The sequence below is a fragment of the Streptomyces sp. NPDC097595 genome (assembly GCF_044761525.1).
GTDB lineage: Bacteria > Actinomycetota > Actinomycetes > Streptomycetales > Streptomycetaceae > Streptomyces > Streptomyces drozdowiczii_A.
In genome coordinates, this window is record NZ_JBIWCN010000024.1 from 57544 (window position 1) to 112214 (window position 54671).

At 70.8% G+C, this 54671-nt stretch carries 55 protein-coding genes and 1 tRNA gene (1 of these 56 running past the window's edge); 33 read left to right on the top strand and 23 right to left on the bottom strand.

Translation table 11 applies throughout. From position 1 onward, the window contains the following. Positions 1-22: 22 nt before the first annotated feature. From ACIQZN_RS30175 to ACIQZN_RS30185, 3 genes are all read left to right on the top strand, one after another. A tRNA-Leu gene (locus ACIQZN_RS30175) sits at positions 23-108 on the top strand. Between the two features lie 397 nt (positions 109-505). Continuing rightward, entirely contained in the window at positions 506-1378 is an 873-nt protein-coding gene (locus ACIQZN_RS30180) for a Bax inhibitor-1/YccA family protein (protein WP_404000512.1), read from the top strand. Between the two features lie 86 nt (positions 1379-1464). Further along, on the top strand, positions 1465-1782 hold the full coding sequence (locus tag ACIQZN_RS30185) for a hypothetical protein (RefSeq protein ID WP_404000515.1): 318 nt from the start codon (positions 1465-1467) through the stop codon (positions 1780-1782). Between the two features lie 64 nt (positions 1783-1846). Here ACIQZN_RS30185 and ACIQZN_RS30190 read toward each other — a convergent pair whose 3' ends face one another. The 3 genes from ACIQZN_RS30190 to ACIQZN_RS30200 form a co-directional block, all read right to left on the bottom strand. Next, positions 1847-2671, bottom strand: a complete 825-nt coding sequence (locus tag ACIQZN_RS30190; protein WP_404000517.1) for a hypothetical protein — start codon at positions 2669-2671, stop codon at positions 1847-1849. Positions 2672-2916: 245 nt separating this feature from the next. After that, on the bottom strand, positions 2917-4137 hold the full coding sequence (locus tag ACIQZN_RS30195; RefSeq protein WP_266534619.1) for an acetyl-CoA C-acetyltransferase: 1221 nt from the start codon (positions 4135-4137) through the stop codon (positions 2917-2919). A 152-nt stretch (positions 4138-4289) separates the two neighbouring features. After that, positions 4290-5390 (bottom strand): SGNH/GDSL hydrolase family protein, encoded by a 1101-nt coding sequence (locus ACIQZN_RS30200; protein WP_404000707.1) that lies wholly within the window; start codon positions 5388-5390, stop codon positions 4290-4292. A 164-nt stretch (positions 5391-5554) separates the two neighbouring features. On the opposite strand from ACIQZN_RS30200, the gene ACIQZN_RS30205 reads away from it, so the two are divergent. Next, a complete protein-coding gene (locus tag ACIQZN_RS30205; protein WP_404000520.1) occupies positions 5555-6961 on the top strand; it encodes a cystathionine beta-synthase in 1407 nt (468 codons plus the stop codon). Between the two features lie 267 nt (positions 6962-7228). Here ACIQZN_RS30205 and ACIQZN_RS30210 read toward each other — a convergent pair whose 3' ends face one another. Further along, positions 7229-8089, bottom strand: coding sequence for a helix-turn-helix transcriptional regulator (locus ACIQZN_RS30210; protein ID WP_404000523.1), 861 nt, complete (start codon positions 8087-8089; stop codon positions 7229-7231). A gap of 140 nt (positions 8090-8229) precedes the next feature. Here ACIQZN_RS30210 and ACIQZN_RS30215 point away from each other — a divergent pair, with 140 nt between their 5' ends. Beyond that, positions 8230-8991 carry an SDR family oxidoreductase gene (locus tag ACIQZN_RS30215; RefSeq protein ID WP_404000526.1) on the top strand — a complete coding sequence of 254 codons (762 nt, stop codon included), beginning with the start codon at positions 8230-8232 and terminating at the stop codon, positions 8989-8991. A gap of 3 nt (positions 8992-8994) precedes the next feature. Here the strand turns inward: ACIQZN_RS30215 and ACIQZN_RS30220 are convergent, their stop codons facing one another. Continuing rightward, positions 8995-9420, bottom strand: coding sequence for a hypothetical protein (locus ACIQZN_RS30220; RefSeq protein ID WP_404000529.1), 426 nt, complete (start codon positions 9418-9420; stop codon positions 8995-8997). A 157-nt stretch (positions 9421-9577) separates the two neighbouring features. Between ACIQZN_RS30220 and ACIQZN_RS30225 the strand changes: the two genes are divergently transcribed. The 3 genes from ACIQZN_RS30225 to ACIQZN_RS30235 all read left to right on the top strand — a co-directional run bounded on the left by ACIQZN_RS30225 (position 9578) and on the right by ACIQZN_RS30235 (position 11776). Beyond that, positions 9578-10147, top strand: coding sequence for a SigE family RNA polymerase sigma factor (locus ACIQZN_RS30225; RefSeq protein WP_404000532.1), 570 nt, complete (start codon positions 9578-9580; stop codon positions 10145-10147). Next, positions 10140-10826 (top strand): hypothetical protein, encoded by a 687-nt coding sequence (locus ACIQZN_RS30230; RefSeq protein WP_404000535.1) that lies wholly within the window; start codon positions 10140-10142, stop codon positions 10824-10826. Before ACIQZN_RS30225 ends, ACIQZN_RS30230 begins: the two co-directional genes overlap by 8 nt. Before the next feature lie 104 nt (positions 10827-10930). Then, on the top strand, positions 10931-11776 hold the full coding sequence (locus ACIQZN_RS30235; RefSeq protein ID WP_404000539.1) for a MurR/RpiR family transcriptional regulator: 846 nt from the start codon (positions 10931-10933) through the stop codon (positions 11774-11776). 51 nt (positions 11777-11827) lie between these two features. Here the strand turns inward: ACIQZN_RS30235 and ACIQZN_RS30240 are convergent, their stop codons facing one another. The 4 genes from ACIQZN_RS30240 to ACIQZN_RS30255 all read right to left on the bottom strand — a co-directional run bounded on the left by ACIQZN_RS30240 (position 11828) and on the right by ACIQZN_RS30255 (position 13999). Beyond that, positions 11828-12202, bottom strand: coding sequence for a hypothetical protein (locus ACIQZN_RS30240; RefSeq protein ID WP_391265557.1), 375 nt, complete (start codon positions 12200-12202; stop codon positions 11828-11830). Positions 12203-12312: 110 nt separating this feature from the next. After that, positions 12313-12768 (bottom strand): roadblock/LC7 domain-containing protein, encoded by a 456-nt coding sequence (locus tag ACIQZN_RS30245; RefSeq protein WP_404000543.1) that lies wholly within the window; start codon positions 12766-12768, stop codon positions 12313-12315. A gap of 38 nt (positions 12769-12806) precedes the next feature. Then, complete coding sequence (locus ACIQZN_RS30250) at positions 12807-13595, bottom strand: transcriptional regulator (RefSeq protein ID WP_404000546.1); 789 nt, start codon at positions 13593-13595, stop codon at positions 12807-12809. Next, entirely contained in the window at positions 13592-13999 is a 408-nt protein-coding gene (locus ACIQZN_RS30255; RefSeq protein ID WP_404000549.1) for a hypothetical protein, read from the bottom strand. Before ACIQZN_RS30255 ends, ACIQZN_RS30250 begins: the two co-directional genes overlap by 4 nt. A gap of 234 nt (positions 14000-14233) precedes the next feature. Between ACIQZN_RS30255 and hutU the strand changes: the two genes are divergently transcribed. The 4 genes from hutU to hutI are packed head-to-tail and all read left to right on the top strand — an operon-like array spanning position 14234 to position 19750. After that, positions 14234-15910 carry a urocanate hydratase gene (hutU, locus tag ACIQZN_RS30260; protein ID WP_404000552.1) on the top strand — a complete coding sequence of 559 codons (1677 nt, stop codon included), beginning with the start codon at positions 14234-14236 and terminating at the stop codon, positions 15908-15910. A 26-nt stretch (positions 15911-15936) separates the two neighbouring features. Further along, entirely contained in the window at positions 15937-17148 is a 1212-nt protein-coding gene (locus ACIQZN_RS30265; protein WP_404000710.1) for an allantoate amidohydrolase, read from the top strand. Further along, positions 17139-18524: a formimidoylglutamate deiminase gene (locus ACIQZN_RS30270; protein ID WP_404000555.1), complete on the top strand. Its 1386-nt coding sequence runs from the start codon at positions 17139-17141 to the stop codon at positions 18522-18524. Before ACIQZN_RS30265 ends, ACIQZN_RS30270 begins: the two co-directional genes overlap by 10 nt. 53 nt (positions 18525-18577) lie before the next feature. Next, a complete protein-coding gene (hutI, locus tag ACIQZN_RS30275) occupies positions 18578-19750 on the top strand; it encodes an imidazolonepropionase (protein ID WP_404000558.1) in 1173 nt (390 codons plus the stop codon). 90 nt (positions 19751-19840) lie between these two features. Here hutI and ACIQZN_RS30280 read toward each other — a convergent pair whose 3' ends face one another. Beyond that, positions 19841-20737 (bottom strand): RNA polymerase sigma factor SigF, encoded by an 897-nt coding sequence (locus ACIQZN_RS30280; protein ID WP_404000561.1) that lies wholly within the window; start codon positions 20735-20737, stop codon positions 19841-19843. Between the two features lie 287 nt (positions 20738-21024). Between ACIQZN_RS30280 and ACIQZN_RS30285 the strand changes: the two genes are divergently transcribed. Together ACIQZN_RS30285 and ACIQZN_RS30290 are read left to right on the top strand one after the other, a co-directional pair. Further along, complete coding sequence (locus tag ACIQZN_RS30285; RefSeq protein WP_018104036.1) at positions 21025-21393, top strand: STAS domain-containing protein; 369 nt, start codon at positions 21025-21027, stop codon at positions 21391-21393. A 256-nt stretch (positions 21394-21649) separates the two neighbouring features. Then, positions 21650-22159, top strand: coding sequence for an ATP-binding protein (locus tag ACIQZN_RS30290; RefSeq protein ID WP_404000564.1), 510 nt, complete (start codon positions 21650-21652; stop codon positions 22157-22159). Between the two features lie 63 nt (positions 22160-22222). Here ACIQZN_RS30290 and ACIQZN_RS30295 read toward each other — a convergent pair whose 3' ends face one another. Then, a complete protein-coding gene (locus tag ACIQZN_RS30295) occupies positions 22223-23719 on the bottom strand; it encodes a peptide MFS transporter (RefSeq protein WP_404000567.1) in 1497 nt (498 codons plus the stop codon). Positions 23720-24144: 425 nt separating this feature from the next. On the opposite strand from ACIQZN_RS30295, the gene ACIQZN_RS30300 reads away from it, so the two are divergent. Next, a complete protein-coding gene (locus ACIQZN_RS30300; RefSeq protein WP_018104033.1) occupies positions 24145-24822 on the top strand; it encodes a response regulator transcription factor in 678 nt (225 codons plus the stop codon). A gap of 66 nt (positions 24823-24888) precedes the next feature. Continuing rightward, entirely contained in the window at positions 24889-26154 is a 1266-nt protein-coding gene (locus ACIQZN_RS30305) for an ATP-binding protein (RefSeq protein ID WP_404000571.1), read from the top strand. Positions 26155-26215: 61 nt separating this feature from the next. Here the strand turns inward: ACIQZN_RS30305 and ACIQZN_RS30310 are convergent, their stop codons facing one another. Continuing rightward, the gene (locus ACIQZN_RS30310; RefSeq protein ID WP_404000574.1) at positions 26216-26761 is read right to left on the bottom strand and encodes a GtrA family protein; all 546 of its coding nucleotides are present in this window, start codon (positions 26759-26761) and stop codon (positions 26216-26218) included. 155 nt (positions 26762-26916) lie between these two features. Between ACIQZN_RS30310 and ACIQZN_RS30315 the strand changes: the two genes are divergently transcribed. The 3 genes from ACIQZN_RS30315 to ACIQZN_RS30325 are packed head-to-tail and all read left to right on the top strand — an operon-like array spanning position 26917 to position 29794. After that, positions 26917-28056, top strand: coding sequence for a 5-(carboxyamino)imidazole ribonucleotide synthase (locus tag ACIQZN_RS30315; protein ID WP_404000577.1), 1140 nt, complete (start codon positions 26917-26919; stop codon positions 28054-28056). Next, positions 28053-28586, top strand: coding sequence for a 5-(carboxyamino)imidazole ribonucleotide mutase (gene purE / locus ACIQZN_RS30320; RefSeq protein WP_018104029.1), 534 nt, complete (start codon positions 28053-28055; stop codon positions 28584-28586). Before ACIQZN_RS30315 ends, purE begins: the two co-directional genes overlap by 4 nt. Before the next feature lie 11 nt (positions 28587-28597). Then, positions 28598-29794 (top strand): dipeptidase, encoded by a 1197-nt coding sequence (locus tag ACIQZN_RS30325; RefSeq protein WP_404000580.1) that lies wholly within the window; start codon positions 28598-28600, stop codon positions 29792-29794. Positions 29795-29821: 27 nt separating this feature from the next. Here the strand turns inward: ACIQZN_RS30325 and ACIQZN_RS30330 are convergent, their stop codons facing one another. Together ACIQZN_RS30330 and ACIQZN_RS30335 are read right to left on the bottom strand one after the other, a co-directional pair. Next, positions 29822-30181 carry a VOC family protein gene (locus tag ACIQZN_RS30330; RefSeq protein WP_391265574.1) on the bottom strand — a complete coding sequence of 120 codons (360 nt, stop codon included), beginning with the start codon at positions 30179-30181 and terminating at the stop codon, positions 29822-29824. 53 nt (positions 30182-30234) lie between these two features. Then, positions 30235-31578: a UDP-glucose dehydrogenase family protein gene (locus ACIQZN_RS30335; protein ID WP_404000583.1), complete on the bottom strand. Its 1344-nt coding sequence runs from the start codon at positions 31576-31578 to the stop codon at positions 30235-30237. Between the two features lie 197 nt (positions 31579-31775). Here ACIQZN_RS30335 and ACIQZN_RS30340 point away from each other — a divergent pair, with 197 nt between their 5' ends. The 6 genes from ACIQZN_RS30340 (at position 31776) to ACIQZN_RS30365 (ending at position 37914) form a co-directional block, all read left to right on the top strand. Then, positions 31776-32933, top strand: coding sequence for an acyl-CoA dehydrogenase family protein (locus ACIQZN_RS30340; protein ID WP_404000586.1), 1158 nt, complete (start codon positions 31776-31778; stop codon positions 32931-32933). Positions 32934-33067: 134 nt separating this feature from the next. Continuing rightward, entirely contained in the window at positions 33068-34648 is a 1581-nt protein-coding gene (locus ACIQZN_RS30345) for a serine/threonine-protein kinase (RefSeq protein WP_404000589.1), read from the top strand. Between the two features lie 138 nt (positions 34649-34786). Then, the gene (locus ACIQZN_RS30350; RefSeq protein ID WP_404000592.1) at positions 34787-35236 is read left to right on the top strand and encodes a hypothetical protein; all 450 of its coding nucleotides are present in this window, start codon (positions 34787-34789) and stop codon (positions 35234-35236) included. Positions 35237-35288: 52 nt separating this feature from the next. Then, the gene (locus tag ACIQZN_RS30355) at positions 35289-36590 is read left to right on the top strand and encodes a hypothetical protein (RefSeq protein WP_404000595.1); all 1302 of its coding nucleotides are present in this window, start codon (positions 35289-35291) and stop codon (positions 36588-36590) included. Continuing rightward, entirely contained in the window at positions 36587-37183 is a 597-nt protein-coding gene (locus ACIQZN_RS30360) for a hypothetical protein (RefSeq protein ID WP_404000598.1), read from the top strand. Before ACIQZN_RS30355 ends, ACIQZN_RS30360 begins: the two co-directional genes overlap by 4 nt. Next, on the top strand, positions 37180-37914 hold the full coding sequence (locus ACIQZN_RS30365; RefSeq protein WP_404000601.1) for an ABC transporter ATP-binding protein: 735 nt from the start codon (positions 37180-37182) through the stop codon (positions 37912-37914). Before ACIQZN_RS30360 ends, ACIQZN_RS30365 begins: the two co-directional genes overlap by 4 nt. Before the next feature lie 91 nt (positions 37915-38005). Here ACIQZN_RS30365 and ACIQZN_RS30370 read toward each other — a convergent pair whose 3' ends face one another. The 4 genes from ACIQZN_RS30370 to ACIQZN_RS30385 form a co-directional block, all read right to left on the bottom strand. Continuing rightward, positions 38006-38677 carry a DNA alkylation repair protein gene (locus tag ACIQZN_RS30370; RefSeq protein WP_404000604.1) on the bottom strand — a complete coding sequence of 224 codons (672 nt, stop codon included), beginning with the start codon at positions 38675-38677 and terminating at the stop codon, positions 38006-38008. A 38-nt stretch (positions 38678-38715) separates the two neighbouring features. Beyond that, positions 38716-39093, bottom strand: a complete 378-nt coding sequence (locus ACIQZN_RS30375; RefSeq protein WP_404000607.1) for a nuclear transport factor 2 family protein — start codon at positions 39091-39093, stop codon at positions 38716-38718. 48 nt (positions 39094-39141) lie between these two features. After that, complete coding sequence (locus ACIQZN_RS30380) at positions 39142-39369, bottom strand: hypothetical protein (protein WP_404000608.1); 228 nt, start codon at positions 39367-39369, stop codon at positions 39142-39144. Between the two features lie 102 nt (positions 39370-39471). Beyond that, positions 39472-40344, bottom strand: coding sequence for a helix-turn-helix domain-containing protein (locus tag ACIQZN_RS30385; RefSeq protein WP_404000610.1), 873 nt, complete (start codon positions 40342-40344; stop codon positions 39472-39474). A gap of 351 nt (positions 40345-40695) precedes the next feature. On the opposite strand from ACIQZN_RS30385, the gene ACIQZN_RS30390 reads away from it, so the two are divergent. From ACIQZN_RS30390 to ACIQZN_RS30415, 6 genes are all read left to right on the top strand, one after another. Next, positions 40696-42324: an IS200/IS605 family accessory protein TnpB-related protein gene (locus ACIQZN_RS30390; protein WP_404000712.1), complete on the top strand. Its 1629-nt coding sequence runs from the start codon at positions 40696-40698 to the stop codon at positions 42322-42324. A 237-nt stretch (positions 42325-42561) separates the two neighbouring features. Then, positions 42562-43416: a helix-turn-helix domain-containing protein gene (locus ACIQZN_RS30395; protein WP_404000613.1), complete on the top strand. Its 855-nt coding sequence runs from the start codon at positions 42562-42564 to the stop codon at positions 43414-43416. Beyond that, entirely contained in the window at positions 43413-43625 is a 213-nt protein-coding gene (locus ACIQZN_RS30400) for a DUF397 domain-containing protein (protein WP_404000616.1), read from the top strand. The genes ACIQZN_RS30395 and ACIQZN_RS30400 overlap by 4 nt, the downstream gene beginning before the upstream one ends. Continuing rightward, positions 43622-44080: a hypothetical protein gene (locus tag ACIQZN_RS30405; protein ID WP_404000618.1), complete on the top strand. Its 459-nt coding sequence runs from the start codon at positions 43622-43624 to the stop codon at positions 44078-44080. The genes ACIQZN_RS30400 and ACIQZN_RS30405 overlap by 4 nt, the downstream gene beginning before the upstream one ends. Continuing rightward, positions 44073-44576, top strand: a complete 504-nt coding sequence (locus ACIQZN_RS30410; protein ID WP_404000621.1) for a hypothetical protein — start codon at positions 44073-44075, stop codon at positions 44574-44576. Before ACIQZN_RS30405 ends, ACIQZN_RS30410 begins: the two co-directional genes overlap by 8 nt. Further along, positions 44573-45379: a class I SAM-dependent methyltransferase gene (locus ACIQZN_RS30415; RefSeq protein WP_404000624.1), complete on the top strand. Its 807-nt coding sequence runs from the start codon at positions 44573-44575 to the stop codon at positions 45377-45379. Before ACIQZN_RS30410 ends, ACIQZN_RS30415 begins: the two co-directional genes overlap by 4 nt. Positions 45380-45409: 30 nt before the next feature. Here ACIQZN_RS30415 and ACIQZN_RS30420 read toward each other — a convergent pair whose 3' ends face one another. Next, complete coding sequence (locus ACIQZN_RS30420; protein ID WP_404000627.1) at positions 45410-46702, bottom strand: LCP family protein; 1293 nt, start codon at positions 46700-46702, stop codon at positions 45410-45412. A 119-nt stretch (positions 46703-46821) separates the two neighbouring features. Here ACIQZN_RS30420 and ACIQZN_RS30425 point away from each other — a divergent pair, with 119 nt between their 5' ends. Beyond that, complete coding sequence (locus tag ACIQZN_RS30425; protein ID WP_404000630.1) at positions 46822-47370, top strand: acyl-CoA thioesterase; 549 nt, start codon at positions 46822-46824, stop codon at positions 47368-47370. Between the two features lie 114 nt (positions 47371-47484). Here the strand turns inward: ACIQZN_RS30425 and ACIQZN_RS30430 are convergent, their stop codons facing one another. Beyond that, positions 47485-48852: an LCP family protein gene (locus ACIQZN_RS30430; protein WP_404000715.1), complete on the bottom strand. Its 1368-nt coding sequence runs from the start codon at positions 48850-48852 to the stop codon at positions 47485-47487. A 276-nt stretch (positions 48853-49128) separates the two neighbouring features. Here ACIQZN_RS30430 and ACIQZN_RS30435 point away from each other — a divergent pair, with 276 nt between their 5' ends. Continuing rightward, a complete protein-coding gene (locus ACIQZN_RS30435) occupies positions 49129-50160 on the top strand; it encodes a glycosyltransferase family 2 protein (protein ID WP_404000633.1) in 1032 nt (343 codons plus the stop codon). A gap of 61 nt (positions 50161-50221) precedes the next feature. Here the strand turns inward: ACIQZN_RS30435 and ACIQZN_RS30440 are convergent, their stop codons facing one another. The 3 genes from ACIQZN_RS30440 to ACIQZN_RS30450 all read right to left on the bottom strand — a co-directional run. Further along, positions 50222-51694, bottom strand: coding sequence for an LCP family protein (locus ACIQZN_RS30440; protein ID WP_404000718.1), 1473 nt, complete (start codon positions 51692-51694; stop codon positions 50222-50224). 268 nt (positions 51695-51962) lie between these two features. Next, positions 51963-53672, bottom strand: coding sequence for an LCP family protein (locus tag ACIQZN_RS30445; protein WP_404000636.1), 1710 nt, complete (start codon positions 53670-53672; stop codon positions 51963-51965). Between the two features lie 258 nt (positions 53673-53930). After that, positions 53931-54671: the 3' portion of an LCP family protein gene (locus ACIQZN_RS30450; protein WP_404000638.1), read on the bottom strand. 624 nt of this gene lie beyond the right edge of the window; the window shows 741 of its 1365 coding nt (coding positions 625-1365); its start codon lies off the right edge, out of view; its stop codon occupies positions 53931-53933.

The following is a 54671-nucleotide window of genomic DNA, read 5'->3' on the forward strand; positions in this document are numbered from 1 at the left end:
CCAACGCGGAGCCGCGCGCCAAGCCCGGATGGTGGAATGCAGACACGGCGAGCTTAAACCTCGCTGCCCCTCGGGGGCGTACCGGTTCAAGTCCGGTTCCGGGCACCATCGCGTACCAGGTCCCGAGCCATCAGGTACCCGGAACGATCACCTCGAACCGTGCGGATCCGAGTGAACCCCGCCTCGTCCAGGAGCTTCGTCCACACGTGCTCCCGAAGCACCCACGACGGGGCGACCGGGCTGCGGCGCGGGAGCGAGGACACGGCGCCCGGCGACGAGGCATGGTGGCGCCGCCACCGGGAAAGGGTGGAGAGCGCGGCCCGGGAGGCGGCCGGTCGGTCCGCCGGGTGAGCCTGTCCCCCCGGGGAGGTGAGCGGACGCACCCGCTCCCTCACCGCGCAGGGCCGGTGCCCGGGGAAAGATCCTCCTTCGGCACTAGGCGGATAGCTTTGCCTACCCATTACTCTTGTGGGAAGGCCACGCTGGGTGGCCATGGAGGAGTGAGATGAGGAGCAGCAACCCGGTCTTCTCGCGACGGGGCTTCAGCCGCGACAACGGTTACGCGGGCTTCAACGCGGCGCCGCAGGCCGGGGCCCCCGCAGCGGGTGCCAACCCGTACGCGCAGGGCACCGCACCGAACCCGTACGCGACCAACCCCTACGCCCCCACGGGCGCCCCCGCGCCCGCCCGTACCGGCGCGATGACGATCGACGACGTCGTCACCCGCACGGCGATGACGCTGGGCACGGTCGTGCTCACCGCCGCGCTCGCCTGGGCGCTCCTGCCAGTCGACGAGGCGAACCTCGGCAAGTCGTACGGCATCGCCTTCGGCGCCGCGATCATCGGGTTCGTGCTGTCGATGGTCCAGTCTTTCAAGCGCAAGCCCGTACCCGCGCTGATTCTCGCGTACGCCGCCTTCGAGGGTGTCTTCCTCGGCGTCATCTCCAGCGCGGTCAGCACGTACATCGGGCCCGGCGTCGTGATGCAGGCGGTGATGGGCACCATGTGTGTCTTCGCCGGTGTGCTGTTCGCGTACAAGATGGGCTGGATCCGCGTCACCCGCCGCTTCTACGGCTTCGTGATGGCCGCCGCCATGGGCTTCCTGCTCCTGATGGTCGTCAACCTGCTGTTCGCCGCCTTCGCCGGCGGTGACGGCCTCGGCTTCCGCAGCGGTGGCCTGGGCATCCTCTTCGGCGTCGTCGGCATCATCCTCGGCGCCTGCTTCCTGGCCCTCGACTTCAAGCAGGTCGAGGACGGCATCGCGTACGGCGCTCCGCGCGAGGAGTCCTGGCTGGCCGCCTTCGGTCTGACCGTGACCCTGGTCTGGATCTACATGGAGATGCTGCGCCTGCTCTCCATCCTCAGCGGCGACGACTGATCGCCCCCGGCGCACGCGGAAGCGGCCCGCGGTCTCCCTCCGGAGGCCGCGGGCCGCTTCCGTGTGTACGGCGATAGGGTCGCGGGGTGCTCGATACCACCCCCCTGATCATCGCCGTGGACCGATTCGCCGACCGGCTGCGTGCCGCCCCGCAGAGCAGGCTCCAGCGGGGAGCGGCGGCCCAGGGCCTCGCCGCCGCGCGCGAGCTGTCGGCGCGGGCCCAGCGTGCCGAGGAGCCCGGCCGGGAGCCCAGGGGCATGCCGGACGCCGGGGTGTTCGCCGTCGGCGACCAGCTCGCCGTCGCCGGCCGGGACCTGGCCGTGGCACTGGAAACGGCCCCGTCCGAAGAGCTGGACGAGGCCGTGCGATGCGTCGAGGAAGCGGCCGCGCGGGCCTTCGCGTAGGCCGCGCGGCGTGCAGGGAGGCGGCAGCCTCCCCGTAGAACCGGGGACCGACGTCGGTGCGGGCTCAGAAGCTCGCTATGACGCGGTCGGCGAGTATGTACACGTTCTCCCTGCCGCACGAGAACGTCAGCGCGTACGCCCCCGAGACTCCGGAGCCGCCCAGCAGTACCGGGTGCTCGCCGGCGCGCAGCGACTCGGCCAGGCGCTCGGCCGTCTCGCGGTGGCCGGGGGTCATACAGAGCGTCGTACCGTCGGCGAACACGTACACGTCGAGCGTGCCGAGCGGGCCCGGGCGCACGTCGGACAGCTCGGTGCGGCTGTCCGCCAGCTCCTCCAGGCGGTTCACCGTGCGCTCGTGGTCGGTGACGACGGGCGTCTGCACGGGGACGAAGTCGGGGTGCGAGGGGTGGCGGCGGCGGGCCGCGGCCAGCTCGGGGGAGTCCTCGGCGAACTCGGTCTCCGGCAGCTCCGCGAGCTCGGTCAGCTCGTCCAGGGCCTCGGCCGCGTCGAGGTCCATCGACTCCAGACCGGCGAAGTCGCTCTGGCGCGGCATGAAGAACGGGGCGTCCTCGCCGAGACCGGCCAGCCCGCCCAGCAGGGACGGGGCGTCGGCGGCGTCGCGCGCCTCCTGCGAGGCCCAGAACGCGCGGGCCTCGGCCAGCTCCCGCTCGCGCTCCTCGGCCAGCGCCTCGGCGACGGCCGCGCGTATTTCTTCGGCGGAAGTGGTGTCGTTGCGGGTCTGAGGGGGTACAGCGGCTATACGGGCGTGACCGTCGGCCAGCTCCTTCCGGAGCGCCGAGACCTGCCTGCGCAGCCCGTGAGCGGCGTGCAGAGCAGCGGCGCCCACAGCCGTGGCAGCGGCGGTGGTCAGCAACAGGGCAATAGGCATGGCGCTCACTGACATACTCCCGGTTTCAATCGATCCCCCGACTTCCTACATCAGCTTGTGCCCTGACGGCACCATGTGTCAGTGCATTACGTCACGAAATGGACAGGACTTTGGGCCCTGTGTAAACGGCTGTTGTAGGTGTGACCTGCGCAAACGACTCTCCCCCAGGAGATAGATCACATCCTGGGGGAGATTCGGTCACGGTCGGGGCTCGGTGGCCCGCAGGGGCCCGAAACCCGTTCTGATCAGCTCAGACGCTCGATGACCATGGCCATGCCCTGGCCGCCGCCGACGCACATGGTCTCCAGACCGAACTGCTTGTCGTGGAACTGGAGGCTGTTGATCAGCGTGCCGGTGATGCGCGCGCCGGTCATGCCGAAGGGGTGGCCGACGGCGATGGCGCCACCGTTGACGTTGACCTTCTCCAGCGGCAGGCCGAGGTCGCGGTAGGACGGGATGACCTGGGCGGCGAAGGCCTCGTTGATCTCGGCGAGGTCGATGTCGCCGACGGTCAGCCCGGCCCGCTTCAGCGCCTGCTTGCTCGCCTCGACCGGGCCGTAGCCCATGATCTCGGGGGAGAGGCCGGAGACGCCGGTGGAGACGATCCGGGCGAGCGGGGTCAGGCCCAGCTCGCGCGCCTTGGTGTCGGACATGATCACGAGCGCGGCGGCGCCGTCGTTGAGCGGGCAGCAGTTGCCCGCCGTGACCAGGCCGTCCGGGCGGAAGACCGGCTTCAGGCCCTGGACGCCCTCCAGGGTGACGCCCGCGCGCGGGCCGTCGTCCTTGGCGACGACCGTGCCGTCCGGCGTGGTCACCGGGGTGATCTCGCGCTCCCAGAAGCCGTTCTTCAGGGCCTCCTCGGCGAGGTTCTGCGACCGTACGCCGAACTCGTCCATGTCCTGACGCGTCACGCCCTTGAGCCGGGCCAGGTTCTCCGCGGTCTGGCCCATCGAGATGTAGGCGTCCGGGACCAGGCCGTCCTCGCGCGGGTCGTGCCAGCTCGCACCGGACTCCTCGGCGCGGGCCGCGGTACGGGCCTCGGCCTCCGCGAAGAGCGGGTTGTGCGTGTCCGGCAGGCTGTCCGAGTTGCCCTTGGCGAAGCGGGACACCATCTCCACACCGGCCGAGATGAAGACGTCGCCCTCACCGGCCTTGATGGCGTGCAGGGCCATGCGGCTGGTCTGGAGCGAGGACGAGCAGTAGCGGGTGACCGTACAGCCGGGAAGGTGGTCCATTCCCATCTGCACGGCGATGATGCGGCCCAGGTTGTTGCCCTGCTCGCCGCCGGGCAGACCGCAGCCGAGCATCAGGTCGTCGATGTCCTTCGGGTCCAGCTCGGGGACCTTGGCCAGCGCGGTCTGGATGATCGTCGCGGTCAGGTCGTCTGCGCGCAGGTCCTTGAGCGAACCCTTGAAGGCCCGGCCGATGGGCGAACGGGCGGCAGAGACGATCACGGCTTCGGGCATCACGCGGCTCCATGGGGGCTGAGGGCGGACAGGCTGCCTGAGGGATCCGGCAGACCCGGCGGTACGGCACGACTGCTCTGGAAATTACCCGGACGTAGCGCCCGGGTCACCCGACCCGGCATGTGATGCGGGCCTCTTTTCTAAGCGAGCGCTCAGTCAATGGTCCCCTTTCCGGGGCGCCCGCTCGGCCGGCGGACCCACGCGTGCCTCGGTGAACCGTTCGCGTCCGTGTCCGGCCAGTGGTCGAGGCGCGTCGAGCCGCCGGGCTCCGGGTGCGGGTGCGGGTGCGGATGCGGCTCCGTGGCGGCGGGCAGACGCCGCCGCCTGCGGTGCTTGAGCAGAGCCCAGGGCGCCCGGGCCCCCGTGACCTCCGTACCGGCCTCCTTGGCCGCCTGGGAGGCCGCCTTGGCCACCGGCAGCATGTCCTCGCGCCGGGCGCCGTCCAGCCGGTCGGACTCCGGCCACAGGCCGAGCACCGCGCACAGCGTCGGCAGCACCGCCATGGACGCGGTCGCGTACCCCTCGGCCGACGGGTGGTAGTTGTCCGGGCCGAACAGCTCCCGCGGGTTCTCCTCGAACTCCGGGCCCAGCAGGTCCCCCAGCGACACCGTGCGCCCGCCCTGCTCCACCGTGCCGATCGTCTGCGCCGCCGCCAACTGCCGGCTCACCCGCCGGGCCAGCCAGCGCAGCGGCTGGTACACCGGCTCGATCGTGCCCAGGTCCGGACAGGTCCCGACGACGACCTCCGCCCCGGCCGTCCGCAGCCTGCGCACCGCCGTCGTCAGACAGCGCACCGACTGGGTCGCGGGCATCCGGTGCGTCACATCGTTCGCCCCGATCATGATCACGCACACGTCCGGCGTCCGCGCCGGGTCCGCGAGCAGCAGCGAGACCTGCCGCTCCAGATCGTCGGACCGGGCACCCGGCAGCGCGACGTTGCGCAGATCCACCGGCCGCTCGGACACCGCAGCGAGCCCCGAGGCCAGCAGCGCCCCCGGCGTCTGCCCGGCCCGCCGCACCCCCTGCCCGGCCGCCGTGGAGTCCCCGAGCAGCCCGAGGCGCAAGGGCTCCGCCGGGCCCGTGAACGCCACTCCGTACCGTCCGTCCGCGCTCGGCGGGACCGGGGCGGTACCGCCGCCCACCTGCCGCTTCGCCAGTTGGACCTCCGCCAGCAGGACGCCCACCGCCGCGGCGCCCAGCAGCCCGATGCTGCCCCCGCCGTAGGCCGCGCCCGCCGCGATCCGCCGTGCCACTCTCGCCGTCGACACAGTCCGGTCCACCTCCTCGTCCCACGTACCGCAGTAGAGCCGTACACAGAGCTACCTGCCCGCTACCAACCGTCGTTCAATCGCGCCGCCCAATCTCGCGCCCGTACGCATACGCTTGCCGCACCATCTCGGAGACCCCGGAGTACACGGTGCAATTCCACGATTCGATGATCAGCCTCGTAGGCAATACCCCGCTGGTGAGGCTGCGCAGTGTCACGGCCGGCATCCAGGCGACGGTCCTGGCCAAGGTCGAGTACTTCAACCCCGGCGGGTCGGTCAAGGACCGCATCGCCCTGCGCATGATCGAGGCCGCAGAACAGAGCGGCGAGCTGAAGCCCGGCGGCACGATCGTCGAACCGACGAGCGGCAACACGGGCGTGGGCCTGGCGATCGTCGCGCAGCAGAAGGGCTACAAGTGCGTCTTCGTCTGCCCGGACAAGGTGTCCACGGACAAGATCAACGTACTGCGCGCCTACGGAGCCGAGGTCGTCGTCTGCCCCACGGCGGTCGACCCCGAGCACCCCGACTCGTACTACAACGTCTCCGACCGGCTGGTCCGTGAGACGCCGGGTGCCTGGAAGCCCGACCAGTACTCCAACCCGAACAACCCGCGCTCGCACTACGAGACCACCGGTCCCGAGCTGTGGGAGCAGACGGAGGGGAAGATCACCCACTTCGTGGCGGGCGTCGGCACCGGCGGCACGATCAGCGGCACCGGCCGCTATCTGAAGGAGGCCAGCGGCGGCAGCGTCAAGGTCGTCGGCGCCGACCCGGAGGGCTCGGTCTACTCCGGCGGTTCCGGCCGCCCGTATCTCGTGGAGGGCGTCGGCGAGGACTTCTGGCCCTCCGCGTACGACCGTGAGGTCACCGACGAGATCGTCGCCGTGTCCGACAAGGACTCCTTCCAGATGACCCGCCGGCTCGCCAAGGAGGAGGGGCTGCTCGTCGGCGGCTCCTGCGGCATGGCGGTCGTGGGTGCCCTGGAGGTCGCGAAGCGGCTCGGGCCCGAGGACGTCGTCGTGGTGCTGCTCCCGGACAGCGGCCGCGGCTACCTGTCGAAGATCTTCAACGACGAGTGGATGGCCGACTACGGCTTCCTTGAGGACACCGGGCCCTCGGCGCGGGTCGCGGACGTCCTGAACCACAAGGAGGGGCCCATCCCCACCCTCGTCCACATGCACCCGGAGGAGACGGTCGGCGAGGCGATCGACGTCCTGCGCGAGTACGGCGTCTCGCAGATGCCGATCGTGAAGCCGGGCGCGGGCCACCCGGACGTGATGGCCGCCGAGGTCATCGGCTCGGTCGTGGAGCGCGAGCTGCTGAACGCGCTGTTCGCCCAGCGCGCCTCGCTCAGCGACCCGCTGGAGAAGCACATGTCGGCCCCGCTGCCGCAGGTCGGCTCGGGCGAGCCGGTCGAGGACCTGATGGCGGTGCTCGGCGGCGCGGGCGCGGCGGACGCGGCGATCGTGCTGGTGGAGGGCAAGCCGAAGGGCGTCGTCAGCCGCCAGGACCTGCTGGCGTACCTGGCGAAGGACGCCCCGGCCACCGCGAAGTAGGCACGTGGACGCGCGTTTCGCGAAAACGGTACGTGCGCGTCACGTGGGCGCAGCACCGGCTTAACACGGCTCGGGCACATTAGTGGATGTCGGCAGGGAAACCCGCCGGCACCGGAACGGCGACAACGGATTACGGAGCGGCTCCCGGACCTCCACCGTCGCCCGGACGCGTCACCCGGCCCTGACCCGGACCGCGTCCCTCGCGGGGACCGCTGTCGTCCCGGCCCCTGGGAAACCGGGGGTGCGGCGGTCCCCGCGATTACCGTTCTACGCGCGCAGCTCGGGCGCGTTCTCACCGGCGGCCCAGCTCCCCAACAGCGCGACGCGCTCCGCGGTCTCCGAGCCCGGTTCCGGGGTGTAGACGACCAGCGAGAGATCCGGCTCACCTGGCACCGCCAGCGTCTCGTACGGCAGTGTCAGCGCGCCCACCACGGGGTGGGCCATCCGCTTCACGCCGTACGTCTTCGCCTTCACCTGATGGTCCGCCCACAAACGCCGGAAGTCCTCGCTCTTCAGCGACAACTCGCCCACCAGCGCCGCGAGCTCCTTGTCGTCCGGGTGCAGCCCCGCGTCCAGCCTCAGATACGCGACCGTCTCCGCCGCCACCGCCGGCCAGTCCGGGTACAGCTCGCGCGCCCCCGGGGCCAGGAACGCCTGGCGCGGCATGTTCCGCTCGGCGGCCGGCATCCGGGAGAAGCCGGAGAGTGCGTCCCCCAGCGCGTTCCACGCCAGCACGTCCATCCGGCGGCCCAGCACGAACGCGGGCGCCCGGTCGAACATGTCGAGCAGCAGCCGCAGCCCCGGGCGCACCCGGCGCACCGAGGGGTCCGGCGCCTTGCGGGCGGGCGCCTTCCGGGCCTTGGGGCGCGCCACCGTCCGCAGATACGCGTGCTCCGTCTCGTCGAGCCGGAGCACCCGGGCTATCGCGTCGAGCACCGCGTCCGAGACGCTGGGGCCGCGCCCCTGCTCCAGCCGGATGTAGTAGTCGACGCTCACCCCGGCGAGCTGCGCCACCTCCTCGCGCCGCAGCCCCGGCACCCGCCTGCGGCCGTACGAGTTGAGCCCCACGTCCTCCGGGCTGATGCGGGCACGCCGTGAGCGTAGGAAGTCACCGAGTTCGCCGTCCATGCCCCGATCGTAGGAGAACGGTTTCCGCGCAGCCTGGTACTGGCAGACCCAGGAACAACGCATCCCTGGGTGGGCGGCGCGGAGCGGCGCAGTGTGGTGCCCGAGCCCGAACACCGGACGCCAACACCAGGGAGCACCCCATGCCGTACGAGAACCTCGCCGACCGCACCGCCGTCATCACCGGAGCCGCCAGCGGCATGGGCGCGGCGACCGCCCGGCTGCTCGCCGCGCAGGGTGTACGGGTGGCACTGCTGGCCCGCCGCGCGGAGCGGCTGGAGGAGCTGGCCGCGAAGATCACCGCGGACGGCGGGCAGGCCCTCGCCATCGCCGCCGACGTCACCGACCAGGCGTCCGTGGACGCGGCGGCGGACCGGGTGCACGCCGCGTTCGGCCCGGTGGACCTGGTCGTCAACGCGGCCGGGGTGATGCTGCCGAACCCCGTGGACGCGGGGCGCGCCGACGAGTGGCAGCGGATGCTCGACACCAACGTGTCCGGTGCGCTGCGCGTCATCCGGGCCTTCACCGCGGACCTGGTGGCGGCCGCCGCCGAGGGCCGCACCGCCGACCTGGTCAACATCTCCTCGATCGGCGCGCACATCACGTTCCCCAACTACGCGGTCTACGGCGCCACGAAGGCCGCGCTCACCTATCTGTCGGCCTCGCTGCGCACCGAACTCGGCCCGCGTGACGTGCGCGTCACCAACATCGAGCCCGGCCTCACCGACTCGGAGCTGGCCGGGCACGTCGACAACGCGGAGCTCAGCGGGCAGCTGGACGGCATGTTCGAGGCGCTGGGCGGCCTCTCGTCCGAGGAGATCGCCGACCTCATCGCGTACACCACGAGCCGCGCGCGCCACATCAACCTGCGTCAGCTGGTCGTGCTGCCGACCCGTCAGGCGTGAGGCTCAGTCCTCCCAGTCGGAGGCCGTCCGCCGCTCCTCGCGGCCCCGGAACAGCCGTCTGCCGTGGCCGGCCTGGAAGGCGTTGACGCCGACGATCCCGAGCCAGGCCACGACGAGCCCGCCGATGCCGGCGTTCGCGGCGCCGATCGCGGACAGCGGGACGGCCAGGACCAGGGAGACGATGCCGAGGCCGTAGCGCTCGCCGAAGTTCCCCGGCGGGCGCTCCGGGGTGCGCGCGCCCCGCGCGACGGCGGTCCGCTCCTCGGCGAGATGCCGCCGGACCCGGCGGTCGAGCGTGGCGTCGAGCCGCTGCTCCACCTTCTCCAGGAACGACTCCACGAGCGCGGAGTCGTAGTCGGCCCCCAGCTCGCTGCGGGCCTGCAAAGTCGCCTTGAGCTCCCTGTCGAGCTCGGTGTCGGGTGCGTCCATGGTTCTTACGGTACGGAGCGGAGGCGGCCGGGACAGTGGGGCTAGCCCCCCGGTTTCGATGCTGTTCCGGGGTTCGTGAAAGTCGTCGGTAACATCCGCCGCCGCCCGGGCGTGTAACTGGACAGAGGCAACAACACAGGCAGACGGACGGGGGGCCATGACGGCAGGCAGTGAGGAAGTGGAGGCGTTCGACGCGTTCTACGCGGCGACCGCCAAACGCCTGGTCGCCACGGTGTACGCGATGACGGGCGACCTGGGGGAGGCGGAGGACGCGGTGCAGGAGGCGTATGTGCGGGCCTGGCAGCGGTGGGACAAGGTGTCCGGGTCCGGCGACCCGCTCCCGTGGGTGCGGACCGTGGCGGTGCGGCTGTCGATCAGCACCTGGCGCCGGACGCGCGGCAGACTGCGGGCGCACTTCCGGCACGGGGTGCCCGCCGATGTGCCGGGGCTCACCGAGGACCGGGTGGCGCTGATGGGCGCGCTGGAGGAGCTGAGCCGGGACCAGCGGCAGGCGGTGGTGCTGCACCACATGCTCGGTCTGCCCGTGGAGGAGGTGGCCCGGGAGACGGGGGCGTCGAACGGTGCGGTACGGACCCGGCTGCACCGGGCCCGCAAGATCCTGGGCGAACGGCTGGCCGACACCCCGGCCGTGACGGGGCGCCAGGTGACACGGAATGCGGCGGAACGGAATGCGGCGGAGCGGAAGGGGCGGGTGCGGCATGGCTGAGGTCGAGGACCTGATCGAGGACGTCGCCATACGGCTGCCCGAAGCCGAGGACATCCGGGCCCGGGGGCAGCGGCGGCGCACCCGCGCCCGCGCGGTCCGGGGAGGCGCGGCGGGCGCGGTCGTCCTGGCGGCGGCCGGAGCGTGGGGCCTGCTCCTCCCGGAGGACGGCCCCGAGGCCCGGCAGACGGTCGCCACCACGACGGCCAACCCCTTCAAGGTGGACGGGGTGGTGGTGATGCGCCCGGCCGACGAGGTGCCGGGGTACGCGACCTGGCACTGGAAGGAGACCACGAGCCCCCCGAAGGGCACCGGACCGATCAGCGACGCCCTGCCCCAAGTGGGGCTCGACGGTGCCTGCCCCGCCTCCTTCGTCCCGGCGGACGAGCTGGACCGGAAGGGGTACTCCCTGCTTTACACGGGCAGCGACCACGCCCTGGCCCAGCACCGGATCACCGAGTACGACGACACCGCGACCGCCCGGTCCCAGGTGACGGCGCTGCGCGGGGCGATGACGCGGTGCGGGCTGCACTCCGCGACGCCGACCGCGGGTGAGAAGGAGGAGGGCAGCACGGTGTGGTCCGGCACGGTGGACGACGGCCGGACGCTCCGGGTCACCGTCCGGCGGTGGGAGTCCTGGGTGTCGGTCGAGGAGGTGCTGCACGGGAAGCCCGCCGGCTGACCGGTCCGGCTCGCCCAGCTGCATATGGACATGCAGTCACCTTGCTGGCTGAATGGATTCGTCGGCGCCGGGCCGCGGCGCGGCGGATCTACCGAGGGGACAGGATGAGCGGGAGCAGCCCGGCCGCGCGGTTGCAGGAGCTGTTCGAGGGGCGCCGGCTCACGCCCACGCAGCGGCGTATCGCGCACTCGATGGTGCGCAGGGCCGGAGACGCCCCGTTCCTCTCCAGCGTCGAGCTGGCGGAGCTGGCCGGGGTCAGCCAGCCCTCCGTCACCCGGTTCGCCGTCGCGCTCGGCTTCGACGGCTACCCGGCGCTGCGCAAGCACCTGCGCGAGGTCGCCCCGGCGGGGGCGGAGGCGGGCGAGGGCGACGAGACGTACAACGAGTACCAGCAGGCGGTGCTCGGCGAGATCGAGAACCTGCGCCACCTGGCCGAACTCCTCGCCGACCCGGGCCCCGTCGAGCGGGCGGGCCGGCTGCTCGCCGCGTCCCGCCCGCTGCCGGTGCTCGGGCTGCGCGCGGCGTCCTCGCAGGCGCGCGGGTTCGGGTACTTCGCGGCGAAGGTGCACCCGGACGTGCGGGTGCTCGACGAGGGCGGCAGCATGCTGCACGACCGGATCGACGCCGCCCGGCGGGCCGGGGCGACCGCGCTGATCTGCTTCGCGCTGCCCCGCCACCCGCGCGAGGTCGTGGACGCGCTGGCGTACGCGCGCGGCCGGGGGCTCACCGTGGTGTCGGTGGCCGACTCCGCGTTCGCGCCGGTGGCCCGACACAGCGACCTGCTCATCCCGGCCGCCGTCGGCACCGGTCTCGCCTTCGACACCGCCTGCGCCCCGATGCTCCTGGGCCGGGTCCTCCTGGAGGCCATGTGCGACGCCCTGCCCGACGCCCAGGCCCGCCTGGAGGAGTTCGACACGGGGGCGGCGGCGCGGGGGCTGTTCGTGGAGTGACCCGGGGCGGGGTGCGGGCCGCGGGCGGTCCGCACCCCCGGAGCCGCCCGCTCAGACCTCCAGCTCCGCCTCGATCCTCTTCAGCTGGTGGCGGGCCATCGCCAGGTTCGCGCGGCTGCCGTCGAGGACCAGGTAGAGGAACAGGCCGTTGTTGCCGCGGGTCTTGAGGAGGCGGATCAGGTGGTACTGGGTGCCCAGGGTGATCAGGATGTCCTCGATCTCGTCCTTGATGCCCAGGTGCTCCATGGTGCGGAGCTTGGCGCGTACGACGTCGGTGTTCCCGGCCGCCGCGACCTCCAGGTTGAATTCCTTGCCGCCGCCGAGGGTGCCCAGCGCCATGCCGCTCGTGTAGTCGACGAGGGCGACACCGGTGGTGCCCTCGATGGACGACATCGCTTCCTTCAGTGACGCTTCGGTGTTCGCCATGAGTGGTGCTCCCTTTCTCTGACCGGCCACTGCGGCCGGTTCCGATGCGTGGTGCGGGGTGAATGCCAGTGGTGGCAGTGGCTCTGGTACCGCTCGTGATGCCGGTGGGCTCAGGTCGGGCGTTGCGGGAGGGCGCCCGGCTGCTGCGGGGCGCGGGGCGCGGGGGCCGGCTGCGGGACCCGGGCCAGGGCGCGGTCGATCAGTTCGCCGATACGGGAGCCGGCCCGGCGGCCCTCCAGATGGAGCCGGCCGACGTTGATCCGGTCCTCGGCGAGCAGGGTCAGGACGGCCTGGGACCCTGCCGCGTAGGTCGCGATGTAGCCGCTCTCGCCGCGCACGAGGAGCTCGCGGAAGCCGTTCCGCCCGGTCGCCTCGGTCATCCGGATCGCGACGCCGAGCGCGGCGGCGGTGAGCGCGGCGACCCCCTCGGCCTCCACGCCCGGGGTGTCGTGCGCTAGGACGAGCCCGTCGGTGCTGGCCGCCAGCGCGCCGGAGAGGAGCGGGACCCGTGCCCGTAACCGCTGGAGCTCGGCGAGGACGTCCTGCGCTTCGGCTTCGGGCACCATCAGCTGTCTCCTTCCGGCACGCTGTCTGAGCGCGCGTATCACAGGGCCTCCAATGCGTCTCGGAGCCGGCGCAGCAGGGCGACGTCGGGGTCGGCCGTGACCTCGGGGAACGCGATCCGGCCCGGCTCCGGGGTGCCCGGGGCCGCCGGCGGGACCGGCTCGACCAGACCGGACGCCGCGAGCCGCCGCAGGTCGACCAGCACGTGGAACGCGGACCTGCCGAGCTCCTGCGCGATGCCGGTGGCCGTACGTACTCCGTCCACGCGCTCCAGCACGCGGCGCCGGCCCACCGGCACGGGCGCGTCGGACGGCAGGCCCGTCCGCCGCAGCGGGGCGGTGTCCACCGCGGAGTCCGGCCAGATCCGGTCCAGCAGCTCACGGCGCCGCAGGGTCTCGCGCTGCACGGCGTCCACCGGGACCGGCCGCACGGTGCCGATCCAGTGCGCGACCCCGTACCGGAAGCGCGCGGGCGTCCGGGTCGGCGCGAGGGCGAAGAACGCCGCGTCGTACAGGGCGCCCAGGTGGCACAGCTCCAGCGCGCCGCCCGGCACCCGGCCGCTGTCCACGAGATGCCGGCCGACCCGCTGTCCGGCCCCCGCCTCGGCGACCGCGTCCCACCAGCCCTCGCGCCGCAGCGCACCGCCCCGGGTCAGCAGGACGTCGATCCCGGGTGTCGCGGGGGACTCGGCGTGGACGACCTTGCCGTCGGCGAGGTAGAGCGTGCCCCGGTCGCGCATCAGGGCCCCGGTGGCCCGTTCGGCGGCGAGCCGCTGGAGCATCGGGGAGAGCACGGGCGCGGCGGCCTCGTCCGCGAGGGCGGCGGTCATGCGAGGACCAGCCGCTCGGCGATCTCGCCGAGGCGTATCCGGGCCAGCGCGAGGTTGCCCTCGGCGCGGTCGAGCCAGAGGTGGAGGAAGACGCTGCTGTCGAAGTCCGTCTCCACGAACCGGAGGATGTGGTACCCGGCGGCGGTGGTGACGATGACGTCCTCGACCGGGGGAGCGCTCCCGGCCCCGCCCGCCGCCGGCTCCGGCGAGCCGAGGGCGAAGGCGGGCTGTTCGGCCGCCATCCGCGCCACCTCCGCCGTCTCCGCCGCGGTCGCCTCGTGATCGCCGTTGGGCGATTCGCCGACGGTGCCGAGGGCCAGACCGCTCGTCCAGTCGACAACGGCGGCGCCCCTGGCACCGGGCAGTCTCATGACGTCGAGCAGGCACTCGTCGATTCCGGGCACGCGGATTCCCCTCCGACACGGCGTTCGGCTGTGACCCTGAGGTTACGCATCGTGCTCTCTCCTGGTGGAGGTTCTGGCATTTTCCATCGGTACATGCGGGTGGTTGGTGGAGAATGCCCCGCCACGCGCGGCTTCTGACGTGCCGGTGAGTCCCTGCGGCCCCGCCTGTTGACTGGAGCTATTCAGCCGCTCAAGATGTGAATAGAAAATTCACAGTCGCGAGGAGGCACCGCCATGTCAGGACCCCGCCCCGTACGGGCGCCGCGCGGTACGGAACTGACCGCCCTGGGATGGCAGCAGGAAGCCGCCCTTCGGATGCTCCAGAACAACCTCGACCCCGAGGTCGCCGAGCACCCCGACAAGCTCGTCGTCTACGGCGGCACCGGCAAGGCGGCCCGCGACTGGCGCTCCTTCGACGCGATGGTCCGCACCCTGCGCACGCTCAAGCAGGACGAGACGATGCTCGTCCAGTCCGGGCGGCCGGTCGGCGTCATGCAGACGCACGAGTGGGCGCCGCGCGTCCTGATCGCCAACTCCAACCTGGTCGGCGACTGGGCGAACTGGGAGGAGTTCCGCCGCCTGGAGGCGCTCGGGCTCACCATGTACGGCCAGATGACCGCCGGTTCCTGGATCTACATCGGCACCCAGGGCATCCTCCAGGGCACCTACGAGACCTTCGCCGCCGTCGCCGCGAAGCTGCATTCAATGGGTAAAGGGGTCCGGGGCTCCCTGGCCGGCACGATCACCCTGACCGCCGGACTCGGCGGCATGGGCGGCGCCCAGCCGCTCGCCGTGACCATGAACGACGGGGTCGCGATCTGTATCGACTGCGACCCGCGCGCCATCGAACGCCGCATCGAGCACCGCTACCTGGACGTGAAGGCCGAATCCCTGGAGCACGCGCTCCAGCTCGCCGTCGAGGCCCGGGACGCCCGCCGCCCGCTCTCCATCGGCCTCCTCGGCAACGCGGCGGAGCTGCTGCCCCGGATGCTCGCCGAGGGCGCCCCCATCGACATCGTCACCGACCAGACCAGCGCGCACGACCCGCTGGCCTACCTCCCGGTCGGCGTCGACTTCGACGACATGGCCTCGTACGCCGCCGAGAAGCCCGCCGACTTCACCAGCCGCGCCCGTGAGTCGATGGCCCGGCACGTCGAGGCGATGGTCGGCTTCATGGACGCCGGCGCGGAGGTCTTCGACTACGGCAACTCGATCCGGGGCGAGGCGCAGCTCGCCGGATACGAGCGGGCCTTCGACTTCCCCGGCTTCGTCCCCGCCTACATCCGGCCGCTGTTCTGCGAGGGGAAGGGCCCGTTCCGCTGGGCGGCCCTGTCCGGCGAGGCGTCCGACATCCACAAGACGGACAAGGCGCTGCTCGAACTCTTCCCGGAGAACGAGTCCCTGCACCGCTGGATCAAGATGGCCGGCGAGCGCGTCCACTTCCAGGGCCTGCCCGCCCGCATCTGCTGGCTCGGCTACGGCGAACGCGACCGGGCCGGCGAGCGCTTCAACGACATGGTGGCGAGCGGCGAGCTCGCGGCGCCGCTGGCGATCGGGCGCGACCACCTGGACTGCGGGTCCGTGGCCTCCCCGTACCGCGAGACCGAGGCCATGCTCGACGGCTCCGACGCGATCGCCGACTGGCCGCTGCTGAACGCCATGGTCAACGTGGCGTCGGGCGCCTCCTGGGTCTCCCTCCACCACGGCGGCGGGGTCGGCATGGGCCGGTCCATCCACGCCGGTCAGGTGACCGTCGCGGACGGCACGCCGCTGGCCGGCGAGAAGATCCGGCGGGTCCTGACGAACGACCCGGGCATGGGGGTGATCCGGCACGTGGACGCGGGGTACGACATCGCGGAGTCGGTGGCGGAGGACAAGGCCGTGCGCGTGCCGATGCGGGAGGACGCGTGACGTCCTCGCCGCCCGGTTTCCAAGCCATGTGGGCCGAGCTCGCTCCCATCGGGCGGCACCCCGGCAGCGGTGGCTATCGGCGGTACGCATGGACCGGGGCCGACGCCGATTGCCGGGAGTGGTTCCGGGCGCAGGCCGAGGCACGCGGGCTCGCCCTGGAGACCGACCGGAACGGCAACCAGTGGGCCTGGCTCGGGGACCCGCTCGCCGGGGACGCCGTCGTCACCGGCTCGCACCTCGACTCCGTGCCGGACGGCGGCGCCTTCGACGGGCCGCTCGGCGTCGTCTCCTCGTTCGCCGCGCTCGATGAACTCCGCCGCAGGGGAGTGGAGTTCACCAAGCCGCTGGCCATCACCAACTTCGGTGACGAGGAGGGCGCCCGGTTCGGCCTCGCCTGCGTCGGCTCCCGGCTCGCCGCGGGGCAGCTGACCGTCGAGGCCGCGCACCGGCTGCGCGACGCGGACGGCGTCACCCTCCCGCAGGCCATGGCCGCCGCCGGGCACGACCCCGACGCCATCGGCCCCGACCCCGAACGCCTCGCCCGGATCGGCGCGTTCGTCGAACTCCATGTCGAGCAGGGCCGCGCCCTCGACCTCACCGGCGACCCCGTCGGCATCGCCTCCGCGATCTGGCCGCACGGCCGCTGGCGGTTCGACTTCCGGGGCGAGGCCAACCACGCGGGCACCACCCGGCTCACCGACCGCCGGGACCCGATGCTCACGTACGCCGAGACCGTCATCGCCGCCCGGCGGGAGGCGGAACTCGCGGGCGCCCTCGCCACCTTCGGCAAGGTCGCCGTGGAGCCCAACGGGGTCAACGCGATCCCGTCCCTCGTGCGCGGCTGGCTCGACTCGCGCGCCGCCGACCAGGACACCCTGGACACGGTCGTCGCCGCCGTCGAGCGCGCCGCCCGGGAGCACGCGGAGCGGGCCGGCATCGACCTCGACGTCGTCCGCGAGTCGTTCACGCCCGTGGTCGAGTTCCGGCACGCCCTGCGCGACGAGCTGGCCACCCTGCTCAAGGGCTCCGCCCACGGCACCGGCCGCCCGGTCCCCGTGCTCGGCACCGGCGCCGGGCACGACGCGGGTATTTTGTCCGCTTCGATCCCGACCGCCATGCTGTTCGTACGGAACCCGACCGGGATCTCGCACTCGCCGGCCGAGCACGCCGCCGAGGACGACTGCGTGGCCGGGGTCACCGCACTCGCCGACGTACTGGAAGGTCTCGCGTGCCGCTGACGACGGAGGCGACGGGCACACCCGTCACCGAGACGTACTGGCTGTCCCACGCCTGGCTCGGCACCCATGTCGAGCCGGGCGTCGCCCTGGACGTGTCCGACGGGCGCATCGCCCGCGTACGCACCGGAGTGGACGCGGCCCCGCCCGGCGCCACCGCGCTGCGCGGGCTCACCCTGCCCGGCCTGGCCAACACCCACTCGCACGCCTTCCACCGCGCCCTGCGCTCCACGGTCCAGGTCGGCTCGGGCACCTTCTGGACCTGGCGCGAGACCATGTACCAGGTGGCGTCCCGGCTCACGCCCGACACCTATTACGCGCTCGCCCGCGCCGTGTACGCGGAGATGGCGCTCGCCGGCATCACCGCGGTCGGCGAATTCCACTATCTGCACCACGCGCCCGGCGGCACGCCCTACGACAACCCCAACGCCATGGGCGAGGCCCTGATCGCGGCCGCCCGCGCGGCCGGCATCCGGATCACCCTGCTCGACACCGCCTATCTCTCCGCCGGCTTCGGCTCCGGGCCCGACGACTACCGCGCACCCGACCGGCACCAGGCACGCTTCAGCGACGGCACCGCCGACGCCTGGGCCGAACGCGCCGCCCTCCTCAAGGCCGACGACCACACGGTCATCGGCGCCGCCGTCCACTCCGTGCGGGCGGTCCCGGCCGGGCAGCTCTCCACCGTCGCCCGCTGGGCCGAGGAGCGGCAGGCCCCCCTGCACGTCCACCTCTCCGAGCAGACCGCCGAGAACGACGCCTGCCTCGCCGCCCACGGACGCACCCCGACCCGGCTCCTCGCCGACCACGGCGTCCTCGGACTGCGCACCACCGGCGTCCACAACACCCATCTCACCGACGAGGACATCGCCCTCATCGGCTCGACCGGCACCGGCACCTGCATGTGCCCGACCACCGAACGGGACCTCGCCGACGGCATCGGCCCCGCGGCCGCCCTCCAGCACGCCGGCTCCCCGCTCTCGCTCGGCAGCGACAGCCACGCGGTGATCGACCTCTTCGAGGAGGCCCGCGCGATGGAGCTCGACGAGCGGCTGCGCACCCGCAGGCGCGGCCACTGGACAGCCGCCGCCCTGCTGCGCGCCGCCTCCGCCGACGGCCACGCCGCGCTCGGCCGGCCCGACACGGGCGTCCTCGAAGCAGGCGCCCCCGCCGACCTGGTGACCATCGCGCTCGACTCCGTCAGAACAGCGGGACCGGTGCCACGACTGGCAGCGGAGACCGCCGTATTCGCCGCCTCCGCGGCGGACGTCCGCCACACCGTGGTGGCGGGGCGCCACCTCGTACGCGACGGACGGCACACGCTGGTGGACGACGTCCCGCAGGCGCTCGCCCAGGCCATCGGCGCGCTGCGTCCCTGACCGGCACCCCGGCGCACACCCCCCGGCTCCCACGCAAGGAGAGCAGTCCCCCGATGACGACGACCGCCATCACCCACATCTCCGCACTGGTCACCAACGACCCCTCCCTCGGCGACGAGTCCCCCCTCGGACTGATCCAGGACGCGGCCGTCGTCATCGAGGGCGACCGCGTCGTCTGGACCGGTGCGTCCAGCAAAGCACCCGCCACTGACAACGCCGTCGACGCGGGCGGCCGGGCCGTGATCCCCGGCTTCGTGGACTCGCACTCGCACCTGGTCTTCGCGGGCGACCGCACCCAGGAGTTCAACGCCCGGATGTCCGGCCGGGCCTACAGCGCGGGCGGCATCCGCACCACCGTCGCCGCCACCCGCGCCGCCACCGACGAGCAGCTCTCCGCCAACGTCACCCGCTACCTCGCCGAGGCGCTGCGCCAGGGCACCACCACCTTCGAGACCAAGTCCGGCTACGGCCTCACCGTCGAGGACGAGGCCCGCGCCCTGCGCGTCGCCGCCCGCCACACCGACGAGGTCACCTTCCTCGGCGCCCACATCGTCTCCCCGGACTACGCCGACGACCCCGCCGGATACGTGGACCTGGTCACCGGACCGATGCTCGACGCCTGCGCCCCGTACGCCCGCTGGATCGACGTCTTCTGCGAGCGCGGCGCCTTCGACGGCGACCAGGCGCGGGCGATCCTCACCGCCGGCCGCGCCCGGGGCCTGCACCCCCGGGTCCATGCCAACCAGCTCGGCCACGGCCCCGGCGTCCAGCTGGCCGTCGAGCTGGACGCCGCGTCCGCCGACCACTGCACCCACCTCACCGACGCGGACGTCGACGCGCTCGCCCAGTCGGACACCGTCGCGACGCTGCTGCCGGGCGCCGAGTTCTCCACCCGCGCCCCCTGGCCGGACGCCCGCCGGCTGCTCGACGCGGGCGCCACGGTCGCCCTGTCCACGGACTGCAACCCGGGCTCCTCGTTCACCTCGTCCCTGCCGTTCTGCATCGCCCTCGCCGTACGGGACATGGGCATGACCCCGGACGAGGCCCTGTGGGCCGCCACGGCGGGCGGCGCGGCGGCCCTGCGGCGCGAGGACGTCGGACGCCTCGCCCCGGGCGCCCGCGCCGACCTGGTGATCCTGGACGCGCCCAGCCACGTCCACCTCGCGTACCGGCCGGGCGTGCCGCTCGTCCACGAGGTGTGGCGCGCCGGCGCACGCGTGGGCTGACCCCGGGCAGCGCCCCCGGAACGCGGAAGGACCTGCCCCGTCCGGGGCAGGTCCTTTCCGGCTGTCCGCGCGCAGGGCGCGGGAGACGGCTCACTCGTCCAGCGTCAGACCCTTGCGGAGCTTGACCAGGGTGCGCGAGAGCAGTCGCGACACGTGCATCTGGGAGATGCCCAGCTCTTCGCCGATCTCCGACTGCGTCATATTGGCGACGAACCTGAGCGAGAGGATCTTGCGGTCGCGGCCCGGCAGCGAGGCGATGAGCGGCTTCAGGGACTCGACGTACTCGATGCCTTCGAGCCCGTGGTCCTCGTAGCCGATCCGGTCGGCCAGCGCGCCCTCGTGCTCGTCCTCCTCGGGCTTGGCGTCGAGCGAGCTCGCGGTGTACGCGTTGCTCGCGGCCATGCCCTCCACGACCTCGTCACGGGTGAGGCCGAGGCGGTCGGCGAGCTCGCCCACGGTGGGCGCCCGGTCGAGCCGCTGGGCGAGCTCGTCGCCCGCCTTGGCCAGGTCGAGCCGCAGCTCCTGCAGGCGGCGCGGGACGCGCACGGACCAGCTGGTGTCGCGGAAGAAGCGCTTGATCTCGCCGACGATGGTCGGCATCGCGAAGGTCGGGAACTCGACGCCCCGGCTGAGCTCGAAGCGGTCGATCGCCTTGATCAGGCCGATCGTGCCGACCTGGACGATGTCCTCCATCGGCTCGCTGCGGGAGCGGAAGCGGGAGGCGGCGAACTTGACCAGGGCCAGGTTCAGCTCGACGAGGGTGTTGCGTACGTAGGAGTACTCCGGCGTGCCCTCTTCGAGGGTCTCCAGCCGGGTGAAGAGCGTCTTCGACAGGGCCCTGGCGTCCAGCGCCCCCACCTCGGTGTAGGGCGGGATCTCGGGAAGTCCTTCGAGTCCGTCGAGCGCTTCGGTGTGTGATTCGGTCTGTCCCTGAGGACATGCCGACGGCGCGTTGTGGGTACGCGGTACGTCGAGCCGGGGTGACATGTGGTCTCCTCCATCGTTCTCGGCATATGGCTGCCGATGCCCATACGTGTTCCTGCGGTGAAGCGGCGCCTCCGAAGCCGGTCGCGTTTTTTGGGGTCCCTCTACCCTTACCCGCTCGCCATGACTCGGTACAACCTCCAAATACCCTCTTATGTCCGCTTTGTTGAGGTCTCTGGCTTCCGCGTGGCGCACGGAACGCGTACTGTTCCAAGAACATCAGTGACAGCTGGGCACGCATCCGCACGTGCGGTGATGCGGACAGTGACGAGCGGTGAAGAGGGTCGGGCATGGACCGCGGGACGGTCGGCAGTGCGAACCGGGGTCGGCTTCAGGTCGAGGTCCGGACCGAGGGGCGCAGCGAGGTGGTGACGCCCGTGGGTGAGCTCGATCACCACACGGCGGATCTGCTGCGCGAGCCGCTGGAGAGCGCGGTCGAACAGGGGCGTGCGCGCCTGGTGGTCGACTGCTCGCGGCTCGACTTCTGTGATTCCACCGGGCTGAACGTGCTGCTCGGTGCCCGCCTCAAGGCGGAGGCAGCCGGGGGAGGGGTTCATTTGGCCGCGATGCAGCCCGTGGTGGCGCGGGTCTTCGAGATCACGGGGGCCGAGGCGGTATTCACCGTCCACGCCTCCCTCGCCGAGGCCCTTGAGACCTGATCGATCCGCGCTCCGGCGCTCCCGTCGGCCTCGTCCGTCGCGTGAGTTACGCGATCCGCGAAGCGGTAAGGGGTGTCGTCGCGGTTCGGCCGGGCAGGAGATCTTCCGGCGAGCCCGGGCGGCCTGGCCCTCCGTGCCTGTGCGGTTCCTGTATCAGTGTCCGTACCGGTATTCGTATCGGTATTTGTAGTCGTATCTGTTCCATGGTTCGTATCTGTCCAATGGCGACATGGTGAATCGGTGAGGTGAAGCGCTGATGAGCACCACCCGGCAGCATCCGCCGGGCGACCTCGGCCGCGAGCCGGAGGGCGCGGGCGTTTCCTCCGCCGAGCCCGTCCGGCCCGCCGAGGCCGCCGAGCGGCAGTGGCGCACGCTGTCGTTGCGGGAGGCCACCGGCATCGTGCCGACGGCCCGTGATTTCGCCCGCGAAGCGCTCCATGACTGGGGCTGGCTCCCCGCGGCCGGCGCCGACAGCCGCGCCGCAGCGGAGGACGTCCTGCTGGTCGTCTCCGAGCTGGTCACCAACGCGTGCCTGCACGCGGGCGGCCCCGACGAGCTCCGGATCGCCCGCAGCGCCAAGGCGCTCCGCGTGGAGGTCGCCGACGGCGGTGCGGGCCAGCCCCAGCCGCGCACGCCGCACCGGGCCGGGCGGCCCGGCGGCCACGGCATGTTCATCGTGCAGCGGCTCTGCCTGGACTGGGGGGTCGTACGGGTGCCGGGCGAGCCCGGCAAGACCGTGTGGGCGGAGCTGGCCGCTCCGGCGTGACGCGTACGGCGAAGGGGCCGCACACCGTGTTCGGTGTGCGGCCCCTTCGTGGTGTGCGGACGGTCAGCGCACGTCGCCCATCAGCTTCGAGACCTTCTTGCGGGACATCCACATACCGACACCGGCGATGACGGCGAGAACCGCTTCGACGGCCACGGCGCCCGAGGTGTTCAGGTCGACGTCGAGCTGCGGAGTGGTGAGCAGGCCGGCCACGGAGTCACCGGCGGTGACCGCGAGGAACCAGACGCCCATCATCTGCGAGCTGTACTTCGCCGGGGCCATCTTCGTCGTCACCGACAGCCCGACCGGCGAGAGGCACAGCTCACCGACGGTCTGGATGAAGTAGATCGCCACCAGCCACATCGGGCTCACCTTGCCGCCGTTGGCGGCGGTGTCGAGCAGCGGGATGAGGAAGACGATGAACGAGATGCCGATCAGCGTGAGGCTGGAGGCGAACTTGACGGCGGTGCTCGGCTCCTTGCCGCGCTTGTTCAGCCACAGCCATCCCGAGGCGACCACGGGGGCGATCGCCATGATGAAGATCGGGTTCAGCGACTGGTACCAGGACGTCGGGAAGTCGAATCCGAGCAGGCTGTTGGTGGTCGAGTTCTCGCCGAAGATCGACAGGGTCGAGCCGTTCTGGTCGTAGATCATCCAGAAGATGGCGGCGACCGCGAAGAACCACATGTAGCCCGACAGCTTCGACTGCTCGGTCTCGGTCAGGTCCTTGTCGCGCTTCATGCGGACCAGGACGCCGATCGGGATGATCAGACCGGCGATCGTGATCGGCAGCAGCGCCCAGTCGGCGAAGTTACCGGTGACACCGAGAAGGGTGTAGAAGACGACCGCGACGATCAGCCAGAGCAGACCCTTGCGCAGGACGGAGCGCTTCTCCTGCTCCGTCGCCGGGGTGGCGACGACGTCGCTCTCCGGGCTCAGGTGGCGGGTGCCGAGCATGAACTGGGCCAGGCCCAGGGCCATGCCGAGCGCCGCGAGCGCGAAGCCGAAGTGCCAGTTGACGTTCTCGCCGACGGTGCCGATGGTCAGCGGGGCGAGGAAGGCGCCCACGTTGATGCCGATGTAGAAGAGCGTGAAGCCACCGTCACGGCGCGGGTCCTCCGGGCCGTCGTAGAGGTGGCCGACCATCGTGGAGATGTTCGCCTTCAGCAGCCCGGAGCCGAGCGCCACGAGCACCAGGCCCGCGAAGAAGGAGGCCGAACTGGGCGCGGCGAGCGTGATGTGGCCGAGGATGACGATGGCGCCACCGACGGCAACGGTCTTTCGCGGTCCCCAGAACCGGTCGGCGATCCAGCCGCCCGGCATCGTGAGCAGGTAGACCATCGCCATGTAGACGGAGTAGATCGCCGTCGCCGTGGTCGCACTCATGTGCATGCCGCCGGGCGCGATCAGGTACAGCGGGAGCAGTGCCTTCATGCCGTAGAAGCTGTAACGCTCCCACATCTCGGTCATGAAGAGCGTGGCCAGGCCCCGGGGGTGGCCGAAGAAGCTCTTCTCGCCACCAGCGGTGCTCGACGGGTCCTTCGTCAGGCTGGACGCCATGATCGATCCTTGTGTGCTCGGGACGCGGCGCCTCGACGAAGCGGGTACGCGCCCGGTGGGGGGAGGCCGGCACCGCCACGGGTACGCCCTTCCGCGGCGGGATCCACACCCGGAGCGCCTTCATCGGCGGTCCGGGCCCGGCCCACAGGTCATTCACTGAAACTTCCGGGCCGGCGGGTACCGGCCCCGCACACAAAAGAGACCCTTGGCGCTCAGAGCTGCCCAAAGGTCCTTGAGTAGTGCAATAGGCGTTGAGACACCATACGACACGACAGAGCCCGATATGGAAGGACTTGAGACATGGATCACAGGTCCAGGGGCAACCACACTCGCATATTCGAAGGTCCTACCGGTAACGGCACCCAGTCCCGCAGGGCTCTCGGATCGCCTCCCTAGCTGTCCGCCGCGCGGACTACCATCAGTGCATGACCCGTGTACTGCTCGCCGAGGACGACGCATCCATCTCGGAGCCGCTGGCCCGCGCCCTGCGGCGGGAGGGTTACGAGGTCGAGGTGCGGGAAGACGGACCGACCGCGCTCGACGCCGGACTCCAGGGCGGCATCGACCTGGTCGTGCTCGACCTGGGGCTGCCCGGCATGGACGGCCTCGAAGTCGCCCGCCGGCTGCGTGCCGAGGGTCACACCGTGCCGGTCCTGGTCCTCACCGCCCGCGCGGACGAGGTGGACACGGTCGTCGGGCTCGACGCGGGCGCCGACGACTACGTCACCAAGCCCTTCCGCCTCGCCGAGCTCCTCGCCCGGGTCCGGGCCCTGCTGCGGCGCGGCGCCACCGAGCCCGCCCCCCAGCCCGCCACGCACGGCGTCCGCATCGACGTCGAATCGCACCGGGCCTGGATGGGCGAGGAGGAATTGCAGCTCACCGCGAAGGAGTTCGACCTCCTGCGGGTCCTCGTCCGGGACGCGGGCCGGGTCGTCACCCGCGACCAGCTGATGCGCGAGGTCTGGGACACCACGTGGTGGTCGTCCACCAAGACGCTCGACATGCACATCTCCTGGCTCCGCAAGAAGCTCGGCGACGACGCGGCCAACCCGCGCTACATCGCCACGGTCCGGGGCGTCGGCTTCCGCTTCGAGAAGAGCTAGGACCTGTAGCGTCCCTGCTGTCCCACCGAGCCGTCCTACCGAGCCGACTGACGTACAGAAGCGGGCATGCGCCGACGACTGATCAATTCGACCCTCGCCGTCGTGCTCGTGGTGATCGCCGTCTTCGGCGTCTCCCTCGTCATCGTCGAGACCCGCACCATCAGCAGCAGCGCCCAGGAGAGCGTCGACTCCGAGGCGCTGCGGCTGATCAGCGTCATCGAGAGCCGGCTCCTGGGCTCCGAGCGGATCAACCCCTCGGTGCTGGCCGAGCAGATCGACGACAAGCGCTATGCCCTGGTCAAGATGCCCGGACGCGCCCCCATAGAGGTCGGCGAGCGCCCCGGCGGCAGTGTGATCACCGCCACCGAGACAGGTGAGAACGGCGAGACCGTCACCGTCGAGGAGTCCCGCTCCGCCGTCACCCGTGAGGTCGGCCGCACGCTGATGATCATCGGTGCGGTGGCGCTGCTGGCCATCGTCTCCGCCGTTCTCCTCGCCGTACGCCAGGCCAACAAGCTCGCCTCGCCGCTCACCGATCTCGCGGAGACCGCCGAACGCCTGGGCTCCGGCGACCCCCGCCCGCGCCACAAGCGGTACGGGGTGCCCGAGCTGGACCGCGTCGCCGATGTCCTGGACTCCTCCGCCGAGCGGATCGCCCGGATGCTCACCGCCGAACGCCGGCTCGCCGCGGACGCCTCCCACCAACTGCGTACGCCGCTCACGGCCCTGTCCATGCGGATCGAGGAGATCTCGCTGACCGACGACCCGGAGACCGTGAAGGAGGAGGCGCACATCGCCCTCGCCCAGGTCGAACGGCTCACGGACGTGGTGGAGCGGCTGCTGACCAACGCCCGGGACCCCCGGACCGGCTCGGCCGTCGTCTTCGACCTGGACGAGGTCGTCAAGCAGCAGATCGAGGAGTGGCGCCCGGCCTACCGGGGCGAGGGGCGCGCCATCGTCTGCTCCGGCAAGCAGGGGCTCAGCGCCGTCGGCACCCCGGGCGCGGTCGCCCAGGTCCTGGCCGCGCTGATCGAGAACTCCCTGATGCACGGTGGCGGTACGGTCGCGCTGCGCACGAGGGTCACCGGCAACCAGGCGGTCATCGAGGTCACGGACGAGGGCCCCGGCGTCCCGGCGGACCTGGGCGCCCGGATCTTCGAGCGGACCATCAGCGGCCGCAACTCCACGGGCATCGGCCTCGCGGTCGCCCGCGACCTCGCCGAGGCGGACGGCGGCCGCCTGGAACTCCTCCAGCAGCAGCCCCCGGTCTTCGCCCTCTTCCTGAGCCGCATGGCCCAGTCACGAGAAGAACCGGAACGCCCGGTGCGGTGAGCTGTTGAATCAAGCCCGTCCGGCGATTGAGGACAAAACGTCAGCCCGGACGGCCCCGGGCCTACCGACGAGCCGGATCCGCCTCGACCCGCACGGCAGGCGCGGGCGCGGGCGCAGGCGCGGGCGCCGGCACCGTCACCAGGCCCCCTTTGTCGGCAACGCCCTCCGAAGGCGCGGGCAGCGCCTTGAAGACCCACGTCCGGTAGGACCAGAAGCGGAACAGCGTCGCGACGCCGATCCCGACGATCTTGAAGACGTTGCTCTGGACCGGGGTGTCCCAGCCGAAGCCGTACGTCGCCACGTACAGCACGCCGGTCTCGATCACCGCGCCCACCGCGCTGAACAGCAGGAACAGCGTCAGCTCGCGGGTGCGGCCGGTCTTGTCGCGGTCGCCGTACGTCCAGTAGCGGAAGCCCACGTAATTGAAGAGGATCGCGACGAACGTGGCGAGCAGACCAGCCCGCACGGTCGGGATCTCGGTGTAGCGCCACAGCAGGTTGGAGACGGCGATGTTCACGACCAGGCCGACCGCCCCGACCACGCCGAACTTGGCGACCTCCCGGGCCAGCAGCTCCAGCCGGGCCCGCAGTGCGCCTCGTTCGCTCATGTGATCGCTCAGCCCGTCCGTAAGTTCGGCTTCGTGTTCCGTCAACCCGGCCATGCTAACCAGGACGCCCGTCGGACGCCTGTGCGTTGCGTGCGGGTGTGGCGGGCTCAACCCCGCCCACGGGCGTCGGCGGGCGGTGCGGATACCCTGGGAGCGTGACGTTCCCGGTAGTCGGCATGGTCGGTGGCGGTCAGCTCGCCCGTATGACCCACGAGGCGGGCATCCCCCTCGGCATCAAGTTCAAGCTCCTCAGCGACACCGCTCAGGACTCCGCGGCCCAGGTGGCGGGCGAGGTCGTCGTAGGCGACTACCGCGACCTGGAGACGCTGCGGGCCTTCGCGCGCGGCTGTGACGTGATCACCTTCGATCACGAGCACGTGCCCACTGAGCATCTGCGGGCCCTGGAGGCGGACGGCATCCCCGTGCGCCCCGGCCCCGACGCCCTGGTGCACGCCCAGGACAAGGGGGTGATGCGCGCGAAGCTCACCGAGATCGGCGCGCCCTGCCCCCGCCACCGCATCGTGAAGGACCCGGCCGACGCCGCGGCCTTCGCCGAGGAGGCCGGAGGCTTCCCGGTCATCCTCAAGACCGTGCGCGGCGGCTACGACGGCAAGGGCGTCTGGGTGGTCCGCTCCGAGGCGGACGCGGCCGAGCCGTTCCGGGCCGGTGTCCCGGTGCTCGCCGAGGAGAAGGTCGACTTCGTACGGGAGCTGGCGGCCAACATCGTCCGCTCGCCGCACGGCCAGGCCGTGGCCTACCCGGTCGTCGAGTCCATCCAGGTGGACGGCGTCTGCGACACGGTGATCGCCCCGGCCCCCGAGCTGGACGAGGCGCTGGCGGGCGAGGCCCAGCAGCTCGCGCTGCGCATCGCGTCCGAGCTGGGCGTGGTCGGCCACCTCGCGGTGGAGCTGTTCGAGACGCGGGACGGCCGCATCCTGGTCAACGAGCTGGCCATGCGCCCGCACAACTCGGGCCACTGGACCATGGACGGCGCGATCACCTCGCAGTTCGCCAACCACGTCCGGGCGGTCCTCGACCTCCCGCTCGGCGACCCGCGCCCCCGCGCCCCCTGGACGGTCATGTGCAACGTCCTCGGCGGCGACTACCCCGACATGTACCAGGGCTACCTGCACTGCATGGCGCGCGACCCGCAGCTCAAGATCCACATGTACGGCAAGGACGTGAAGCCCGGCCGCAAGATCGGACACGTCAACACCTACGGCGACGATCTGGCGGACGTGCGCGAGCGCGCCCGGCACGCGGCCGACTACCTGCGAGGAACGATCACCGAATGACTTCCCCCGCCTCCGCCGCACCGGTCGTCGGCATCGTCATGGGCTCGGACTCCGACTGGCCCGTCATGGAAGCGGCGGCCAAGGCCCTGGACGAGTTCGGCATCCCGTACGAGGTCGACGTCGTCTCCGCCCACCGCATGCCCCGCGAGATGATCGCGTACGGCGAGAACGCGGCCGGCCGCGGCCTCAAGGCGATCATCGCGGGCGCGGGCGGCGCCGCCCATCTGCCCGGCATGCTCGCCTCGGTCACCCCGCTGCCCGTCATCGGCGTACCGGTCCCGCTGAAGTACCTGGACGGCATGGACAGCCTGATGTCCATCGTCCAGATGCCCGCCGGCATCCCCGTCGCCACGGTCTCCATCGCCGGGGCGCGCAACGCCGGCCTGCTGGCCGTCCGCGTCCTGGCGGCGGCCGACCCCGAGCTCCAGGGCCGGATGACGGAGTTCCTGGGCGACCTCAACGACCAGGCCACCGAGAAGGGCAAGCGGCTGCGCCAGAAGGCGGCGGGCGCGGAGTCCTTCGGCTTCTGAAAGCAGGCACGATGACGGACCGACTGGAACTGGCCCGGGAACTCCTCGCCGAGTACCCGGTGGTCGACGGCCACAACGACCTGCCGTGGGCGCTGCGCGAACAGGTCGATTACGACCTGGCCGTACGCGACATCGCCACCGACCAGTCGGCCCACCTGCACACCGACATCCCCCGGCTCCGTGCCGGGGGCGTCGGTGCCCAGTTCTGGTCCGTCTACGTGCGTTCCGACCTCGCGGGCGACGCCGCCGTCAGCGCGACGCTGGAACAGATCGACGTCGTCGCCGAGCTCCTGGAGCGCTACCCGGCCGACCTCCGGCGCGCCCTGACCGCCGACGACATGGAGGCGGCCCGCGCCGAGGGCCGGATCGCCTCGCTGATGGGGGCCGAGGGCGGGCACTCCATCGACAACTCGCTGGGCACCCTGCGCGGACTGCACGCCCTGGGCGTCCGCTACATGACGCTCACCCACAACGACAACATCGCCTGGGCGGACTCCGCGACCGACGAGCCCGGGGTGGGCGGCCTCTCGCCGTTCGGCCACGAGGTCGTCCGCGAGATGAACCGCACCGGCATGCTGGTCGACCTCTCGCACGTCGCGGCGACGACCATGCGGGACGCGCTCGCCACCTCCGTCGCGCCGGTGATGTTCTCGCACTCCTCGTCGCGCGCCGTCTGCGACCACCCGCGCAACATCCCCGACGACGTCCTCGCGCAGCTCCCGGCCAACGGCGGCATCGCCATGGCCACCTTCGTACCGAAGTTCGTCCTGCCGGAGGCCGTCGCCTGGACGCAGGCCGCCGACGAGAACCTGCGCGCCCACGGGCTGCACCACCTGGACACCACCGAGCGCGCGATGAAGCTGCACGCCGCGTTCGAGGCGGCGAACCCGCGCCCCGTCGCGACCGTGGCCACCATCGCCGACCACCTCGACCACATGCGCGAGGTCGCGGGCGTCGACCACATCGGCATCGGCGGCGACTACGACGGCACCGCCTTCCTCCCGCAGGGCCTGGAGAGCGTCGCCGGCTACCCGAACCTGATCGCGGAGCTGCTGCGCCGGGGCTGGTCCGCCGCCGACCTGGCCAAGCTCACCTGGCAGAACGCCGTACGGGTGCTGCGCGACGCCGAGGACGTGGCGCGGGACCTGCGCGCCCGGCGAGGCCCGTCGCACGCCACGATCGAAAAGCTGGACGCCCCGGCGGCCTGAGCCACCGGGGCGCTTCTCAGCAGGCTTTCAACAGGCGCAGAGACAGAACGGGTGCCCCGCCGGGTCGGCGTACACCCGGAAGGTGCGCTCCCGGTCGTCCGCCTCCAGCACCGTCGCGCCCAGCGCCAGCACCTCCCGCTCCGCCGCGTCCAGATCGTCCACGGTCAGGTCCAGGTGGAACTGCTGCGAGGCGTCGGCGCTCGGCCACTTCGGCGGTACGAAGCCGGGCGCGGCCTGGAAGGCGAGCGGGGCGCCCGCGCCTCCCTTGAGGTCCACCCAGTCCTCCTGCTGCTCGACCGTGCCGCCGATCAGCGCCGCGTAGAAGTTCGCCAGGGCGACGGGGTCGGGGCAGTCCAGGACGACGGCACCCACTGCGGCCAGAGCCATATCGCTTCCTCCTCGGGCAGACTGCGGACAGTCCGTACCAGTGTGCGCCGGGGTCAGGCCGTCGGGCGGCCCATCGCGCGGAAGGTCCAGCCGGCCTCGCGCCACGCGACCGGGTCGAGCGCGTTGCGCCCGTCGAGGATGATCCGGTGGCCCGCGACCGCGCCCAGCGCCTCAGCGTCCAGCTCGCGGAACTCGCGCCACTCCGTCAGGTGCAGCACGACGTCCGCGCCGCGCACCGCGTCGAGCGCGCTCTCCGCGTAACCGAGGGTCGGGAAGACGCGGCGGGCGTTGTCCATGCCCTTCGGGTCGAAGACGGTGACCTGGCCGCCCTGGAGGTGGATCTGGCCGGCCACGTTGAGGGCGGGGGAGTCGCGTACGTCGTCCGAGTCCGGCTTGAACGTGGCGCCGAGCACGGCGACCCGCTTGCCGAGGAAGGAGTCGCCGCCCACGGCCTCCCGGGCCAGCTCGACCATGTGGCCCCGGCGGCGCATGTTGATCGAGTCGACCTCGCGGAGGAAGGTGAGCGCCTGGTCGGCGCCCAGCTCACCGGCGCGGGCCATGAAGGCGCGGATGTCCTTGGGCAGGCAGCCGCCGCCGAAGCCGATGCCGGCCCGCAGGAACTTCTTGCCGATGCGCTCGTCGTGGCCGATGGCCTCGGCGAGCTTCGCCACGTCGCCGTCGGCGGCCTCGCAGACCTCGGCCATGGCGTTGATGAACGAGATCTTGGTGGCCAGGAAGGAGTTGGCGGCCGTCTTCACCAGCTCGGCGGTCGGGTAGTCCGTCACGACGAACGGGGAGCCCTCCGCGACCGGGACGGCGTACACCTCGCGCAGCACCTTCTCGGCCCGCTCGCTCGTCACGCCGACGACGATCCGGTCCGGGTGCAGGGTGTCGTCCACCGCGAAGCCCTCGCGCAGGAACTCCGGGTTCCAGGCCAGCTCGGCGTCGGCGCCCACGGGGGCCAGCTCCGCGAGGCGGGCGGCGAGGCGGGCGGCGGAGCCGACGGGCACGGTGGACTTGCCGACGACGAGGGCGGGGCGGGTGAGCAGCGGTGCCAGGGAGTCGAAGGCGCTCTCGACGTAGGACATGTCACAGGCGTACTCGCCGTGCTTCTGCGGGGTGTTCGTGCAGACGAAGTGGACGTCGCCGAACTCCGCGACCTCCTCCCAGGAGGTGGTGAACCGCAGCCGCCCGGTGGCGCCCTCGATGCCCGCGACGTGCCGCTGGAGCATCTCCTCCAGGCCCGGCTCGTACATCGGGACCCGGCCGGCCGACAGCATCTCGATCTTCTCCGGCACGACGTCGAGGCCCAGGACCTCGAAGCCGAGCTCCGCCATGGCCGCGGCGTGCGTGGCGCCCAGATAGCCGGTGCCGATCACGGTGATCCTGAGGGCCATGAAGTGCTCCTGTGAGATGCGGACAGAGATGCGGTGCACGAGCATAGTCCCGGCCCGTGAGACGTCTGGTTCCGCCCGTGAAACCTCCCATTTCCGGCTGTCGCGCAGCTCACGGCCCGAGCGCGTATGCCGGGGGCGGGTCGAACGCCTAAAATTGGGTTACTTAACGGTAGTTAGCACCCTGGGGAGTGAGCGTCTTGGCGGGTTCGACCGATTTCGACCTGTACCGTCCGGCTGAGGAGCACGACATGCTCCGTGAGACGGTGCGTGCGCTCGCCGAGGCGAAGATCGCCCCGTTCGCGGCCGCGGTCGACGAGGAGGCCCGCTTCCCGCAGGAGGCGCTGGACGCCCTCACCGCCGCCGATCTGCACGCCGTCCACGTACCGGAGGAGTACGGAGGCGCCGGCGCCGACGCGCTCGCCACGGTCATCGTGATCGAGGAGGTGGCCCGCGCCTGCGTGTCCTCCTCCCTGATCCCGGCCGTGAACAAGCTCGGCTCGCTCCCGGTCGTCCTGTCCGGCTCCGAGGCCCTGAAGAAGAAGTACCTGGGCCCGCTGGCCAAGGGCGACGGCATGTTCTCGTACTGCCTCTCCGAGCCGGATGCGGGCTCCGACGCGGCCGGCATGAAGACCCGCGCCGTGCGCGACGGCGACTTCTGGGTCCTCAACGGCGTGAAGCGCTGGATCACCAACGCGGGCGTCTCCGAGTACTACACGGTCATGGCCGTCACGGACCCGGAGAAGCGCTCCAAGGGCATCTCGGCCTTCGTCGTCGAGAAGTCCGACGAGGGCGTGTCCTTCGGCGCCCCCGAGAAGAAGCTCGGCATCAAGGGTTCCCCGACCCGCGAGGTCTACTTCGACAACGTCCGCATCCCCGCCGACCGCATGATCGGCGAGGAGGGCACCGGCTTCGCCACCGCGATGAAGACCCTGGACCACACCCGCATCACCATCGCGGCCCAGGCCCTCGGCGTCGCCCAGGGCGCGCTGGACTACGCCAAGGGGTACGTCCAGGAGCGCAAGCAGTTCGGCAAGCCGATCGCGGACTTCCAGGGCGTCCAGTTCATGCTGGCCGACATGGCCATGAAGCTGGAGGCCGCCCGCCAGCTCACGTACTCGGCCGCCGCCAAGTCCGAGCGCGTCGACGCCGACCTCACGTTCTTCGGCGCGGCCGCCAAGTGCTTCGCCTCGGACGTCGCCATGGAGGTCACCACGGACGCGGTCCAGCTGCTCGGTGGCTACGGCTACACCCGTGACTACCCGGTCGAGCGCATGATGCGCGACGCCAAGATCACCCAGATCTACGAGGGCACGAACCAGGTCCAGCGCATCGTGATGGCGCGGAACCTGCCGTAACGGGACGCTTTACGAGCGCACAGCCCCCGGCCGTGAGGCCGGGGGCTGTCGCATGCGTGCGGTGATCAACTGGGCGTCAAGCCGTTGCTAGGCTGCGGTCTTTGGCCAGTGCATCACAGTGGGGGAGCGGGCCGATGGACGTGGCGGATGTCTTCGAGCCGCTTCAGGCGAACGACCCGGCCGAGGTGGCCGGCTACCGGCTCGCCGCCCGGCTCGGCGCGGGCGGCATGGGCCGGGTCTACCTCTCGCACACCGAGGGCGGCCGGGCCGTGGCCATCAAGGTCGTACGCCCGGAGCTGGCGGACGACCCGGACTTCCGGAGGCGGTTCGGCCGGGAGGTCCGGGCGGCCCGGCGGGTGCGCGGTGCCTATACGGCCGAGCTGATCGACGCCGACGCGGAGGCCGCGACGCCCTGGCTGGCCACGCTGTACGTGCCCGGGCCCTCCCTCACCCAGGCCGTGACGCGGCAGGGCCCGCTGCCGGTGCCCGCGCTGCTGTGGCTCATGGCGGGCATGGCCGAGGCGCTCCAGGCGATCCACGCCGAGGGCATCGTCCACCGGGACCTCAAGCCGTCCAACGTGCTGCTGGCCTCCGACGGGCCGCGCGTGATCGACTTCGGCATCGCGCTGGCCGCCGACGGGACCTCGTACACCACGACGGGCCACCCGATCGGCACCCCCGCGTACATGGCCCCCGAGCAGGCGTCCGGGGAGGGGGCCACGGCGGCGAGCGATGTCTTCGCCCTGGCCCAGACGGCGGCGTACGCGGCGCTGGGCAAGCCGCTCTACGGCGACGGACCTGGCGTCTACGTGCTGTACCGGATCATCCACTCCGAGCCCGACTTGACCCTGCTGCCCGAGCCCCTGCGCCCGCTCTTCGCCCGCTGCCTGGCCGCCGACCCGGCCGAGCGGCCCGCCCCGGCGGAGATCGTGGAGTGGTGCCGGCAGCGGCTGGGCGAGGCGGACGGGGCGCCCGCGGTGTGGCGGGAGATCGGCGGCACGGAGGTTCCGACCCCGGTGCCCGAGCGCACCCCGGTGCGGACGGACCCCTGGGCCGGACCTCCGCCCGCACCGGTCGCGCGCGAAGCGCGCAGGCGGCGCGTCGCACTGGTGTCGGCCGTCGGCGTGGTGAGCGCGCTGCTGGTCCTCGGCCTGGCCTGGCGGGCGATGGGGCCGACGGGCGGGGGAGCGGACCGGGCCGGCGCCAGTGCGTCGGCGTCGGTCACTCCGTCGTCCGAGGCGCGGAAGAGCACGCCGGAGTCGGAGGGGTCCGCCTCGGCGGGCAAGGTCGCCGACGCGCTGACCGAGCCGAGCACGTCCCCCACGCCCCGGGAGCCGCAGGCGGAGCCGTACGCCCCGATCATGGTGGACGCGAAGCACTCCGTGAACCTCGCGAACCCGCGCAAGTGGTTGAACGGCAAGCAGGGCGACATCCGCTTCAGCTGCCAGTCGGTCGGCTGCGAACTGAAGAGCGACACCAGCGTGTTCATGCTGATGTACGGCAAGCCGGGCGCCACGCTCGACGAGTGCCGCATGTTCCTGAACCACAGCAAGATGCGCAGCCTTCCGCTGGCCGGCGTGGCGAACGGAAGCGAGATCTGCGTGAAGAACGCCTCGGGAGACATCGCGCTGTACGTGATCGCGACGAAGTCGACCGCGCTGCCGGAGTTCGCCTTCGTCCAGGGTGACATGACCGTCTGGCGCGGAGCGGTTTAGGCATGTACGGGCTGGATACCCCGCAGCCGCTCATGGCCTGAATTCGACCGCCTGGTCTGAAAATAATCCTTGTGGTGAAGGTGTGCAGCACTTACGCTTCGGGCGTTCTTGACCGCTTTCATCCCTGGGGGGGATTCCATGCGAAACAAGCGCTATTTGAACAGACTCGGCGCCGTTCTGGCGGGCGTCAGCGCACTGTCGCTTCTCGGAGCCACCAACGCGTCGGCCAACTGGAACAGCTGGATAGGCAGCTGGACCGATGGCGAGACGTCCGACCGCTGGAACGAGCAGGGCACGTACAGCCAGCTGCAGTTCCGCTCCTGCTATGCCCAGTATGCCGGCTCCAGCCATCAGACCGTGGACATCCTCATGTGGGTGGACAAGTCGTGGGCATCGGATAAGAAGCTCGACCGGAAAATATTCAGCGAATGCTTCAAGGGGGCCACGCACTGGAGTAATGGCGAGTGGACTGACGTCCCTTCGGGCTCTGTAAAGCTTTACTTCGAGGCAGACAAGGTCGGAAGCGGCGACGCATGCTGCCTGCTGGATGTGGCTGAGGTTCGGCAGGACACTTCCATGGCGGACTGATTTTTCCCTCTCGCTTCTCGGTGGCGCACGGGGCTCGCATCCCGTGCGCCATTTGGCTTCTATCGACCTGGAAAAAATGATGCGGATCAAGACCCTCCTGCGTACCTCCAGCGCGCTTCCGGCTTTTCCTCTGGGTGTCGGACTCGTCATTCTTTACTACACGAGTGATACGTCGCGGCTGATCGCCTTTTTTCCGATTCCGTACGCCCCGCTGCTTGTGGAGCGGCCGCTGGAGCCGATGTATGCGGTCACCTACGCGTTGGTCTCCGCAGCCGCGGCTTGGCAGGGGGCGCGACTGAAGGAGTCAGGGGTGTGGGACGCACCCCCCTACCGGCGCACCTGGCAGATCATCGCGAGCGCCCTGGCCCCGATCGTCGGGCTTGGCTGGCTGATGTTCATCGTCCCCGTCGGCATGGCATTTATTCAGTCGCCGACGCTGCCCACCCTCGTGGCGTTGCCACCCCTGCTACTGGGCATGGCTCTGGCCGTCGCGCACGCCTTGATCGGCTTCACCATCGGGCAGAGGGTGAGACCTCTGATCGCCGTCCCAGTCTTGGTGTCTGTGGTCTTTGTCATCGTGTCGTTTTCGCAGTCGGTCGAGCCTCTGTACCTGTCCCATATGATGGGCAACTATGCTGGCATGCTCGGGTTCGGGGAAACCGCGACGCTCGCCTCGATAGCCGCAAATTTTCTCCCCACTGCGGGCCTCGGCCTCGCGGTGGCGCTGATGTGGCTGAACGCCAGGGTGGTGTTCAAGGTGGGGTTGGCCTGCGTGGTGGTGGCTGCATCCGTTTTCACCTCGTACAGCATTGCGAAGGACTGGAAGGCATTTCCTTCGGTGAATGTCGCCACAGAGAAGGTCTGCCGAGGCAGTGAGCCGAGAGTCTGTATGCCCGAGCAGATATCTGGTGATATCGGTGCGGTTCGGGCGGAGATGAAGAAGACCTACGCGATGCTGGAAACCTACGGGATCATCGAGCATCCGCCGGCCACGGTCAACGATCAGCTGATGTACGGACGCTTCACGCAGAGGCCGACAGAGTCCACCCGCTACCTTCCTCTGGCTGTCGCACACCGGGACCGTCATCTGGTCGCCGATGTGGTTGAGGACTCGGTGCGGTTTCCCTGTGACATACCGACCGCCGGGGCGGAGCGCACTGTCAGCTTCTGGCTTTCGTTGAAACTCGGCGGAAATCCCGAGTACGCGAAGGTGGCGGAGCAGGACCCCTATTACACGCGCGAGCAGCACGAGAAGATCATGAAAGAGGTGCACAGGGTTTCTGCGCTCCCCGCCGGCAAGCAGAAGACCTGGTACCGCACCACCACGAAGAAGGCATGTGAGGGACGCCCGTGATCTGGTGGCTCAAAGCCCGGCGGGTCCATCCCTACCTCGTCTGGGGGATGGTCGCCTTCACCGCGGCCGCGCTCGTGATCCAGGACTCGACCGTGATCGTTCCCAGCTTCGGGGTCGCGGAGGCTCTTGCGACGGAAGGGTTCACGCCGATCAGTTTCTTTGTCCCTCTGATCATGGTGGGTGCGCTGGCACAGACGCTGGACAACAGGCTGCCTTCCGCCGAGGAGTCGGGTGTCCGCCGGGTGCGGTGGATGGACTCCGGGTTGATCATCGCCACGATGGCGGTGGTTGTCGTCCTGGCTGTGGTCGGGAATTGGGTGACCGGTTCCGAGGACGTTCTCACGTCCGGCCGCAGCACCTGTTTCCTGGCCGGCCTCATGCTGTGCGCGCGTGCGCTCGTGAGTCGTTCCGGGATCATCCTGCCCCTGGCATGGACCTTCGCCGTCATCTTCTTCGGGCGCCGGACGAGCCTCGACTACTACGAGTGGGCAGTGACGGCCCAGCCGCCAGGGAACACCCTCGCCCAGACGTGTGCGGCGGCGGCGCTCGCACTCGGTCTGGTTCTCACCCACTACTCCAGGGACACGCTGTGAGCATCGTCTTCACCAACTGCACCTATCGCTACGGACGTAGGTACCGGCCCGTGGTGGACGACTTCTCCTACCGTGTGCCGGACGGCGTCACGATCTTTCTGGGACCCAACGGTGCCGGGAAGTCCACCGCACTGAAACTCGCCGCATCGGTGATCAGGCCGCAGACGGGGCGTATCGGTGTGGACGGGGTCAGTTCTCGTAGCCGTGAGTACCGCAAGCATGTCGCGTGGATGCCTCAGCACATCACCCCGATGACCGGAATGACCGCCCGTGAGCAGGTCGCCTACAGCGGATGGCTGAAGGGCATGAACCGCTCTGATGCGTGGGAACAGTCGCATACGGCTCTTGCCACCGTCGACCTGCTGGACAAGGCCGATGCCAAGGCCAACAGCCTCTCCGGTGGTCAACTTCGACGCGTCGGTGTGGCCTCCGCGCTGGTCCACGAATGCCGGGTACTCCTGCTGGACGAGCCCACAGCAGGCATGGACCCCACACAGCGGCGCGCCTTCCGCGATGTGCTTTCCGCCGTTGCGGAGGGGGAAGGGGTGAAGGTCCTCATGTCCACGCACGACGTCGCCGACCTTGCCGACGACGCCGACTATGTGACGGTGCTCAGCGGAGGGACGATCCGCTTCAACGGGGCGACGCATGAGTTCCTGGCCCAGGCCCCACCGGACGTGCAGGAATCGCGACGTGCGGAAGGCGCCTACACCGCACTGACAGCGCTGTGAAGGTGGAGCGGGCCCACTGTGGCTCTCCGTAGCGGTCTCCGGCCCACTGGTCGCGTGGGAGGTGCCGATGCCGCGCCGAGGCGACTGACGCTCACTCGCCGCCACGCCGCCGCACCATCTCCCCGATCCACAAGGGCGCGTACGGCGATGTGCACCCCTTGGGCGTCGGGTAGTCCTTGAGCACACCCAGCCGCTCCCCGATGTCCAGCGCACGGGCGCGGTGCTCCGGGTGCTCGATGCCGATCTGGGCCAGGGAGGTGTTCATCGCCCACTGGAGCCGGTCCGGGGCGTCGCGCATCTCCGCCTCGATGACGTCGAGCAGCGCGCCCAGGTCCAGGCCGTCGGGCCGCTTCACGACCCGGTCGGCGGTCAGCGCCCACCCGGCGCTGGCGACGACCGGATCGGCGTCCTCCGTCCAGGCGAGGCGCAGCTCCTCCGCGTGCGGGCTCTTCTTCACCACGTAGCCCACGAGCCAGTCGTGCACCTTCGGCGCCCGCGCCTCGCGCAGCATGCGGTCCAGCTCGCCGTGCGTGTACGCCTTCGGCCGGCAGACCAGCAACGCGACGAGCCGCGCGGCGGTGTCGTCGGTCTCCCACAGCTCGACGGCCAGCTCCTGCCGCTTCCCCAGCCGCTTGGCGAGGGCGCGCAGCTTGCTGAGGTTCACCCCGTGATCGTCCCCGTGCCGCGCGTTGACGGCGCGGGCCTTGGGGTCGTCGAGGGCGGCGAGCTCGGCGACGACGTCGGCGACGGTTGCTTCGGACACGGGGCCGCCTTTCGTAAGGGGTGTTCCCGCCAGCGGTACTACATCGGTTCCACGAAGCCGGTCCGCCACTCCGGGCGGGGGTCCGCCCCCAGGCTCGTCCAGTACTCCGTACCGCGGACGACCTGCCCGTCGCGGACGGTCCAGAAGGACGCCGCACGGAAGACGCCGAGGCTGTCGTGCGGCACCTCGACCTCGGAGACGACGTCCTCGCCCTGGGCCACCACCTTGAGTACGCGGATCGACCAGCCAACCGGATACTCGCGGTTCACCGCGACGAAGTTGTCCCGGCCGACGATGCGTTCGAGGCTGATCGGCCACTCGACGACGGCGTCCTCCGCGACCAACTCCGCGACACCCGCCCAGTCCCGGTCCTGAATCCGGCCCCACAACGTCTCGATCACCTTGGAAGGTTCCATGGGGCAGAGCCTCGCACAGAGGTCTGACACCGGCGGCGGGAGCTTCCGTCATCCGGCGCGGAAGACCTCCTCGACGGAGGAGGCCGTCGCGGCGCGCTGAAGCCATGCGTGCAGGAGCCGCGGGTCGGTGCAGGCGGCGATCTTCGCGCGGTCCGCGTCGGTGAGGGCGATGCCGCGAACGCCGAGAAGCAGCAGGAGACCTTCCGCCCGGCCTTCGGCCCTGCCCTCGTCCCGGATCTCCTCCGACATGGCGGACTTGTAGAAAGAGGTGTCCACGGCCACCAGGTTCCTCCACTGTTGTGCGGCCGGACGACTGCCCAGGCCCTGAGCGGTGAGTTCGACGATGGGGTCGGTGATGTTCTCGGGCGCGTCGGCGTTTCAGGGTCTACGGCAGTCACGGCACTGTCCCGGTTCCGGGGCGCGGAAGGCCCGGTTGCAGTCGTCGCAGTTCTGGAGGGGGATGACGGTGGGCGGGGCGAAGGGGATCGGGAGCGGGGGTGGCAGGAGGGCCGTGATCCGGTGGCGGAGGAGGCGCGCCGGGTGGGCGAGCGGGACCGGGAGGTCCGTGGTGAGGGCCCGGCGGATGGCGTCGGGGTGCGTGTCCCGTTCGAGCCAGGCGGCAACCCCCGGGGTGAGCGCGGCGACGTCCGCCTCGGAGAGCGTCAGCACGGGCGCGTGGCGGCGGAGGTCCGCGAGGAGCAGGGCGGCGGACCGGTGGAGGCCGGTGGGCCGGGGCAGCGGCTTCGGGGTGGGGTGCTGCTGCCGGGGCGGGGGCGCTGGGGCGGCGGCGCGGATGCGGTCGTCCGGCTCGGCGGGCGGCGGGGTCGTGGTGCGCGGGGCGGCGTACGGCTCCCGGGGGGCCGGGGGCGGCGCGGCGTACGGCCGGTTGTGCGACTCCGTACGCGTGCGTACGCGGCCGTCCCGCAGGCGTACGCGGATGCGGCACAGGTAGCCCGCCGCCTCCAACTCGCGCAGCGCGGCCGCGATCCGCATCTCGCTCTCCGGGAAGCGCGCGGCGAGCACCTTGACGCCGATCTTCGCGCCCTCGGGCAGTGACTGGATGTGAACGGCGAGCCCGATCGCGAGGAGGGAGAGGTCTCCGTGCTGGGCGAGGTGGTTGCCGATGACCGTGAAGCCGGACGTGTGGCGGGAGTTGACGTGGATGACACCGGAGGTCGGTGTGACGTCGTGGGGAGCCCCGGGGGAACCGGGCGGGGCGCACGGGGGCGCGATAGCCTGCTGGGCAGTCATCGGGAAGCTCGATTCTTCCTCGGTGGTCAGGCCCCGGCCGGGATTCGCTGTCCCGGTCGGGGCCGACTCGTGTCTGGGGTTGGTGCCGCGAGCATATGCCCGACAACCGACTCCAAATCCAGCTCAGTTGCCATTTGTCACCCACGCGAGTGATCAGCGTTCGTACCGGGTTCGGGTGGGTGGGGTTCTGAACTGGTGTGGGCTGAGTGCGCATGAGTGAGCTGTGGTGCTTGGGAGTGAGTGGTGGGGGTGTGGGGGAATGCAGGTTCTGGGATCGAATGGGTGACCTTGTGGTGGGTTGCTCGTTGTTACGAATGATGTGGTGTGCCGGTCGTGGGTGGGGGTGTGGTGGTGGGCGGTGTGCGGGAGTTGGCGGCGCCGTTCGTGGTGGCTGGGCCGTCGGGGGTGGCGGTGCGGGGCCGTCTCAAGCACCTCACCGGCCAGGACGAGCTGGTGTTGCGGGCGGTGGGTGCGTATCAGGGTGGGCTGGCGTCGCGGGATCTGAAGGCCCGGTGCGCGGACGGCCTGAACCACAGTGCTGAGTCGTGGGCTGTGCGTAAGCGCGGGCTGACGGGGTTGTCGTCGTCGCGGATCGCCGGGGCGATCACGAAGGCGTCACATGATCAGTGGGCACTGGCCCGGCGCTGCCTGGCCGCGCACATCCGCAGCCTGGAGGCCGGGATCAGGACGCTGCGGCACCGGTTGTCGCTCCCGGTCGGCTCGAAGGGCACGAAGCGCGCGCCGGGCGGTTACCGGTCCCGGGGTGAGTGGTTCCACAAGTCCCGCCGCCTCAAAGCCTTGGAGGACCGGCTCACTGCCGCTGTCGCGGACTGGCGGTCGGGGCGGGTCCGCGTCGTGCGGGGCGGGAAGCACCTGTTGAACACCCGCCACCACCTCGAAGAGGCCGGGCTGAGCGAGGAGCAGTGGCGTGAACGCTGGGAGGCGGAGCGGTGGTTCTTGGCGGCGGACGGTGAGTCGGGCAAGCGGTACGGGAACGAAACGATCCGCGTCACCCCGGACGGCCGGGTCAGCATCAAGCTCCCCGCCCTCTTGTCCCACCTCGCCAACACCGCGCACGGCCGCTACACCCTCACCACCCCGGTCGCCTTCGCGCACCGGGGTGCGGAGTGGGCCGACCGCGTCGAAGGCAACCGTGCCGTCGCCTACCGCATCCACTACGACACCGGCCGGGACCGCTGGTACCTGACCGCGTCCTGGCAGAAACCAGTCGTACAGACGATGCCTCTGGAGGCGGCGAGGGCCGGGGGTGTGATCGGGGTGGACACCAACGCCGGCCACTTCGCCGCCTACCTCCTCGACGCCCATGGCAACCCGGTCGGCGAACCCCAACGCTTCGGCTACGACCTGTCCGGAACGGCCGCACACCGTGACGCACAGGTCCGCCACGCCCTCACCCGCCTCCTGCACTGGGCCGCCCGGACCGGCGTCACCGCCATTGCCATCGAAGACCTGGATTTCGCGGCGGAGAAGACCCGGGAGAAGTACGGCCGTAGGAAGCGTTTCCGGCAGCTGATCTCCGGTATGCCCACCGGCAGGCTCAAGGCCCGCCTCGTTTCCATGGCGACCGAACACGGTCTCGCGATCATCGCGGTCGACCCCGCCTACACCTCGATGTGGGGTGGTCAGCACTGGCAGAAGCCACTGACCACGCCCCGCCGGAAGATGTCCCGTCACGATGCCGCCGGTATCGCGATCGGGCGACGCGCCCTCGGACACCCGATCCGGCGTCGGACGACACCGCCCCGTGCGCACCGGAGCGATGCGCACGGGCATCGGACCGTCCAGGCCGCACCAGGTGCCCCAGGGCGTGAGGGGCCCCGCCCCCGCATCCCCGGACCACGGACACGATCCGTGCCACCGGACGCGGCGAGAACGCGGGCGACCAGGACACCCAAAACCGTTCGGGATGTCCGCAGTGCCAGGGTGTGGATCCAAGACTCACTCCTGCTCACTGAATAGGAACGGTTGGGTTCTTTCTCAAGGTTCTTTCAAAGCATTTGGCGTCGTGCGGCGCACCGGGTCGCGGGTTTCCGCGACCTGGCGCACCGCGTCGTGGAAACCCGCGATCCGGTGGCCCGCGCCTGCTTACGGTGAATGTCCGGCGCTTGTCCGGCGTTGTCCCGGCTGTCCGGCGTGACGGGTGGGGACGGTCATCGGTTGAGGAGCAAAGGCACGCGCGTCGGAAGTGGGGTACGGATGAGCGCCAACAACGAGACGGAAGAGCACGGTTGGGACGTCGATCCCGAGGACGAGTCGGGCGCGGCGGTAGTCGCCGCCGTGGGCCGCCAGCTCAAGGCGTGGCGCGAGGCGGCGGGGATGCGGGCGGCGGAGTTCGGAGTGCTGATCGGGTACGGGGAGGACCTGATCTACAAGGTCGAGGGCGGCAGGCGCATTCCCCGGCCCGAGTACCTGGACAAGTCGGACGACCTCTTGGGCGCGCACGGCAAGATCGCTGTGATGAAGCAGGACTTGGCGGTGGTGCGGTATCCGAGGAAGGTTCGGGACCTGGCCAAGATGGAGGCTCGGGCCGTGGAGGTGGCGGTGTACGCCGAGCACGGCGTCCATGGCCTCTTGCAGACAGAGGGGCATGCCCGTGCGCTGCTGGAGACCCGGCAGCCGTCCTATTCGTGCGATGAGGTGGAGCGCGGGGTCGCGGCCCGAATGGCGCGACGCGCGATCTTCGATCGCACGCCGGCCCCGACGCTCAGCTTTGTTCTGGAAGAGGCTGCGCTGCGCCGGCCTATCGGCGGCAAAGCGGAATGGCGAAGGCAACTGGAGCGCCTGCTCGTCATTGCGCAAATGAGGAACGTGTCCTTGCAGATCATGCCCCTCAACTGCGAGACACATCCTGGGTTGGACGGTGGGATCGAGGTGTTGAAGTTCGGGGACGCCACAGCTGTCGGCCGCTCATGGGGTGCCTTCAACGGACGCCCGGTTACTGACCCGAAGCAGCTCCGAATCCTAGAACTGAGGTATGGCATGATCCGAGCCCAGGCCCTCACGCCAGCGGATTCACTGGCCTTGATCAAGCAAGTGCTGGGAGAGACATGACCGACAACCCCTCTGCCGGGAACGCTTCTGCGATGAACTGGTTCAAGAGCAGCTACAGCGACAGCAGCAGTGGCAACAACTGCATCGAGGTTGCCGCCGCGCCCGGCACCGTCCTCGTCCGGGACTCCAAGGACGTCCACCGCCCCCACCTCGCGCACGCCCCGCACGCGTGGGCGGCCTTCGTCGCCCACGCGGCCCACACCGCATGACTCGCCCCCACCTGCCCACCACCGAGGCCGCCGTCACCGCCGTACGGGAAGTCGCCGAGGCGTACAACCTGGAGGTGACGGTCACCGACGACATCGGGGCCGATCAGACCTCCCGGCGGGAGTCCGCGGGCGCATTCGCCGTGGCGGACGCGGACGGGTCGTTGCCGCACGAGGCGTTCATCGAGCTGGGCGGGGTCCCGGCCGTCACCGTGCAGGTCTTCCCGGAGGACGACGCGCGGATCACCGTCGACGGGGTGGTCTTCGAGGACGTGCCCCGGGACTCCGTGCCGGCGTTCCTGCGGTCCGTGTACGGCGGTATGGCGTACGTGAAGGGCCGGTTCTTCCCGCCGGGGCAGTGGCTCGTCGTGCCGTTGCCCGGGGACGAGACGTACAAGGAACTGGTGCCGCGCGCCATGCTCAGCCCCTGGCTGTCCCGTAACTTCCGCAGTGCCTGAGGGCCCTGAGGACATAGGCCCCCTCGCCCGGCTCTTCGACGCGCTCGGGGCCGAGGACCCCGAGGGGTGGGCCGAGTCCGAGGCCGAGGAGGGGCTGCCGCAGCTGGCCCGGTTCCGGTTCCTGCGGATGGTGTGGCAGGACATCGACGCCTGGAGCACCACCGCGTCCGACTGGGTCGCCGCCTACCGCAGAGACGGGGCGGCGGGTGGCGCGGTCGAGCGCGCCTTACGGCTCGGGCTGACCGCCGAAGACCTGGGCGAAATCGCCCGCGAGGTCGCCCGGGAGACCGCCTTCGCGATGCTCCAGGGGCTGGACGATCCGGACCGGGGCGACGAGCCGGACGAGGTGGCGGGGCGGTTGCCCGGATGGTTCCTCGGTGAGAACTCCGCGCACGGCGGGCCCACGGGGCGCATACTCAACGCCCTGCACGAGGACTTGAACGAGACCGAACCGCAGACCCCGACCAGCAGCCGTACCGGAGGAGACACCGCATGACCGCGTTCGACGTGATGGAGCGGCGGATATGGGGCGGGCAGGCCGACGCCTACGCCCGCACCGCCGCCCGGCTCTGCGTCCACACCGTGCCCGCCCTGCTGGACGCCGCCGGTGTCGCGGCCGGGACCCGCCTGCTCGACGTGGGGTGCGGCAACGGCAACGTGACGGCCGCCGCCCTCGCGCGCGGCGCGGCCGTCCGGGCCGTGGACGCCGAGCCCGGCATGGTCGAGGCGACCCGGCGCGCGGCGCCCGGGGCCGAGGTGCGCTCCGGGGTGCTGCCCCAGCTGCCGTACTCAGACGGGGAGTTCGACGCGGTCGTCGCCAACTTTGTGCTCAACCACGTCGGCCGCCCCCTGGAGGCCCTGGTCGAGATGCGCCGGGTCGCCCGCCCCGGAGCCACGATCGCCGTCACCGTCTGGCAGCTGCCGGGCGCTCCGGGCCAGGCACTCGTGGGCCGGGCCGCCCAGGCCGCCGGGCTCACCAGGCCCGACTGGCTGGCCATGGTGGACGAGGAACACAACTTCACGCGCACCCCGGACGGCCTGGCCGCGCTGCTCAAGGCCGCCGGGCTCGCGGACGTGGAGGCCGCCACGCACACCTGGGACCACCGCGCCGCCCCGGAGGACTGGTGGGCGGGCCCTGCGGCCGGTATCGGCGCGATCGGCGGAATGGTCACGAGCGCCGGCCCGGAGGGCGTGGCGGCGGCCAAGCGCGAGTACGACGCACTGTGCGGCGAATTCCTCGCGGACGACGGGCTGTTGACCCTTCCGCACGCTGCGGTACTGGCGCGCGGGACGGTGTAGGGCCCCGGGCGGGGCCCCGGGCCCCGCCCCTCAGTTCCCCGTGACCGTGACCTTCTCGTCGTTCTTCAGCTGCTCGACCAACTGCTTCACCTTCGCCTTGTCCCAGGCCAGGTTTCCGCCCACGTTGCCCGCGATCGGGATGTTCATCGACGTGCCGTCGCCGCCCGTGACGCCCTTCATCGCGAAGAACATCTTGCCGAGCGACCAGAGCGACATGTCCTTGTCCACGATCAGCGTGTCCAGGCCCGCGCCCATCGTCGGGTACAGCTTGAACGGGTTGATGATCGTGGAGAACGTCGCCGTCTGGCTCGCCAGCGCCGCGAGGAACTTCTGCTGGTTCTTCGTACGGTCCAGGTCCGAGGTGAAGGCGTGGCGGGTGCGGACGAAGGCCAGGGCCTGCTGGCCGTCGAGGGTCTGCTTGCCGGCCGGGAAGTCCGCGCCCGACCACTTGTCCTTGAACGCCTTCGGGATGTCCAGCTCGACCCCGCCGATCGCGTCCACGATCTTGGCGAAGCCGCCGAACCCGATCTCGACGTAGTGGTCGATGTGCAGACCCGTGTTGAACTCGACGGTACGGACGAGGAGCTCCGGCCCGTCCGTGGCGTACGCGGCGTTCAGCTTCGTCGTCTTGCCCGTGGCCGGGTACTTCTTGCCCGACTCGGAGCCGACGAACGACGGGATCTCGACGTTCGAGTCACGCGGCAGCGAGACCAGCGTCGGGCCGTTGTCGCCGGTGTGCAGGATCATCATCGAGTCGGTCCGCTTGCCGTCGGCCGAGCCCGTGTGGAGCCGCTTCTTGTCCTCGGACGTCATGCCCTCGCGGCTGTCCGAGCCCACGATCAGGTAGTTCGTCCCCTTGCCCGCCTCCGGCCGTTCGATGACCTTCGACAGGTCGACGGCGCGGTTCAGCTTGGAGTCGGCCCAGAAGTACGTGCCCACGGAGACCCCGAGCAGCGCGACGACCAGGACCAGCGCGCCGATCTTGATCCGGCGGCCCCAGTTGGGCGCGGGTCTCGGGCGGCCCTGCGCGGGGCTCCGGTCGCCGCCGCCGGAGCCGGGGCCGTTGCCGCCGCCGTAGACCTGGCCCGTGTTGTACCCGCTGTCGTAACCCTCGTCGTACTGCGGGTGACCGCCGTCGTAGCCCGAGGGCTGCTGCGGCACCGGGCGCTGCCTGGGCGGCGCGGGGCGCTGGGGCGGCGGGGCCGGGCGGCGCTGGACGTGCGGCATCGAGCGGGCGCTCTCGGGCCGCTCGCTCGCGCTGCCCTGCCCGTAGCGGTTACCGCTGCGGTTGTCGTCGGTCCAGCCGTCGGGCCAATCGTTCATACGGACCAGTGTGCAGGCCGGGGCCGCCCCTCTTACAGGGTGGGAGGAAAATCGCACCAGGGCTGTTGCGAAGCTGATGCATTGCGACGGCGTTCGGGCCCCCGCATAAGGTGGACGACATGACAGATCAGGCTCCGCGCCCGGAGAGCGACATTCCGGGCAAGCCCACCGCGGCCTCCCGGACCACCCTCAGCCACATCATGACCGGCAGCGACACCAATCTGCTGGGTACGGTGCACGGCGGCGTGATCATGAAACTGGTGGACGACGCGGCGGGCGCGGTGGCCGGCCGGCACTCCGGCGGCCCCGCCGTCACGGCCTCGATGGACGAGATGGTCTTCCTGGAGCCGGTCCGCGTCGGCGACCTCGTGCACGTCCGCGCCCAGGTCAACTGGACCGGCCGCTCCTCCATGGAGGTCGGCGTGCGGGTCATGGCCGAGCGCTGGAACGAGTCGACGCCCGCGACGCAGGTCGGCAGCGCGTACCTGGTGTTCGCCGCGGTCGACGCGGACGGCCGGCCCCGCCCCGTACCGCAGGTGATCCCGGAGACCGAGCGCGACAAGCGGCGCTATCAGGAGGCCCAGATCCGCCGCACGCACCGCCTGGCGCGGCGGCGCGCGATCAGGGAGCTGCGCGAGAAGCGGATTGCCGAGGGCATTGCGGACTGAGGGCGCGGGGCGAGCGGGGACCGAGAGGCGCGGGGTTCAGCCCTGACCGGTTCCGTCCTCAAACGCCGGACGGGCTGGGATGGCCACGCGCCGGACGGGCTGGAATCGCCCGCCTCACGCGCACGTCACCTCGTCCCCCTTCACCGCGCCGAACCTGCCCGGCTCCGGGTCCTCCGCGTGGACCCGCTCGACCGTGCGGTAGTCCTCGCCCGCCGTCACCCGCATCGTCGCCCCCTGCCCCGGCACCGCCCGCAGCTCCGCCCCCGGCAGCGCCGCCGCCAGAGTCTTCGCGGACCGGTCCCAGCGCGGGTCGTACGTGACCAGGGTGCGCTTCAGGCCGTGCTGCGGTGCGGTGAGCGGGGCCCGGGTCGTGTCGAAGCCGGTGGCGTGCAGCGCGGCGTCGACCTTGGTGCCCAGGCCGTCCTTCGCGGTGCCGTTGTAGACCTGGACGCGGATCTGCTTCGGCGGGACGTCCACCTTCTTCGCGGGGGCCTTCTCGGCGGGCCGGGCGGTGGTCAGGGGTTTGTCCTCGCGCAGAGCGGTGAAGAGCTGCTTCGCCTTGACCGGGTCCCACTTCACCGTGGAACCGATCCCCTTCACCTGGTAGGCGACATCGCCCATCGGCACCGAGGCGAATTCGGACGAGGCCGCCGAGAAGCCCCGCATCGCCTGGCCGATGGAGAGCATCTGCTCCGTGTCGAAGCCCCGGTCGGCCCGTACGGACTTCAGCATCGTCGAGGCGACCTCGCGGAACTTCACCGGATTCAGCAGCACCCCGCTGCTCGTCGCCTGCTTGATCAGCGAGGCCATGAACTTCTGCTGGCGCTGCATCCGGCCCAGATCGGCGGCCCCGTCGATGTGCCGGGACCGTACGTACTGGAGCGCCTGGCCGCCGTCGAGCGTGTGGGGGCCGGGCGCCAGGTCCAGGCCGGTGTAGGAGTCCTTCAGCGGGCGGGTGGTGCAGATCTTCACCCCGCCGAGGGTGTCGACCGTGGTCATGAAGCTGGTGAAGTCGACCTCCAGATAGTGGTCGATCTTGACGCCGGTCATGTGCTCCACGGTGCTCACGGTGAGACCGGGGCCGCCCTCCGCGTACGCCGCGTTCAGCTTCACCGGATGCGCCGCGTGCTCCTCGCCGGTCGTACGGTCCCGATGGGCCGGGATCTCCGCGTAACTGTCCCGGGGGAGGCTGACGACGCTGGCCCGCTGCTCGTCCGCCGAGAGGTGGACCAGCATGATCGTGTCCGTGCAGTGGCAGGGCGCACCGCCCAGCCGGTACTTCCGCTTCTCGTCCTTGCTGATCTTCTCGCGGCCGTCGGTGCCGACCAGCAGCAGATTCATGCCGCGCCCGCCCGCGGGCCGGTTCTTCATGTCCTTGAACGGATCGACGCGGTCGATTCCGCTCTCCAGATTCGTCACGACCGCGTGCCCGATGCCGCCCGCGCCGAGCACCAGCACCGAGAATCCGGTCGCCACCCGCATGCCCCAGCGCGGCCGCTCGTCCTGCTTTCTCCGCCGCCGGCGCCGCGCGGGCGCGGGGCGGGGCCGGGCGGGACGGGGGGAGCGGGGCGGCGTGGGCACGAGGGACACCTCCGCGGTGCGAGGGGGACCGTTCGCACGGTAGGCCCATATGATCCTCATCCCGGGAGGCCACCCGGCGGCGCGCGCCGCCGTCCCCCATTCGCGGTAACGTGGCGGCCGAATACCGCCTGGTGGGGTACGAGCCCCCGGCGCCCCCGAGGACCACCCGAGGACCACATGTCTGCCGCGCAGCCTCCCGCCGTCTCCGTGATCATGCCGGTGCTCAACGAGGAGCGCCATCTCCGTAACTCCGTACGCCACATCCTGGAGCAGGAGTACGCGGGCGAGATGGAGGTCGTGATCGCGCTCGGCCCCTCCACGGACCGTACCGACGAGATCGCCGCCGAGCTGGTCGCTGAGGACCCCCGCGTCCACACCGTGCCGAACCCCACCGGACGCACCCCCGCAGCCCTCAACGCCGCGATCAAGGCGTCGAGCCACCCCATAGTCGTCCGCGTCGACGGCCACGGCATGCTCTCGCCGAACTACATCGCGACCGCCGTCCGGCTCCTGGAGGAGACGGGCGCGCAGAACGTCGGCGGGATCATGCACGCCGAGGGCGAGAACGCCTGGGAGGACGCCGTCGCGGCGGCCATGACCTCGAAGATCGGCGTCGGCAACGCGGCCTTCCACACCGGCGGCCAGGCGGGCCCGGCCGAGACCGTCTACCTGGGCGTCTTCCGCCGGGAGGCGCTGGAGAAGGCCGACGGGTACAACGTCGAGTTCATCCGGGCCCAGGACTGGGAGCTGAACTTCCGCATCCGCGAGTCCGGCGGCCTGATCTGGTTCTCGCCCGAGCTGCGCGTCCAGTACCGCCCCCGCCCCTCCGTACGGGCGCTCGCCAAGCAGTACAAGGACTACGGCCGCTGGCGCCACGTCGTCGCCCGCTACCACGCCGGCTCCATCAACCTGCGCTACCTGGCGCCCCCGACCGCCGTCGTCGCCATCGCGGCCGGCCTCGTGGTGGGCGCCGCGGTCACCCCGTGGGCGCTGATCGTCCCCGGCGGGTATGCCGCGGCGATCGTCGCGGGCTCCCTCCCGGCGGGCAAGGGCCTGTCGCTGAAGGCCCGCGCGCAGATCCCGGTCGCGCTCGCGACCATGCACATGTCCTGGGGCTACGGCTTCCTGACGAGCCCGCGCGCGCTGGCGAAGAAGGTCATCGCGAGCCGCCGTCCGGCGATCGCCGAGCCGGGCGCGCCGGTGGCCTGAGCCGCGTACGACGAGAGGGGGCGCCCGGCCGGACCGGGCGCCCCCTCTCGCGTACCGCTCGTCAGCTCTTTCCGTCCCACCGGTAGACGGAGTAGATGTCCATGCACTGGCCCTTGTCGGCGGCGTTGATGTCGTCCGCGCCTTCCGGAAGATCACCCGCCTCGACCTTCGGGGCCTTGTACGCGGTGCCCTCGCGCCAGTCCGCACCGACGACGACGGTCAGCCCGCCGGCCTTCGGGTCCGCCTTGACCGAGGTCGTCGGCAGGCCCAGGGCCTGGGCGACGGACTGCGCGTCCGCCTTGCCCTGGGCCCCGTCCTCCTGCGGGTACCGCACCGCCGTGTCCTTGCTCGGGTCCAGGTCCTTCGAGGTGTCGGCCTCGGCGAAGCCCTTGCCGTGCAGCAGGTCGGCGACCTCGGTGGCCCGCCCGTCCTTGGGCGCCTGGCCGACACCCGTGCCGTTCACCACCGAGATCCCGAGGGTCGCCGGAGCGGCTGCCGGGGGCCCGGAGGGGGTCGAGGACGACGAGGGCTTCTTCTTCTCCTTGCCGTTCTTGTCGAACGCGACGTCCTCACGGACCAGACGCCACAGGGCTTCCGCGGACTTCTCGACGGGAACGAGCTTGTTCCGGTCCTGGGACCACTCGGCCGTCGGCATCGTCGCCATGGTGATGCGGTCGATCGGCACGCTCTTGAGCTGCATCGACAGGTCGTAGAGCTTCTTGACCGAACGGATCTCGTCGGAGACCTGGAGGGCCTTGGTGGCCGTCTCCGCGAGGTCCATCAGTCGGCCCGCGTCGGACCAGAGGTTCTGCTTCTTCAGCGTGCGCAGCATCGAGTTCATGTACATGTGCTGCGCCTTGGCGCGGTTCTGGTCGTTGCCGAAGGCGTGCCGGGTACGCAGCCACTGAAGTGCCTGCTTGCCCTGCACCGTGTTCGTGCCCGCCGGCAGCTTGAGCCCGGAGCCGCCGGGAACGAGACGGGTGGGCTTGTCCCACACACCCGTCTTCACGCAGACGTCGACCCCGCCGATCGCGTCCGCCATGGCCACCACGCCCGCGAAGTCGAGCATGATCCAGTGGTCGATGTAGACGCCGGTGAGCTTCTCCCAGGTGGTCAGCGTGCAGCCGGGACCACCGCGCTGGAGGGACTCGTTGATCGGGCTGCTGTCCGTCGCGGGGTACTTCTGACCGGTCTTGGAGTCCGTGCACTCCGGGATGTGGAGGATCGTGTCGCGCGGAATGCTGACCAGCGAGGAGTTCTTCCGGTCCGCCGAGATGTGCAGCAGCATCTGGACGTCGGCCCGGGGCTTGTCCCCGACGGTGTCCTTGCTGCCGCCGAGCTTCACGTTCTCCGCGCTGTTCCGGCTGTCCGAGCCGATCAGCAGGATGTTGAGCGGGCTCTCGCCCTTGGCGTTCGGCGCGGTCTTCTTCACACCGCTCTCGCCGCCGCTGCGGGCGCTGCTGCGGATGTTGTTGTTGAGGTGCCGGTAGTAGAGGTACCCGGCGGAGGCGGTGCCCAGGACGAGCACCGCCATGGATATCGCTATCCACTTGAACACGCGGCGTTTCCGGGACTTCTTCGCGGCCCGTTTACGTGACTTGCCGCGCCGGTGGCTCGCACGGCCACCGCCGGCCTCGCCCGTCCCGGCGTCACCGGGGCGCGCGCCGTCCCGGTCGCCGCCGCCCTCGTCCCCGCCCTGACGGCGGGAGTGCGTCCGCGACCGCGTCCCCTCCCCGGGCGTGCTGCTCCGTCCCACCAGGACCCCCCTGCTGCTCAGACTCGTATGGTGCGGTGACGCGGTGTCACTTGGAGCACCCCGCGGATTCGGCGCTGGACTTCGGAATGTCGATCTTCTTCGGCGCCGTGATGGGCGTACCGGCCGCCTGGAAGTCCTTGCCCAGCGTCAGCACCATCGCCTGAAGCCCCTCGGCGTCGGTGGTGCCCGGCTTCATCGCGGAGCCGGGCAGGCCCATCATCTCCGCGAGGGCACGGGCCTGGTCCGCCTGGTTCGGGGCGTACTCCAGCGTCGTCTTGGCGATCTTCTCGGGCGCGTTGGCCTTGTTGGTGGACTTCAGGACGCCCTTGGTGTTCTGCAGCCAGCTGACCGTCTGCTGAGCACCGCCGGCGACGTCCCCACCGTTGTACACATCGACCCGGACGTCGGCCGCGGCCGCCTTGGTTCCCTTGAGGAGCGCGTCCTGCTTGCTCTTGGCCTTCTTCTTCTGCGCGGCCACCTCGGTGAGCGAGGTGTCGTCGCGCAGCATCGAGAACAGCTGCTCGGCCTGCGTCGGGTGCGGGACGACCGTGACGGGCTTGGGCTCGTCGGGGTTGTCGATCACCGGCATGGTGACGAACGTGATGTTCTTCGTGTCCGTCTTGGTGATCTCCTTGGCGAGCGTGCTGAGCTTCTTCACGTCGCCGATGGGCTTGTCGACGGTCAGCGCCTTGGTCGCCGCGTCCGCCACCTTGAACAGCTTCGTCGGGCTGGTCAGCGTGTCGTCCGACTTGGCCTGCTTGATCATCGACCCGATGAACTGCTGCTGGCCCTTGATCCGGTCGAGGTCGCTCCCGTTGGCGTAGGCGTGCCGCGTCCGTACGAACGCCAGCGCGTCCTCGCCCTCGACCTTGTTCGGACCGGCGGGCAGCTTGAGATGCGACTTCGGGTCGTCGATGGCGTGGTCGAGGCAGATGTTGACGCCGCCGACCGCCGTGGACAGGGTCTTCACCGCGTTGAAGTCGACCATCATGAAGTGGTCGATCTTCACCCCGGTCAGCTCCGTGACCGTCTTCATCGTGCAGCCGGGGTTACGGCCGGACTCGCCGAGGCTCCGGTTGAACCGGACGTGCTGCAGACCCGGGATGGTCTTCTCGGAGCCGTCCTCCTGCGTGTAGCTGCAGTCCGGGATGTCGGTGATGAGGTCGCGCGGGATGCTCATCGCCGTGGCGTTGGTGCGGTCCTCGGAGACGTGGAACAGGATGTTCGTGTCCGCGTGGCCGACGCTGCCCTTGTCGCCGTAGCCCTCGTTGCCCTTGCCGGTGCGCTTGTCCGTACCGATGATCAATATGTTGATCGGGGCGTTGGCGGTGACGACGTCCTTGTTCCCGTTGTCGCCGATGTCCACGGTGTTGATGTTGCCGTTGAGGCGCTGGTAGAGCCAGTAGCCGCCGGCCGAGACCCCCACGAGCACGAACGCCATCACGCCGCCCGTCCACAGCAGCGCCTTCTTCTTGCGCGATTTGGGAGCCTTGCGCTTACGCCGCCCCTGACCGGAGTCGCCCGGTTCGGGGCGCTGCTGGCCGCGCGGGCCGTTCGCCGACCGGCGCCCGCCCTGGCGCGGCACCTCGGCGGCGCGGCGCGGGGAGTCACCCGCGGGGGCACGGCGAGGAGTGCTCGACGGCCCGCGCTGGGCCGGAGGGACCGAGGCCCGGGGGGTGTTCCCTCCGGAGTGGTTCAGTCGCAGTTCGTAATCGCCGGTGTCCGGGTTGAGAACCCACTGGTCTGCGGGATCCATGTCTTCCGCCCGCCCACGGCTTTGCGCATCCACGGTTGCTCGAGTCCTCCGTCGGTGCCACGCGAGGCGCCTCCCCCGAAAAGGCGCTCAGTCTTTCTCTCTCCAGAAGTGCACGGCCGGACGGCCGGTAGCACCGGATCGCGTCACACTATCCGTCTCATTCGATGTCCAGCGACGCGCGTGACACATTCCACGGCCCTTACAACCGGGCATTCTTCCCATTGCGCGCGGAATGTTGGTGTCTGTTTGGCCATTGCTTTACTGCTTGCACAGGTCGGTCGCGGCATTGTTCCCCGAATACGTGGGTGTGGGCGACGGTCCGGAGGCGTCGGCCGAGCCCGGGTTCTTGCCGTCGCTGTCGTTCTTGTCGGCGGGTACCACGGTGACCGGCTTGTCGTCGCGGAGCCGCTTGAAGAGCTTGTCCGCGTCGGGCTGCACCAGTTCGTCCCGGTTCCTGTCGAGGTGGTACGGCTGCCGGGGCACCGTCAGGAACTGCACCTTCTCGGTGGGGACGTCACGCATGCCCCGCACCAGGTCGTAGAGGTCCTTCAGGCTGTCCAGGCCCGGGTCGGTGGTCAGCGCCTTGGTGGCCGCGTCGAGCACCGGGTAGAGCCGCGTCGGGTTGAGCAGGACGCCGTTGCTCTGCACCTTGTTGACCAGCGCCCCCAGGAACTGCTGCTGGCGGTCCATGCGGTCGGTGTCGCTCCCGTTGCCGAGCGACTTCCTGGCTCGTACGTAGCCGAGCGCCTGCTCCCCGTTGAGCTTGTGGCGGCCCGCGTCGAGCTTGAGATGGGCGTCCTTGTCGTCGACCGGCTTCTTGAGGCAGATCTCCACCCCGTGCACCGCGTTGACCATGTCCTTGAAGCCGTTGAAGTCGATGACCATGTGGTGGTCGATGCGGATGTCCGTCATCTTCTCGACGGTCCGGATGGTGCAGGCGGTCCCGCCCATCTCGAAGGCCCAGTTGAACTGCGCGAACTGTGCCCTGGTGGTGGTCTC

Excerpts from the sequence above, each read along its gene's own strand:
- ACIQZN_RS30180 (WP_404000512.1), top strand. The coding sequence starts at position 506 with ATGAGGAGCAGCAACCCGGTCTTCTCGCGACGGGGCTTCAGCCGCGAC.
- ACIQZN_RS30190 (WP_404000517.1), bottom strand. The coding sequence starts at position 2,671 with ATGCCTATTGCCCTGTTGCTGACCACCGCCGCTGCCACGGCTGTGGGC.
- ACIQZN_RS30195 (WP_266534619.1), bottom strand. The coding sequence starts at position 4,137 with ATGCCCGAAGCCGTGATCGTCTCTGCCGCCCGTTCGCCCATCGGCCGG.
- ACIQZN_RS30210 (WP_404000523.1), bottom strand. The coding sequence starts at position 8,089 with ATGGACGGCGAACTCGGTGACTTCCTACGCTCACGGCGTGCCCGCATC.
- ACIQZN_RS30215 (WP_404000526.1), top strand. The coding sequence starts at position 8,230 with ATGCCGTACGAGAACCTCGCCGACCGCACCGCCGTCATCACCGGAGCC.
- ACIQZN_RS30220 (WP_404000529.1), bottom strand. The coding sequence starts at position 9,420 with ATGGACGCACCCGACACCGAGCTCGACAGGGAGCTCAAGGCGACTTTG.
- ACIQZN_RS30225 (WP_404000532.1), top strand. The coding sequence starts at position 9,578 with ATGACGGCAGGCAGTGAGGAAGTGGAGGCGTTCGACGCGTTCTACGCG.
- ACIQZN_RS30230 (WP_404000535.1), top strand. The coding sequence starts at position 10,140 with ATGGCTGAGGTCGAGGACCTGATCGAGGACGTCGCCATACGGCTGCCC.
- ACIQZN_RS30235 (WP_404000539.1), top strand. The coding sequence starts at position 10,931 with ATGAGCGGGAGCAGCCCGGCCGCGCGGTTGCAGGAGCTGTTCGAGGGG.
- ACIQZN_RS30240 (WP_391265557.1), bottom strand. The coding sequence starts at position 12,202 with ATGGCGAACACCGAAGCGTCACTGAAGGAAGCGATGTCGTCCATCGAG.
- ACIQZN_RS30245 (WP_404000543.1), bottom strand. The coding sequence starts at position 12,768 with ATGGTGCCCGAAGCCGAAGCGCAGGACGTCCTCGCCGAGCTCCAGCGG.
- ACIQZN_RS30250 (WP_404000546.1), bottom strand. The coding sequence starts at position 13,595 with ATGACCGCCGCCCTCGCGGACGAGGCCGCCGCGCCCGTGCTCTCCCCG.
- hutU (WP_404000552.1), top strand. The coding sequence starts at position 14,234 with ATGTCAGGACCCCGCCCCGTACGGGCGCCGCGCGGTACGGAACTGACC.
- ACIQZN_RS30265 (WP_404000710.1), top strand. The coding sequence starts at position 15,937 with ATGTGGGCCGAGCTCGCTCCCATCGGGCGGCACCCCGGCAGCGGTGGC.
- hutI (WP_404000558.1), top strand. The coding sequence starts at position 18,578 with ATGACGACGACCGCCATCACCCACATCTCCGCACTGGTCACCAACGAC.
- ACIQZN_RS30280 (WP_404000561.1), bottom strand. The coding sequence starts at position 20,737 with ATGTCACCCCGGCTCGACGTACCGCGTACCCACAACGCGCCGTCGGCA.
- ACIQZN_RS30285 (WP_018104036.1), top strand. The coding sequence starts at position 21,025 with ATGGACCGCGGGACGGTCGGCAGTGCGAACCGGGGTCGGCTTCAGGTC.
- ACIQZN_RS30290 (WP_404000564.1), top strand. The coding sequence starts at position 21,650 with ATGAGCACCACCCGGCAGCATCCGCCGGGCGACCTCGGCCGCGAGCCG.
- ACIQZN_RS30295 (WP_404000567.1), bottom strand. The coding sequence starts at position 23,719 with ATGGCGTCCAGCCTGACGAAGGACCCGTCGAGCACCGCTGGTGGCGAG.
- ACIQZN_RS30300 (WP_018104033.1), top strand. The coding sequence starts at position 24,145 with ATGACCCGTGTACTGCTCGCCGAGGACGACGCATCCATCTCGGAGCCG.
- ACIQZN_RS30305 (WP_404000571.1), top strand. The coding sequence starts at position 24,889 with ATGCGCCGACGACTGATCAATTCGACCCTCGCCGTCGTGCTCGTGGTG.
- ACIQZN_RS30310 (WP_404000574.1), bottom strand. The coding sequence starts at position 26,761 with ATGAGCGAACGAGGCGCACTGCGGGCCCGGCTGGAGCTGCTGGCCCGG.
- purE (WP_018104029.1), top strand. The coding sequence starts at position 28,053 with ATGACTTCCCCCGCCTCCGCCGCACCGGTCGTCGGCATCGTCATGGGC.
- ACIQZN_RS30325 (WP_404000580.1), top strand. The coding sequence starts at position 28,598 with ATGACGGACCGACTGGAACTGGCCCGGGAACTCCTCGCCGAGTACCCG.
- ACIQZN_RS30330 (WP_391265574.1), bottom strand. The coding sequence starts at position 30,181 with ATGGCTCTGGCCGCAGTGGGTGCCGTCGTCCTGGACTGCCCCGACCCC.
- ACIQZN_RS30335 (WP_404000583.1), bottom strand. The coding sequence starts at position 31,578 with ATGGCCCTCAGGATCACCGTGATCGGCACCGGCTATCTGGGCGCCACG.
- ACIQZN_RS30345 (WP_404000589.1), top strand. The coding sequence starts at position 33,068 with ATGGACGTGGCGGATGTCTTCGAGCCGCTTCAGGCGAACGACCCGGCC.
- ACIQZN_RS30350 (WP_404000592.1), top strand. The coding sequence starts at position 34,787 with ATGCGAAACAAGCGCTATTTGAACAGACTCGGCGCCGTTCTGGCGGGC.
- ACIQZN_RS30375 (WP_404000607.1), bottom strand. The coding sequence starts at position 39,093 with ATGGAACCTTCCAAGGTGATCGAGACGTTGTGGGGCCGGATTCAGGAC.
- ACIQZN_RS30385 (WP_404000610.1), bottom strand. The coding sequence starts at position 40,344 with ATGACTGCCCAGCAGGCTATCGCGCCCCCGTGCGCCCCGCCCGGTTCC.
- ACIQZN_RS30395 (WP_404000613.1), top strand. The coding sequence starts at position 42,562 with ATGAGCGCCAACAACGAGACGGAAGAGCACGGTTGGGACGTCGATCCC.
- ACIQZN_RS30400 (WP_404000616.1), top strand. The coding sequence starts at position 43,413 with ATGACCGACAACCCCTCTGCCGGGAACGCTTCTGCGATGAACTGGTTC.
- ACIQZN_RS30405 (WP_404000618.1), top strand. The coding sequence starts at position 43,622 with ATGACTCGCCCCCACCTGCCCACCACCGAGGCCGCCGTCACCGCCGTA.
- ACIQZN_RS30415 (WP_404000624.1), top strand. The coding sequence starts at position 44,573 with ATGACCGCGTTCGACGTGATGGAGCGGCGGATATGGGGCGGGCAGGCC.
- ACIQZN_RS30420 (WP_404000627.1), bottom strand. The coding sequence starts at position 46,702 with ATGAACGATTGGCCCGACGGCTGGACCGACGACAACCGCAGCGGTAAC.
- ACIQZN_RS30425 (WP_404000630.1), top strand. The coding sequence starts at position 46,822 with ATGACAGATCAGGCTCCGCGCCCGGAGAGCGACATTCCGGGCAAGCCC.
- ACIQZN_RS30430 (WP_404000715.1), bottom strand. The coding sequence starts at position 48,852 with ATGCGGGTGGCGACCGGATTCTCGGTGCTGGTGCTCGGCGCGGGCGGC.
- ACIQZN_RS30435 (WP_404000633.1), top strand. The coding sequence starts at position 49,129 with ATGTCTGCCGCGCAGCCTCCCGCCGTCTCCGTGATCATGCCGGTGCTC.
- ACIQZN_RS30440 (WP_404000718.1), bottom strand. The coding sequence starts at position 51,694 with ATGGCGGTGCTCGTCCTGGGCACCGCCTCCGCCGGGTACCTCTACTAC.
- ACIQZN_RS30445 (WP_404000636.1), bottom strand. The coding sequence starts at position 53,672 with ATGGATCCCGCAGACCAGTGGGTTCTCAACCCGGACACCGGCGATTAC.